Genomic DNA, 44,958 nt, shown 5'->3' with positions numbered 1-44,958 from the left:
TTAATTCCGTTCTTTTCTTCCATCGAGTCTCTTGTGGAAATCAGAACTCTCAAACCCATTCTGGCGCTAAAGGAAGAGTTTCAAGAAGAAGCCGATCGGATTCCTAAATTTAGAATCACTCAGATTTTAGGTTATACGATCCTGTTTTTATTGTTTTTCCTTTTGGCTTGGTGGGAGACGGAAAGTCCTTGGAAGGGATTGATTCTTTGTTCGATTCTTTTGATTCTTCCTTTGATCGTTTTTGCAGCATATTCAGGAATTAGAATATTGGTTTCTAAGATCAAAGAAAGAAGCGAACTTACCCCCTTTTCCAGATTTATCATCGGCAAATTCGATCGTCCCGGAACTACACTTTCCCTTTCGGTGATTGGGCTTACCAGTTCTTTGTTTATTCTTCTTTTATCCCTAATTGTGAGCGAAAGCCTATTAGAATATAGCGGAGCGAAGGACAAGGAACGAAGGCCGAATCTTTTTGTGATGGATATTCGTCCCGAACAAAAAGAACACTTCGAAGAAGTTGTGAAGGAATTCGGAGGAGAAAAGGTGATCGTAGCCCCGGTCATCGGCGCGAGATTATCGAAGATCAACGGCGAGACCGTGAAAAAAGACGAGACCGAATCTTCAGCATTGAAAAGAGATTGGAGATCGACCGCAAGGACGAGAGAATACTTTCTTTCTTATCGAAACGATCCGTATCCGACCGAAAAGATCGTCGACGGTGATTTTTGGAGAAAAGGTGAAGAAGATCAGATTTCCATAGAGAAAGAATTCTCCACTTATCTAAAGGTCAATTTAGGAGATAGTCTCACCTTTTTGATCGGCGGAGTCGAGGTTTCCGGTGTGATTCGCAATTTTCGAACCGTGAATTGGGCAGATATGCGTCCTAACTTTGTGGTATTATTTTCGAAAGGAATTTTGGAAAAAGCTCCCGGCTATTATTTGAGTTCGCTTCGGATCGAATCGGAGGAAAAACGATACGATCTTCAGAAGAACTTGGTTTCTAAATATCCGAATCTCACGATCATAGATACGGACAAAGCGGTGCGCGCATTTTTAGGAATTTTAGAAAAGATATCTTTTACGATACGTCTGATGACTTGGTTGATTTTGGGAGCTTCCTTGTTGCTGATATTGACCGCGTTGAATTCGAGCCGAAAGGAAAGAATCGAAGAGACTACTTTGTTAAGAATCATCGGCGGAACCTCGGGTTTTTTGAAGAAGGCATTCTTATGGGAAGGAATTCTTCTGGGAACCTTTTCTTTTCTCTTGGCATTGCTTTTGGCCTGGGGGGCAAACGAGTTGATCAGTCAGAAGGTTTTGGAAATTCAGCCGTCGCATCCGATTCTTGAATACTTGATTGCCTATGTTTTTACTATTTCGGCAACGACGTCGGTATATTATTTAAACCTCAGGGGAGAATGGAAAAAGCCTCCCGTTAGTTTCATGAAAGCCATATAAGAATTTTACTTACGTTGCGACTTTGTCTATTTGTGCCTTTTCGGACGAAGGGGCACATGCTATTAATTTTGTGGGATTTTTCTGTGAAATTTTTTCATGTAGATTATTTTTTTTCATCAAGAATCGAACGTTCCGTTTCAGCCTGGAACCGTTCTGTGTATGGAACAAATTTTTCTCAATTCCGAAGATCGTATTGAATCGGCTCTTGCCGAAAGCCAGGATAAAGTCGTCACTCTTTTGGTGCCGGAAATCTATTTTGAAAACCTTTCAGAAGATGAGAGAAAACTTTTGGGTAAAAAGATTCCTTATCTTCTAAGGAGATACGGTAAATTTATGTGCGCTCAGAGTCGTCTCAATGAGAAAGCGATCACAACCCTTTATCAGAAAGACCAAGGAAAGTTGAAAAAAGTAAACGTGAGAATGGGGACCGGATACTGGGCTTTGTTAGGCGCCTTGGCACATGCTCACGGTGTTTCTCGTTGTTACCTTTTTAATTTTTTGTTAACCTTGGATCAGGCGGGAGTCGGAGATTCTATTGTGGAAGTTTTAAACGGAGGAGTTCCTACATTTCACCAGGTTTACAGATATATCTGGCAATTAGAAATCACCGACAACAGAGTCGTTCGTCTTCTCGAATTCGAACCAAATCCTCTTCAAACTTACTTCGACTACAGTTTTCCTTGGTTAAAAAAATCACGAACCGATTGAAGAGCAAATTTGGATTCTTCCAAAAAAGAAAGAATCCTTAGATTATCTTAGGTTGGAGGCGAAGAATTCCGTGGCAGGAATCCAGGCTTTTGCGGAACAAACTTTATAGTTGGAAGCGGATGGGCAGGAAGCGGTTCCGCCGACTTTGCATCCTTTGTCCTGGCATTTTTTTCTGTTATCAAACGTATCGGAACCGGTATATCGACAATAGTCTCTACAAATATCGGTGGAACCGGAAGTGCAAATGTAGCAACCGTCGGCTGCAAGATCTCTCAAAAAAAATAAAGAAACAAAAACTAAGGCGATATAAACTGAGTTCCGAAAATTTTTCATTAAATTCCCCTATCGAAATCTGATCGTAAAGATTCTTTGATCTCTGTAAAGGCTAAAAAAATCTAATCCTAGTTCAGCATCGGATCTTTTGTATGCTCGACGAAATAGCGATAGATTCCGCCCTTACTTCTCAACGCCTCTTGCCAAGTGGTTTCCGGGTCCTGATTTAAAACAAAATCTTTTGTCGCTTCGTGGACAACCCAAGACTTCCGATTCATCTCCGTTTCCAGTTGTCCAGAACCCCAGCCGGAGTAACCTTGATATACGTGAAATTTAGAAGGGGATTCGATGAGCTCCAAAAGAGTATCAAAGCTCCGTGCAAGATACAAGCCCGGAATCACTTCGATCCCCGGTTGTGAAAGATTTTGATTTTCGTGAAGAACGGAAATGAAAGTCGGATCTACTGGACCGCCCGAATAAATCGGGAGACTTCGGCTGACTTGATCCGGAATTCCTTGAATCACATCGCCGATCGCCGCCTCTTGTTTTTTATTCAAAACCAAACCGAAGGCTCCTTGGCTGTCGTGCTCGATCATGAGAATTACCGTTTGATTAAAGTAATCCATCACGATCGAGGAATTGGAGATTAGAATCTTTCCGTTATATGTTTCTTCCATTCGTTTTATCCAATATTAGACCGATCTTATTTTTTAGACGTTCCATGAATTTCCGAGAGAATTTTATACGCGATCTCCAAAGTTGCAACGTCGGAATTCCTATTTACGATCGGATCGGTTTCCTTTCTGATACAACGTATGAAATGTTCGTGTTCCTGTTTTAAAGGATTGTCCTTGTGGACGAAGATTTTTTCAACGATCGATTCCTGACGATATTTGATTTCTTCGGATAAAAGAAGAATATCGGAAGTCGCTTGTCTGTGGAGTTCGATTTCTTGATCCGTAAAATCCAGCATAATATAAACGTCTTTCTGAGTGATGTTCAACGTTCTTATTTTTGCCTGAGTGGCACGAGACGCGGTGATGCTCGCGAGACATCCGTTTTCAAATTCCAATAATACGTTCGCAATATCTTCGTGATTCGACTGAACCTTTGTTCCAGAAGCGGATAATTTTTTCACCGGAGAATTTACCAGATTCAGGACGATATCTATGTCGTGAATCATCATATCAAGAACGACGCCGACGTCCTTGATTCTGGGATTGAACGGCGCCAATCTTCTGGATTCGATCAATAACGGTTCTTTTACTATTTTACCTAATTCTAATACGGCGCCGTTAAATCTTTCCACGTGGCCGACCAATAGAACTAAATTTTTGTCGGTCGCGATCTTTACGAGTTCCTTTGCCTGTTCCGTCGTTTCGGCGATCGGCTTCTCAACTAACACGTGTTTGCCGGCTTCCAACGCTTTTTTTGCGATATCGTGATGAAGAAAGGTCGGAACTGCGATAACGACTGCGTCAACTTTTGAAATTAAATCTTCGAAAGAAGCGAACGCGGAAGTTTTGTGTTTTTCGGCCATCTGCTTGGCTCTTTCCAAGTCCGCGTCGTAGATTCCTACGAGGGCCGCGTCTCCTAAAGTTCTTGCTACGTTCACATGATACTGACCCATGTGTCCGGTTCCGATCACACCGAGTTTTACTCTTTCTGTCATTTTATTTCCTTTTTCTTACGCTTGTTTATGCGTTGTTCGGAGCTTCCCGATTCTTCTTTCGATGATTGAAGAACGACCTGAAGTTTTCTTGGGAACAAATTCTTCTGGCGCGTCTTTCGTTTATTTTGTGAAAATTTTTCCCTTTGAACCGGGGATGTTCTCTCCGGATTCTCGCGCGAATTCTTCGATCAATTCTCTTTGGCGTCTTGTTATCTTTTTAGGAATTTCGATTCTTACGATAACGTGTTGATCGCCTTTTCCGTAAGCGCCGAGATAAGGCATTCCGTGTCCTTTCAATCGAAAGACTTGTCCTGATTCGGTTCCTTCAGGAATTTTCATCTTGGCTTTTTTGCCGTCGATCGTTGGGACTTCGATTTCCGCTCCCAAGATGGCTTGGGCCAAAGTAATCTTACGCGTAAGAATGAGGTCGTTGCCTTGACGTTCGAATAACTCGTGTTTTTTGATATGAGTTACAACATACAAGTCGCCGTGTGGTCCGCCGTTCGGTCCAGCTTCGCCTTCTCCGGAAACTTTTAATCTGGATCCGGTTTCGATTCCAGGAGGAATTTTGATATTGATCGTTCTTCTTTTTTCCTGAAGACCTTGTCCATTACAAGACTTGCATGGATTTGAAATCGTAGTTCCTTTTCCTCTGCAAGTGGGACAAGTAGTAGCTACGGAGAAGAATCCTTGCGTTCTTCGGATTTGACCGGATCCGCCGCAATCGGCGCAAGTGGTCGGAGAACTTCCCTTCGCTGCGCCGGATCCGTTGCAATCAGGACAGGATTCTAATCTTGGAATTTCAATTTTGTATTCTCTTCCTAAGGCCGCGTCTTCCAAAGAAACTTCTAGATTGTAACGTAAATCGGATCCTCTCTGCGGGCCGGATCGTCTTCCGCTTCCACCGAAACGTCCACCACCTTGTCCGCCTCCGAAAAAATCACCGAAGATATCCCCGAAGTCTCCAAAGATATCGGAGAAATCGGTATAAGCACCTTGTCCGTATCCAGCGCCGCCTGCACCGACGCCGGCCTTTCCAAATTGGTCATAGGCTTGACGTTTTTTGGCGTCGCGAAGAACTTCATAGGCTTCGGTAGCTTCTTTAAACTTTTCTTCGGATTCCTTATCACCTTTGTTTTTATCGGGGTGATATTTGATTGCTAACTTTCGATACGCGGATTTGATCTCTTCGTCGTTAGCCGTCTTGGAAACTCCAAGAATATCATAGTAACTTCTTTCACTCATTGTTTAATTCCAAGTAAAGCGTCGATTCTGATTGGGTAAGTTTGATTGCGAATTCAACACCTTCGATGTCTTCGAGAATGCCCGCGTTCGCCTTGCGGCGAACGCGGGCACGATTACTCAAAGTTTTTACTTTTTCTCATCATCCACTACAGTATAATCTGCGTCGACGACCTTTTCCCCGTTGTTCGCGGAATTGTCTCCTGCGCCTTGTCCGGGGCCTGCAGAAGCGCCCGGTTGTTCTCCGCCCGGAGCTCCTTGAGAATAAATCTTCGTAGCGATCTCCGAAGCAATTTTGGAAATCGACGCTTTCGCGGATTCGATTCTTGCTTTGTCATTGCTTTCGATCGCTTCACGAGCGCGTTTGATTTCGTCGGTCGCGAGTTGTTTCTCGTTCTCGGCGATTTTATCTCCCGCTTCGTTCACGGTTTTTTCCAAAGAATAAGCAAGAGTGTCTAACTCGTTCTTCGCTTCGATGACTTCTCTCTGAGCCTTGTCCGCCGCCGCGTGTGCTTCGGCGTCTTTGACCATCTTTTGAATTTCGTCTTCGGACAAACCGGAAGAGGATTCGATACGAATCTTTTGCTCCTTGCTCGTTCCAAGATCTTTCGCAGATACGTGAACGATTCCGTTCGCGTCGATATCGAAAGTGACTTCGATTTGAGGAACTCCTCTCGGTGCGGGCGGAATTCCGATCAAATCAAAACGACCCAGAGTTCTGTTCGCGGAAGCCATTTCTCTTTCTCCTTGGAGAACGTGAATGGAAACCGCAGATTGATTGTCCGCTGCGGTCGAGAACACTTGCGATTTCTTTGTGGGAATCGTTGTGTTTCTTTCGATCAACTTGGTCATCACTCCGCCGAGGGTTTCGATTCCAAGAGATAAAGGAGTTACGTCGAGAAGAAGAACGTCGGAAACTTCTCCCGCTAACACTCCTCCTTGGATCGCGGCACCAACTGCTACTACCTCGTCCGGGTTCACGGATTTATTCGGCTCTTTACCGAAGATCTGTTTTACCAGTTCTTGAACCGCAGGAATACGAATTGAACCTCCGACTAAGATCACTTCGTCGATTTCGGAAGCCTTGAGTCCCGCGTCGCGAAGAGCGTTCTCGCAAGGAATTCTTGTACGATCCACAAGAGACTTTGTAAGTTGATCGAACTTCGCTCTGGAAAGAGTCATGTCCAAGTGTTTTGGACCGGACGCATCCGCAGTGATGAACGGAAGATTGATCTGTGTGGACATCGTTCCGGAAAGTTCGATCTTCGCTTTTTCAGCGGCTTCTTTCAGTCTTTGTACGGTATTCTTATCCGCGGAGATGTCGATACCGGTTTGATTCTTAAACTCGGAAATCATCCACTCCATAATCGCCATGTCGAAGTCGTCACCGCCGAGGTGAGTATCCCCGTTGGTCGATTTCACTTCGAAGACTCCGTCGGCGAGTTCAAGGATCGAAATATCGAACGTTCCCCCGCCGAGGTCGTAAACGGCGATCTTGGAATTCACATTCTTCTTATCGAATCCGTAAGCGAGGGCTGCAGCGGTCGGTTCGTTGATGATTCTTTCCACGTCGAGTCCCGCGATTCTTCCCGCGTCCTTGGTCGCTTGACGTTGTTCGTCATTGAAATACGCAGGCACCGTAACCACGGCTTTGGTGACTTTGTGACCGAGATAGTCTTCCGCGGTTTGTTTCATCTTCATAAGAACTCGCGCCGAAATTTCCTGAGGAGTGAATTCTCCCGCGGAAGTTTCAAACTTAACGCCTTCGTTTCCGGAACGAACCACTTTGTAGGAAACGTGTTTCATTTCGGATTCGCACTCGCTCAGTCTGCGTCCGATAAAACGTTTCGCAGAACGCACCGTATTCGCGGCATTGGTGATCGCCTGGTTTTTGGCGAACTGGCCGACCAGAGTTTCTCCCTTTGCCGTAAATGCTACGATTGAAGGAGTCGTTCTCGCTCCTTCAGAGTTTTGAATGACGACTGGATCTCCACCTTCCATGACGGAAACGACCGAGTTTGTTGTTCCTAAGTCGATTCCTATGATTTTTTCTTTGGACATTGTTGTGCTCCTTTATACTTCCCTGAGATTCTAATTATGCCTTCGGTTTTCCGATCCGAACCCTTGCAGGTCGAAGCGCAAACTTCTCTTCGTTTTCTTTGTAGAAGTAACCGGGTTGATAAACTTCAATCACGGTTTCTTCCGAGTATTGATCTCCTTCTTCCGAAGAAAGGGCTTCCATCGTCATCGGATCGAAGGATTCTCCTTTTGGATCGAAACGAATTACATTCGATTTTTCTAATATGGAATAGAATTCCTTTAAAACCATTGCGACTCCGTCTACGAAAGGTTTTAATTCTTCCGAAGCCGTTTGGGTCGTCGCCACACGTTCCAAATTGTCGATCGGATTTAAGAATCCGGTGACAAGTGATTTGACCGCTTCTTTTCGGATCGATCCGAATTCCTGCGCGGAACGTCTTTTGAAATTCTGAAACTCCGCTCTTTCTCTTGCCCAGGAATCCTTTAGAGATTCGACTTCCTTTTTAGCGGTTTCCAATTCGATTTGAAGCGTTATTTCCGGTTCTACCGTTTCGGTTTCTGCCGTTGATTGTGTTGATTCTTCGGGATTCATGTTCTCTACTTTCGTTTCCTCTAATGTTACTCTTTGAGAATTTTTCTCGTTGGCCTTTTCTTCTTTGGAAGATTCTTTTTCAACGCTCTCGTTTTCGGCCATGAATCTTCTCCTCTCATTTACTAATGCGCGTCACCATCTCCGATACCAGCTTGGAAGTAAAATCTACAAGCGGTAGGGCTTTGTTGTAATCCATCCTCTGCGGTCCGATGATCCCAAGGGCCCCGATCTTTTTTTCTCCCATCTTATAGTTGGAAGTTATGATCGAAACTCCGGACATAAACTGATCTCCGTCTTTTCCGATGATCGTATAAACTCCGTCTTGATCGATATGTCCCGAAAAGAATCCTCGTAAAAATCCTTGGTCGTCCAGAAGAGAAAGTACTTGCGAGAGTTGTTCTTCCTCGTCTCTGAAATTCGAATACAGATTCTTAAATCCGTCGATATACAACGTTACCTCGGAATTATCCGGAGTCATCGCATACGAAATCAAGGGAGCGATTCTTGTAAAATCCTCCGGCCCGTCTCTGCGGATCATCAGCTTAGGAACCACAGTATTCTGAATTTCGAATATATCATATCCTCGCAAGTTGTCGTTCAGATATTTCGAAATCTGATAGAGGGCTTCCTGCGAATAATTCTGATCCACGAAAAAATTTCTGTGAAGAACGGTTCCCGATCTCATTACGAGTATCATCAGAATTTCGTCTCCGTGAACGTGGATGAGTTCCAAATGTTTCAGTGTATCTAAATTCTTCGCCGGACCGATTACGATTCCGGCGGCGTTGGACAAGGAAGAAAGAACCGAGGCGGTCGCTTTCAAGATCTGATCCAACTTGAACTGCATCTTCAGATATTCTTCCTGAATTCTCTGTTTTTCTTTGAGAGTCAGCTCATACATGGTTACGAGAGAATCGACGTAGAATCGATATCCTCTTTCCGTGGGAATTCTTCCCCCGGATGTATGTCGAGAAGCCAAATAACCGAAATCCTCTAAGTCTTTTAGAACTGCGCGAATCGACGCCGGAGAAAGTCCGATATCGTGCTTATCAAAGAGGGTTTTCGATCCGACGGGTCGGTTCTCCAAGATAAACTCATCTACAAGGGCCTTCAAAATTCTTCTGTGACGATCTGAGAGTTCCATGCTTCTTATTTAGCACTCTGAATGTTAGAGTGCTAATCTATACATTAAGTTTCCGAATTCGGGAGAAAAATGTCAAGGAAGAAAGTCTTTCAGTGGCTTTCGACCGAAAAAATCGGAGAATTTTTAGCAATCTGCTTGGAAGAGTGCGGGGAATCTGAGGTTTTTGGAAAGATTCTGAGGTGGGGAAAAGGGAATTTGATCCTTTTTTCGATTCCTGAAAAGGGGTTGGTCGGAACTTCGACTGAAATTTGAACTAAGTAAGCGACTGAATCCAATCGGAGAAGATTTGAAATCCATTTTCCCAAGATCCGAGATCCGATTGGCTGTTGATATGTCCGAGTTCTCCCACGCAGATTGTTTCGAGGTTCCAGAGTCTGCCTAATTTTTCCGAAAAGGGAACACTTGCGTATGGATCGTTCTCACTGAAAAGGAGGAGGCCCTTGGTTCCCAGGGATTTTTGCGGGAACTCCGCGAATTCTTCCAGCCCTTTGGGAAAAACGGGGGATTTTGGGTCGGGCGGTGCGACCAGAAAAACGCCTCGAATCCGGTCAGAAATCCGATCGAGCGATTTTGCGATCAAAAGACACCCGAGACTATGTCCAATGAGAATCGAATTCTCCGATCCTTCGGTTTTTTCGATTTGTCGGACCAAACTTTCTTCCCAAACGGAGTAGCGCGGATTTTCCCAGTTCTCTTGTTGAATTCTTATAAATCCGTGGAGGTTTTCCCATTGAGTTTGCCAGTGTTCGGGGCCGGAATTGGAGATTCCGGGAATCAGAAAGGTTCGCATCTTCGTTTCCTTCCTTTTAGAATTGAGGATCGTTTTTCTTGTTTTTCGAAGAATTTGGAGTTTTGTGAAGCGCCCGGTGTTCTTTCGAAGAGAAGATTCGGACGAAATTCCGACCAAAAAGTTCCACCGAAAAAACCCCAATCCACCGTGCCATTTCTGAAAACATAGGAGTTCCTACACCCCAAAGTCAAGCCCTCTTATTCGCTAAAGCAGAAAAAAATCCCATATATCAAACAATATTTTAGAATTCTATAGAATTGAATCCCTTCAAAAACAACACTTTCCCAAATTGGCTCATCCGTCGATCTTACTAAAAGAGAATGAATTCCCGCAATACCAGGCTCACGATCGTATTTTCTTTTATCTGTCTCCTTTTCCTGATTCTTATCGGGAGGGTTGTATTTCTTACTTTTTTGAACGAACGAGAAGTGGTTCTTAAAACCGGAGATCGAGTGATGCGAGGCGCGATCTACGATCGCCGTGGAATCGAACTCGCTATGACCGTGGATTCCGCGACGATCGGAATTTATCCCGCAAACATCTACGATCCGAATTTTACCGCGGTTCAACTCGCGCCTTATCTCGAAATGCCTCCGGAAAAAATCGAGGCGATGATTCGAGAAAAGAGCCGTTACTTTCTTCTCAAGAGGGAGATCGACGAAGCGCTCGGAAACAAAATCATGGATCTTTCCCTTCCCGGCGTAAGAAGGGAGAAAGAATACAAACGGGTTTATCCGCACGGCAATCTCGCTTCGAGTTTGGTGGGTTTCACTGGAATGGACGACGATCGTGCGCTTTCCGGATTGGAAGTTCAATACAACCAAGATCTGATGACTCCTACGGAATCGGATTCTTCTCGAGGAAGTAACTTACATCTTACGATCGACGGACTTATCCAATACAAACTCGAAAAAGCGCTCGGTAAAAGGTTCGAGGAGACCGGATCCAAAAAGGCGATCGGAATTCTTATGGAAATCAATACGGGAAGAATTTTGGCTTCCGCTTCTTTTCCCGCGTTCGATCCGAATCAGTACAACGAATCCGGAGAAGATTCTCATACCAACTGGGCGATCCGTCACGTCTACGAACCCGGTTCCACGATGAAAATTTTTCTCGCTTCCATACTATTCAATGAAAATCTAATACGTCCCGACGAGAAGTTTCACTGTCCCGGTTACATAGAACTCGGCAAAACAAGAATCAAGTGTACGGACGCACACGGACATCTGAACTTGGAGGAGATTCTCCAATACTCCTGCAACGTGGGAATCATCAAAGCCTCGCAGAGAATTCCGGAACCTCTTCTCTACGATTATATGAAGAAGTTTCAGTTCGGCGAAAAGACAGGATTCTTACCGAACGAATCGGTCGGCTACTTTCCCCCCTTGAAAAAATGGACTCCCGCGACGACGATGTTCATGGCGATCGGACAAGGAGTTTCCGTAACTCCGATTCAATTGGTCGCGTCTGCCGCTTCGGTAGTCAACGGAGGAAGAATGTTAACGCCGAGAGTCGTTTCTCACTTCAGCGATTCTTACGGAGAAATTCTTCACGAATTCAAAACACAAGAAACGCCGATCGGAATCAGGGAATACACAACGGAAAGAATTTTAAGAGCGATGACTCGAGTCGTTCAATCCGGAACCGGTAAGAACGCCTACATACAAGAATACTCAATCGCCGGTAAAACGGGAACGGGACAAAAGGCGGTATCCGGAAAAGGTTATGTGGAAGGGCTTTGGTCCGCTTCGTTTCTCGGATTTTTTCCCGCAGAACGTCCTAAGGTGGTGGGTCTGATTCTTTTCGACGAACCGAAAGGAGGAACCCATTCGGGAGGAGGTCTTGCCGCGCCTGTTTTCAAAGAAGTCGTCGAAAATATAATTCCGATCATCGAACAAGGTGAGAAGACGCTGAACGTTTCTCTCAAACGTTTTCAAAGAAAGAATTCGAAGGTCGTCGAGCCCGGCGCGATTCCCGATCTCGTAGGAAAGAGCAAACGAGAAGCCCTGGAAATTTTGAGGCCTTTGGGCGTTCCGGTCAAGTTCCACGGAAGCGGATTCTGTTATCAACAGGAACCGGGCGCCGGCGAAAAGATCGGAGACGGCAGACTGAATTTGTATTTTAAATAAATGGAATATTCTTTTTTACGCAAATGAATTCTTTCGCGGACGATTCTATTCTTCAGAAAAATCTGAAAGTTTTGTCTACGATTTCTCCGGGAATCGAGGAAAGAATTCTGCAATCGGAACGGCAACTTGAGATCAAAATCTCCAAAACGGGACTTCCCGTTTTGGTCGCGGATGGAGTTTCTCTTCACAGCGCGATGGATCCTCTAACCGAATCCAAACGTTTGCTGGAAGGTTTGAAAAAGGAAGACGAAGAAAGAGTGTTTCTTTTTTTCGGTGCGGGAATCGGTTATTCCGTTCAGGAAAGTCTGAAACTGAAGAACGTGACCTCCGTATGGATGGAAGCAGAGGCCTCCGTTTTACGTTATGCGCTTTCGTTTTTCGATTATTCGAAATTTCTAATGTCCGGCGCTCTTCGGATTTTACTTTCTCCGATTCTCGAACAGGATCTTTACGCGGCCTTCCGAGGAATCTCCGGATATCCGATCAGCTTTATCGCTCATCGCGGAAGCAATCAATGGAAAAGAGAATCTTACGAAGAATTGAGATTTATCGCGGAAGGTTTTTTTCACAAGAAAGACGTGAACATTTCCACTCTCACTCGTTTTGAAAGAATCTGGACGCGAAACTTCATCGCCAATCTTCCGGCCCTTTCTCGAATGCGGCCGATCAAAACCTTGTTCGGGATCTGCGAAGGAAAGGTCGACGTTCTCGTATGCGGGGCCGGGCCGTCCCTTCGACTTTCTTTGGAGGAACTTCGTAGTTACAGAGAACGTTATGTGATCATTGCCGTGGATACTGCCTTGATGGTTCTTTGGAACGCCGGGATCGATCCAGACTTGGTCTTTTCCGTAGATCCGCAAGCCCTCAATTCCAAATATCTGGAAGGATATTCCGGCAACGCTAAGATCGTTTTCGATCCGACTTCTTCGTATCATTCTCTCCGTTTACCGGGAGAATTTAAGAACGGTTTTTTTACCTCTTCTCCCTTTCCGTTGATCAAAATTCTATCTTCCAAACCGGAAGAGGAGATCGGAGTCGTCGATTTCGGAGGATCCGTTTCCACAAACGCGGTCAGCCTTGCGGAAAAGATGGAAGCAAGAAATATTCTTTTGCTTGGACAGGATCTTTCTTTTCCAAATAAACTCGCTCATTGTAAGGGCGCGGTTTTGGAAGAAAGACTCAATCATATCGAAAGCAGGAAGTTAAGAAGAGAATACCACAATCATAAGCAGATGACTGCGCTTCCGGTCAAACGCGCCTCTTCGCTAAAAGACGGAACGATTCGAACCAACGAAAAACTTCTCATTTTTAAAAAATGGTTCGAAGAACATCCGAAAAAAAATCCCTGGTTCAACCTCGGAAAGGACGGAGTTGTTCTGGAGGGAATTCCCAATTCGGGTTTTGCGGAATACATTCAAAAAAATGAATGTGACTTAGCCGCTGTGAACTTGATACGCGATCGAATTGCAAAGATTTGCGGGCGGGACGGAGCTCAAACAAACGCGGCAGGAAAGGTTCAAACCCGGCTTCAAAAGGAGATTCTTTCCGAACTCACAAATCTATCCGCGCAGCTCAAAACCTTTTCCGAAAAGGTTAGAAGGGGAAGAGTCCTTTCGGATCGTCTTTACACGCAGATCAAATCCGAAGATCGTTTTAAGGATCAGATTCTCAAAAGCCTAAAAGAGATGGATCAAATCGACGAGGACGTTTCCTCGAGAAAAGGACTTACCGAAATTTTGGGGATGAGCATACAAAGAACGGTTCTAATGATTACGGAAGGTTATGAAGGCGGACTCACCTTGGAGGAAAAGAAAAACGAAAGACTTGGAATCGCAAAGAAAAGTCTTCTTTTGTATCAAGGACTGGAAGACGCGTGTAATCTGCATTCTAAACTCATTTCGAAAACGATCGTTCAACTTTCGAATCCTTGATTTTCTCTGAAATGGATCCGCTTCTATCTCAGTAAAGTATATTCAAAAAATATCATTGTTCGTATCGGTTCTTTCGGTATCTGACTCTTTGTCGCTTATCAATGATGAACAAATGTTTAACGAGTTCTTTTTTAAAGGTCTAACTGAGTTTTTCTTGATTCTTATCCGAAATCGATTCTCTTTTTTTAAAAAATAAAGAGGCGGGACTATGGAGCTTAGAATTCCGGGGAAGATTACGTTATTTGCAATCGCAATTCTTATTACGAATTGTCATCCGAAAGAAGACGATAAGACACAGGATTTTGTAACGGCAAGAGCATTGATCGGTTGTATTTCTTTGGATGAATGCTTTTCCAATATGGCTTCTCTTTCCAAGACCGGAGCTTCTTTTCAGGTTTTTAAGAAGAATGGAACCCGGGTTTATCTGAAAGAGACGGGGGATTTGACTTCCGCAAAAACGGGACCGATCTTCTCCGCGTCCAAGTTAGTCACCGCTTCCTTGATTTTGAGACTTGTGGATCAAGGTCTTATGAGTTTGGATGAAACCACCGGAACAAGACTCGGATGGACGGGAGTAAAAGGCCAGATCAAACTAAGACAACTTCTTGCGTTTACTTCCGGTCTCAATCCGGCTTCTCCGAGCGCGGAAAGTAAAAGTTGTATCTTTACTCTTCCCGCGGGGGCGAGCGTGACGGATAAAAACAACTGCGTCACGAGCATACGGGATTCTACTCAAACCTTGAAGGCGCCGGGTGACGTGTTCTATTACAATTCTTTTCACATGGCGGTCGCACAAAGAATGGCTGAAATTGCGGCCGGTCAAACCTGGCAACAGATCTTCGATACCGAGTTCGCAGCCGCGGGGAAGATGAACTTCTCTACAACCGATCCCGACAACGGAAAGTGGTACGCCGACATCGCGAATAAATCCGGAGACGGAAGTTTGGCTGGCGCATACGGTCTTTTTCTCAACGCATTCGATTATTCTAAAATTCTAAATATGTTGATCAATGATGGAATTTACACTCCTGTGTCCGGCGCTCCCGTTTCGATTTTAACCGGAGGTTCGAGAATTGCGTTGATACGAGAACTTTTTAGCGATCAGTATCAATCTCAGACGACGATCGAATATTCTCAATTTGCGGCGTTCGGTTATCGTTGGCACTACGGTCTTGGGAATTGGAGATTTTGTTCCACTCCGGATGTCGCCTCGACTTGCGAACAGGATATCGTATATCATAGCTTTGGTGCGAATGGATTTTATCCTTGGATCGATCGAAACTCGGGCTACTACGCCGTCGTAGGAGTGAACAACTTCAATACGAATCTGTTCAGCGTTTTTTCGCTGATTCAGCCGAATTCGACTTCTTTGTTTTTCGGGCAGGACGCAAAACGTTTTATTCCGTCTTTGATTCAGTGATTTAAAATCGATCCTATTGCTCGGATGCCGAGCGGGATAAACGTCTTAGATATTTTTCGAAACGTTATGATTTTAAGAATCTTGTTGCCCGGTTTTCAAAGTCATAACGTGTTCAATGGGCCTTGAATGAGAGGAAGGTTGAGGTTGAAGCAACACTCTATGGAGTAGTCGTTTCTCCGGATAAAGCGTAGTCGTTTCATTCTTTATAAAACCGGGGACGTTTGCGTTTTTTTAAAAAGCAAATTCACTTAGGAAATTTATTTCCAAAATAAATTTCACGTCTAACTATTTCTTTCCGTCATTTGATCGATTGGATTCGATCGAATTCGAAACAATTATCCGGATCACTGTCGTCCGCCGCTCCGGAGATTGCGAAGTTGGATCCACCTTTTGTGCTTTCTACGATCCACCAATGTGCCCAATCCAAAATCCAAGGGCCGGAACGGTTCTCGGGATTTATTTTTAAAAGTTTGATCCTTAATTCAGAATCTTTGAGATCCCATCTTCCTCTTTGAATTTGAGGTTTTGGATCCGAAGGGCGTTCGATCGTTTGAATAAAAGTTCCGTTTGCCTTTAAGTCCAAAACGATTCTTGTTTTCTGATAATCCGCAAAGTATTCCCAAGAACCGACCAAGTCTTTCCGAGTGACTTTTTCGTTTGTCGGTTCGGGAAGAAACGCGGGGCCGCATTCAGCGAGCAGTAGGCAAAGAAGGACGGAAATTAATTTCATAGAAATCCAAAACGTAGAATCTTTTTGAAGATAGTCAAATCAAACCGTGAAGAGCCGAAACCCAGGATATAATTCGCTCCAAATTCTCTCGAAGGAAATTTGTAGCAGGTTGCGCCGGTACACCGGCATTTATGGATTTTGCAGGAAGGTTCGAAAAATTCTTAAATTGATGGAATTTTTTCTTTTTTCGATTGACGGAAATTGTGCGCCGCAATACAAAAGGATTGTGCGATGCACAAAAGAATCGATCTCAAGGAGAAAAATCGAATGGAAAAGCAAATTCTAGATGTTCTGAACGCGGGTCTTGGACTTATCAAAGCTGGTCAAGAAGGTCTGGGTAAAGCGAAAGCTGATCTCGAAAAAACCTATTTGGAGCTTGTTACGAAAGGAGCTTCCGACAATTCCGAAGCTACCGTCAAAATCCGCGAAACCGTTGATAAAGTTATCAACGACATCAAAGAAGTATCTTCCGTAGCCGGAAAAAACTACGAAGAAACCAGATCTAAGATCATCGAAAACTACAACAAAATCACCGAAGAGATCAAAAACAAAATCCCTGAAGGCCAAATTGAAGCCGTAAAAGCTAAAATTAACGAAGTGGCTGAAGCGATTAAAAACACTACTTCCGGAAAAGCTCCCGCTTCTAAATAAGAATCGAGTTCTCATTTCCCTCTCGGGCGGGATGAAACCCGCCTGAACCCTTTCTTCTTTCTTTCCTTTCTTGACAATCATTTCCGTTTCGATACACTTTCTCACCTATGAGCAAACAATATCGAATGATTCTTCCCGTTATCTTCCTGTGCGTATTCTTATTTGTTCAAAAGAATCTATTTTCGCAAAACATCGTTCCTGTTCCGGGACATTCTTCCGAAAATCAAGGTTCGGATTCGAAGAGCGACGATTCTCAAATTACCGGAAAACCGAAAGACAATTCTCTTTCTCAAAAGGAAATTAGAATGAAGAAGAAATTCTTCTTAGGCGGAATTTATTTTCCGAGTTACGGTTCCGGAGTTTTGGGTTGGAACGCTTGGGAAAAAGTTACGATCGGAATTCAATACTATCAAAGCTCGAATAACGTGAACGGTGATTTTGATTCCGGTTATTCTTACTTCTTAGGTTACGGAGTCGCAAGGCAATCGGATCGCGAATCTAAAAGCGCGGGCGGCGGAATCTTCCTCAATTACTTTTTGGCCGATTCTTCCGTTTATATTCCCATACAAGTCGGCGGAGAATTTTTAAGAAACACGAGACACGATCAATTCGTCGATACGACCGGCCCGCGTTCGTATCGAAACGAAAGGGTTAACTTCGATTACGGTCCTCGATACTATGCCGGTACTGGAATCGGCGTTCGGCATCAGTTCGAGTCCGGATTCTTCTTCGGTTTCGAAGTCGTCGTGAGAACCTTCGGCCGTTATCATAAGAATGTTTCCCTAAATACTTTAGAATACGGAAATCGTCCCGCGACGATCGAAGACTATTGGATTAGAAAAGAAGAATTGAAACGCGATCACGCCGGTAAAGTTTACGACGCCGGTTTCGATCTTGCGGTCGGAATCGCTTTTTAATACCGAGAACATTTTTCCATGATCGAAAAAATCAAAGATCGAAGGGATTTAAAGAGACCTCTTGTTTTTGCTCATAGAGGTTTGAGCGGTTCTTTTCCGGAGAATACGATGATCGCTTTTCAAAAGGCGATCGATTCCAAGGCGGATCTGATCGAATTGGATGTGACCCTTTCGGAAGATAGAGAAGTTGTCGTCATCCACGACGACGATCTGGATCGAACTACGAAACTCGTCGGCAACGTTCGAAATTTCGAATCGGAAATATTAAACGAACTGGACGCCGGTTCTTGGTTCTCTAAAAAATTTAAGAAGGAAAGAATTCCGTTCTTAAGCGACGTCTTACGTTTGATTCGGAAATCTAAGACGGATTTAAACATTGAGATCAAGTCGACCGGGATGGATTTTCCGATGAGAGAGGATTCCATCGAAAAAAAAGTTTTGGATCTGATTCTTAAGAATAAAATCGAAGAGAGAATCGTGATCTCTTCTTTTTCTTGGGAATGTCTGGAGAGAATCCGAAATCTAAATCCTAAGATCAAACTCGGAGTTTTGGTCGGCGACGAAAGTGGGAGCGTTGAAGAAGCTATCGTTTTTGCGGAGAAGATCAAGGCTTGGAGCATTCATCCTTCCAAAGAGGATGCAAGTGAAGAGAATCTGAAACGGATCCAAGTAAAGAATTTTTTGTGCGTCGTTTATACGGTGAATGAAATCGGTGAGATCAAACGTTTTTTGAAACTGGGCGCTGACGGTCTTTTTACGAATTTCGCAAAGGATATGCGAAGACTTCTGAAAAAAGCATATTAGAATTTTTTGATGTATTGGGCCCGCGCTTTAGGTAGGCGGCGCTGCGAGGCCGGGCCTCTCGAGCCGTAAAATACGCGATATCCTCCTTGCGGTCGGCTCTAATTGCCAGATAAAGCTGTAGACCCTGGGGGTGGGTTGTCCCACCGAAAACTTCCTCGGCGAGACACCGGTTTTCGAGGACTCGAGGTTCAAAAGAAAATTCACAAGAAAACAACGTGAGACGCCGTGCGCTTCCGCCAATGTTCCCAAGAGGAGCCAATCCCCGGTTTGCATTCTTACATTGACTCTCTTAAGTTTGCCGACCTTTCTTTGATATTTTCTTTTACCGGCTTTCGAATTCAATCTCCTCATGGAAGAAATATGATTCGAATAAAGCCCAATCAGAAATCTTATCTTTTGAGGAAGAGCTTTTCTTTCCTCCTTCGTCAATTTCTTGAGATAATCTTCCGGAATAAGAAAGGTCTCCACTTCGGAATGAAATTTTCCGAACGTAGAAATGATTTTTGACTCGCTTTGAAATACGGATTTCCTCATACTCAAAACGGTTCTCTTCCGTTTTCGAAGATCTTATTTTTCAGAAAAAAAATTACGATTTTGCATCAAATGGACACAAAAATTCATCCAACAAGTATTGTAAGAATTACGGAAAGACCCGATTCTCCCCTCAAAGTTGAATTGTAACTTCTCCGTAATTGAGATCCAACAAAGATCTGTCAAATTTTCAAATTAGGACCAAACAGTTATTATGAATCATTTTTTTTCCGCTCTTCGATTTGCGCTCAACACGAAAAACAATTCCACAAAAGGAATTCTCGAAGAAGAATTCAAACTCACTCTTAAGAACGAAACCGTAGGGATTCTTAAATTCTTTCCTGAAAAAAGAAAGTCCTACAAGGGAGCGATTCTGGCGATCAACGGAATGGCTTATCTTGGAAATCAGGATCCTCGTTTCAAAGCGGTTTGTCGCGGAATGGCGTCCTGCGGGTTTTTGGTTTTTTCTCCTCAGATGCAGGAGATCAGCGAGTTTAAGATTCGTTTGGAAAGCATCGAAAAGATAAAGGGCTTGATTCTCAACCTTTCATCCAATCGAGAATATTGTCCGGACGGTCGTATCTCCTTGTTCGCTCCTTCTTTTTCCGCGAGTATGGGATTGATTGCGGCGGCTACACCGGCGATCGAAGAAAGGGTAAAATCCATCTGCACGATCGGCGCTTATGGAAACGTTCAGACCACTCTCGACTATCTTATGTCCGCGGATGGATCGGACGAATACGGAAGAATGATTCTTCTCTGGAATTTCGTTCATTTTGGAATCGGTGAGAATGAAGAAGTGAAAAAGGCGCTTCACGCGAGCATTTTGGACGGAAGTTTTCTTCGTGAAACTCCCGAACTTCCGAAAGTATTGGAAAGTATTCGACCGGAAAACCGCGAAATTTTTAGAAAACTCAAAGAGGATCGCAACTATCGATCGGAAATTTGGAATCGTATCGTTCAAAACGCAGGACCGTTTCGCTCCTTTCTACAAGACCTTCAGGTTTACAACAAACTGGAAGATTTGAGAGCTCACGTTTCCCTCATTCACGGTGTGGAGGATAACGTGGTCCCGGCTTCCGAATCTTCTTTGATCTTGGAAAGATTATTGGAAAGGGATCTTCCTTCAAACAGATCGAAGCTGGTTCTGACTCCTTTGATCTCTCACGGAGATATCGGGATCACTTTGAAAACACTTCCATCGATCTTTCAACTCTTAAACGGCTTTGCGTTCTTCTTTAAACACGCGGCAGCGAAAGCGTAGAATTCAGTTTCTTTCCACCGGATCGATGTCCGTATTGATCCAGTATTCATCACCATAATCGAAGAATAATTCCTCGCCGGCTTTCACTTTTCGAATCGCTTCGAAACGAGCCGTTTTCCAACGAACCGATACGACTAACTTAACGTTAGGCTTCGTGCTATGATTCATAAAGCGCGTATAATTGCTTTCCTTACCTTCTCCGTAAATCCAGTGGTCTTTACAGATCCAGAGCAGATATTTCGATTCACAGTATTTGGAAGAATTGGCGGTTCGATCCGTTAGAATTCTTCCCGTGTAGTAACCGATGGTATCGCCTTTGTTTACGTTCTCTTTCGGGAACAAACCCATTCCGATTCCGGGAATCGAAGACGACTTAATTTCAAAATCCTTTTCCTTAAAGATACGGGAACGTGAAGACTTCTTACGTAATTGCATTTTCGAGACTCAAACTCCTAAAAAGAAAAGGATGGCTTATGAGTATCATTCCCAAGAGAGTATAAAATTTGCAACTGAATTCTTGGAGCCCTTTTCAAAACTCACCTTATGATTCATCAAACCTTTTGATTCGAAAGAAGCCCTTGGAACCGATTCTATTCTTACATATCATCCGATTGGTCGTAAAGGAATCTATCTTAGAATCCGACGGCTTCGCTTTTTATAACCGAACGATCCGTATGTTTTTGTTTCTTCGACTTTCGTATCTGTGTGTTGCAGTTTGCAAAGAATCCTATACAAACCGTCCGCTCCTCCAATCGGAAGATCAAACATTAAACGAACCCGTCGTTCACGCCGATCGGATGGATGAGATATTCACAAAACGTAAAGTAAGAAGAATTCGGATAGGACTTAAGTCGTCGTTCTTCTTGTTTTCCGTCTAATAATCTCCGAGTCGGCGCAAGCGAAGATTCTTCTTGGAACAATAACTTATAAACTTAGTCTTATGATTCCTTAAAACTTCTTGTCTTCTATATGGGAGGAACGGACCTTATTCGTATGGAAAAACCGTATAGAAAGAACGTAGGGATGGTCGTCTTCAATTCTCGTGGAGAGGTTCTGGTCGGGGAAAGGCTCAATTTTCTCGGTTCTTGGCAATTTCCCCAGGGAGGAATCGACGAGGACGAAGATCCTAGGACCGCGGCCCTTCGTGAATTGTACGAAGAAGTCGGGATCGATTCGGGAAAGGTAGTTTCCGAATATCCGGATTGGATCCCTTACGATTTTCCGGATAATCTTCCTCTCAATCGTCATCTTCAGAAATACAGAGGTCAACTTCAAAAATGGTATTTGATCTTCTGGGACGGAGAAGCCGCGGATTGCGATCTGGATATTCATGAAAGAGAATTCGAATCGGTTCGTTTTATTCCCATTGAAAGCACTTTGGAAACCGTCGTTCCGTTTAAAAAGGATGTATATTATAAAATTGTAAAGGACTTCGGTCCTCGGATCGGAAATTATTTGGAGAATACAAAAACACAATCATGATGGAAGAAAGAACTTTTTACGTTCCGCCCGGAGGGCCTCCGGGGCCGGTTCCGGGGCTTCAACTCGTATTTGACGCGGTGGGAGAAACATCTCTTAGAAAACTCGTCTCCGATTTTTACGATCAGATTCCGCAGAGCCCAATCGCTTTTATGTTTCCCGAAAATGTCGAAGAAAGCAAAATCAAGTCTGCGGACTTTCTCATTCAAGTGACCGGCGGTCCTCCCCTTTATTCTCAAAATTACGGTCCGCCCAGAATGAGAGCGCGTCATCTTCCGTTTCCGATCGACGAGAAAGCGAGAAGGGTTTGGCTTTCTTGTTATCGTAAAGCGCTCGACGGTTGGAACGCGGATTCCGCACAAAAGGAAATTCTTTGGAGTTTTCTGAAAGACTTTTCCGGATGGATGGTGAATTTGGAGAGCAAGGCGGAGGAGTCGAATGGCATCTAAGAATAATGTAAGGGCAAAAATTCTCATTCGAGGAAAAGTACAAGGAGTCGGGTTTCGTTATTATATTCTTCAGCGAGCTCAAGAATGCAGACTCAGCGGGTTCACTCAGAATCTTCCTGGAGGCGAAGTCGAAACCGTGGTGGAAGGCGATAAGATTTTTATCGAAGATCTTTACAAAGCGATTCAAAGAGGACCGAAAGGATCCGAAGTGAAGGAAGCGGTCATCGCCTGGGAAGAAGCGAAAGGTAACTTTAGAACTTTCGAAATTAAAAAATAATTTATTTTCCCTTTCGCGCGGTCCCGGCAATCGCCGATCGATCGGAGTCGGATTTGGAAGAAGTTTCGTCGACCTCCGTTACGGAAGGATCCGTCTCCGCTTCGATGAGCCATTCCGCGCGAATCTTATCCAATAATTTTTTTCTGTTTTCCTTGTATGCGATTTCACGCGTAAGTTGTTCGAATTGAATCAGAGATTCTTCGTGTTCCAAGGCGGATTCCAGAAAACCGAAGGCGCCCAAAAAACTCAGAATTTTCGAAAACCAAGAAAGGTTTTCCTTATAACAGACGTATTTCAGTTTCAAGACCGCTTCTTTAAAATCGTTTTTTCTATACGCGGCAGCAAGTTCGCTTTTTTCCTTTTTCAAAAGGAATAAGAACGTTCGAAGAAGTTCTTTTTTAAAGGAATACTTTTCCGTCATCGCTTGTATGAGGTTCAGAATCGTGTCCTCTTTTTTCTGACAAATACAGGAAATCTTTTTTCCCTTCTCATACCAATCGCAGGAAATACAGTCCGGATCTCTTTTTAAATTATCAACGATCGAGTAGGAGAATTCCTTATCGTCGTCCAAGTTGATCATAACAAACTGGGAAAGTGCGTCGCTTTTCATCGACATCATCGTCTTTAACATTTTGATCGATTTTAATTCTTCCGCGGACGCTCTTAAATTTTTTAGATGATCGTGTTTGTGGGAGATGTAATTCGCAAGAATTAGAAAATCCTTAAACGTTTCCGGAATGAGATTTCCTATACTTTCGCCGATGATTTTCAATTCTTCGGAGACGAATTTTTCCTCAAGACTGGAAATCGAACCGGAATAGTTTACGTCGATTACAATTTCTTTTCTATGTTCCGTGATCAGATTCCAAGCGGTCTGGTATTTTTCCTTGAGACGTTTTGAAAATTGATTTAGATAATAACTTTTGAGAATATCGAAAGCCTTTCCGGAAAGTTCGTCGGCGACGTGAAAAAGCCCCGTTGTTTTTGTTACGGCGATATGTTCGTTCTCGTGAATCGTCTCGAAGATGATCTGTATGGAATCTTTGATCGTTTCCTCTTTCAGGAGTTCGCTGAAAGTAAAAGAATGGATCCATTTTTTGATATCGAAAGAATCTCTGACAAATGTGGAAGCCGTTCCCGAAATCAGATATTCGAAAATGGAAATCAGCTCGCTGATCTGAAACGGTTCGCAACCTAAGATATAGTTTTGAATCGCGAATGAGGATTTGCTGAGACTATTCAAATAGATTTCTTTTAGGTTTTCCCGATTGGAAGGTTTGAATTGTTTTTCCGAAATCAAACAGACGCAGATCGTAAGCTGACTCGTCTCGGGAAGAAATTTGAATTCCGGAAACGCGAAGATCAGGTTCATGTCCGAAAGTTTTTTGAGGGTGTTCACGTAGATCGGTTTGGATCCTTCGTCCTTCCAGACCTTCAAAATTTTCCCCGAAAAAAAACCTTCCAGAGTCGTATGGTTTCTGATTTGATAAAGGAGTTCGATTTCCTTCGGGTTTAAGAAAATCGCTTCTTGATCCGTGGCGTCCGCCTCGTTTCTGAGATACAGATAAGAAGGCATGAGACTTTCATACTTCTCATGGTCGTATAGGGATTCTTTATCCAAACGCTCTACCTCACCGGACGAATTTCAAATCGAAGGTGAAGAGATTCTACACCACATATAAATCGAGAATAGCAAAAAAAAACAATCCTCTGAATTTATGTTTCATTCCGGGACTTTTTGAGGGCGACATTCTTTTTTAATAAGACATTCCAAAATTCTGAAAGGTCAAACATGGAAAGAATCGAATCTTTACTATGGAATTCGATTAGAGTTGCTCCGGCTTTTAAAAAGCGGATTCTTGGTTTTGTAAACGGGGGAGAATACTTGAAAAAAAGAAGACTGGGTAAATCGGGGATGGTGGTTTCCGAAATCTGCATGGGAACCATGACCTTCGGTTCGAGTTGCGACGAAAAGGAAGCGTTTCGGATTCTGGACCGGGCTTACGAAGCGGGAATCGATTTTTACGATACGGCGGAGATTTATCCGGTTCCGCCTGACGCGAGTTATGTGCACGAGACCGAGAAAGTTTTCGGAAAATGGCTCAAAACAAAATCGAGGGATTCGATTCTGATTGCGACAAAGGTCTGCGGTCCCGGACACGGTTGGTTCGTTCCTCCCGTAAGAGAAGGGAAAACGGCCCTGGATCGACGGAATATTAGAGTTGCGGTCGAAGGAAGTCTCAAACGTCTTGGAACCGATTTTGTGGATCTTTATCAGACTCACTGGCCGGATCACGACTTCGGATACGAAGAAACTCTCGAAGTTTTAACCGAGCTCATTCAGGAAGGAAAGGTTCGTTATATCGGGAACAGCAACGAGACCGCGTGGGGAATGATGAAAAGTCTTTCCGTTTCGGAAAGGTTCGGCTTTGCACGTTATGAATCCATTCAAAACAATTTCAGTATTCTCAATCGAAGATTCGAAGACGCGTTATCCGACATTTGCCGCAGAGAAGGCGTGAGTCTGCTTCCGTATTCTCCGATCGCGGGCGGAGTTCTCTCGGGAAAATACAATTCTCCGAATCCGCCGCAGAACGCACGATTCAGTCGTTATATCAATTCGGGCGAGAGACAGAGAAAGATGGCGAGTCGTTTCCTCAACGACGGAACCTTGGCTTCGACGGAGAAGCTGTTAAAGGTCGCCGAGTCTGCGGGAATGTCCTTGACGGTTCTTGCGGTTGCGTGGTCCAAACAACACGACTACGTGGCTTCCACGATCGTCGGCGCGAACACGGTGGAACAATTGGACGAGATTCTCAAAGCGCAAAACGTAATCTTGCCGGAAGACGTTCTTAAAAAGATAGACGAGGTTTCGAAAGAGATTCCTTATCCGATGGGATAGGCGGTCGTGAATTTTTTGATGCTATCGGAAGTTCCGAATAGAATCAAAATCTCTTTCTCCTGAAAGACTGTTCCGGATTCCGGGAGAAAGATCGTTCCTTCTTTGAGATCGGTTTGGTCGGAATCGGACTTTCGGATCGCCACTAGATTGAGCTGAAATTTTTCTCTCAGACCCAAGTCCTTCAGTTTTTTTCCGAAGAGGTGAGGGGAGATTTCCACTTCGAAAAGGCTGTATTCTTCGCTTAACAAAGTCGCTTTTTTTACGCCTTGATAACTGAGTTGTTCCGCCATCGAAGCGGCGGCTCTTTCCTCCGGATTGAAAAGGTTTTCGATTCCGATCATCTGCAAAATCTTTCGATTGATCTCCGAATGATAACGTATATGCAGAGATTCTAATTTCATTTCTTTGAGATAGTAAGCGGTGGTGATCAGAGATTCGAAATTTTCCGCCAAGGCTACGACGATATCGTCCATGTCTTCCAGGTCTAATTCTTCCAACGATTGTCTGTTGCTTGTATCCACGCATACCGCGAGGGCGCAGTGATCCTTGATCTCTTCGATCGTCTTGATCTCCTTATCAATCGCTGTCACTTCGTGGCCGTTTTCGTTGAGATAGATGACGAGCGACTTTCCGAATTCTCCCAAGCCGATGACGGCGATTCTTTTTTTGTTGGTTCTGTTTTTTCTTTTCAAGGCCATGTTATTTCCTATCCGACGATGATCGATTCTTCCGGATATATCAGACCGGATGTTTTACGTTTCGGAACGAATGCGATAAGAATGGTCAGCATCCCGACTCTTCCCGCGAACATCATCAGGCAAATCGTAAGTTTGCCGGGCGACGTCAGACTCGGAGTGATTCCTCTGGAAAGTCCCGCGGTTCCGAATGCGGAGACGACTTCGTAACACAAATCTAAGAATTCGAATTTTTCCGTATATGTTAAGATAAAAATTCCGAAAAAGATGAGGAATAAGGAAACCAAAATTCCGGCGGAGGCCCTCGAAACGGAACCGGTCGAAATTCTTCTTCCGAAAATTTCCACTTCTTCTTTTCCTCGTATATGATTGAAAAGATGAAGACCAGAAACCGCAAGAGTGGTCGTTTTGATTCCGCCTCCGGTGGAATTGGGAGAGGCGCCCACCCACATAAGAAATAGGGAAACGAAAACCATCGGCGCTCCCATTTTAGAAATACTTAATGTATTAAATCCTGCGGTTCGAGTGCTGATCGAATAAAATAAGGAATGGAAAAGTTTGTCGGTTTCGTCCAAACCTTGAAGCGTGATTTTGTATTCCAAAACGTAATAAGAAAACCAACCCAGAAGAATCAAAGCCGCGGATACGGTAAGGATGAGTTTCGCTCCGAGTTCCATTCTTTTCGGCTGCTTGCCGGAGTTGAATGCCCAGTGGATCAGGTGATTTACCGTCGGAAATCCGAGTCCGCCTAACACGATTAAGGTCATGACGACGGATAAGAATTTTTTTTGACCGAGCATCCAATCCGTTTCGAAACCTTGAGGAAAAACGGAGAACCCCGCGTTGCAAAACGAACTCACTGCGTGGAAAAGGGAATTGAAGATTCTATCTTTCAAAGCGGTTTGCGACGCGTCCGGATACCAAATGAAAATCAAAACGGCGCCGATCCCTTCGATAAGAAACGTCTGAATCGCGACTTGTTTTAAGATAAAGGAAACTCTTCCCACCGTTTCCTGACTGAAAAGATCTTTGATGAGAAGTTTGTTGGTAACGCTGACCTGACCCGCCAAGAAGATCGCAAAAAAAACGGTGAGCGTCATAAGACCGAGTCCGCCGATCTGAATCAGAACCATAAGAATCGTTTGTCCGCTTCCGGTGAGTTGACTCGCGACGTTAATCGTGCTGAGTCCCGTTACGCACACCGCGCTTACTACCGTGAAAAAAACGTCGACGGTGGGGATCGTGGTCGTCTGAGCCCTTGGAAGAGAAAGCGCCGAAGTACCGAGCGCGATCAGGATTACGAAACTTCCAGTAATCACGAGAGACGGACTGATTTGTCTGTAGTTGAGAAGATCCGTTTTGCGGATCAAACGGGAGAAATTGCTGAACAACAGAAAGATCTGACTCAGGGAAAGAAAGGTCAAGCTCGCGTCTTCCCCGCTCAAGGAATTGAAGGTAAGAAGAACGTAAATTTCTTTGCTGATCAATTCTTGAAATGCAAGAAGAAAAATTACGATCACTTCGGTTTTGTGCGCAACGAGATAACCCGTAAAACTTCCAATCACAAAAAGAAAGGAAAACGCCTCGTAGATAACGAGAGACACGACGAGGCCGTTGACGAGAAGCCGGATCCAATGAGTCCATTCGTGAGGATAATAAAAACCGTAGATGAGAATCAGAAGTGCGAGAGAAACGATCCCGCAGATTGAATAATAAATTCTTAATATAGGTTGGACAGATTCGTGATAAAAAATCGCGGCTTTAAGACGGAACTTTAAGAAAACTTCGAAAGTTTCCCGAAGAGGTTTCATCAGAAACTAACGTTAAACAGAGTGATATCGATTTTATATTCTTTTCCGGGCGCGACCGAAGCGGAAGATCCGGAAATGGGAATGGGAACCGAATTTCCAAAACCGAGAGAATCCGGAGAAGTGGGTTCGACCGGAGGAGACGCGGGTTCGTTTTCTTTTCGATCCGCTTCCAATTCTTTCATATCTTTCCAAGCGTTTGCGAGCGCGAGACTCGTTCCGAAAGTGAAGATAAAGATCGAACCTCCGAAAGTTTTTTGAAACTTATGAACTCCGTGAAATTTAGCCGAGGACGCGATCGCGTAACCGATGCCGAGTGTGATCGGAAGAGTCATGAAGAAGATGATCGAAAATCTTCTGGAAGTAGTCTCGGTATATTTTTCCTCTTCGAAGACTTGGTTTTGTCTTTTTTTTCTATCGGATTGTTGCGCTTGTCTTTGAAGAATCGCTTCCACGTTGATCTCGCCGGTAAGAGGGTTGATGAGATTCTCTTGTCCTCGTTCCACATTTGGGTTTGTGGTTCTTCGCAAGCTGTTGGTGCCGGTCGTGGAGAACGGAGGTTCGAACGGAACCTGTGCGTTTTTCGGGGAAACAAGAACGGGTTTTTTAATCGCAGGAGGAATCGTATATTCCTGATAACCGTCGCGGTTGGTAGAATCCTTATAATTTCGAAGATTGAAGTCGTACGGATCCGCAAAGTCGCTCTGACTTTGGGAATACAAACCGGTCAGGTTAACGACGGAGAGAATCAGAAGAATGGCCGTAATCTTACGGATTTCCTGGAATCTGGGCATGGCCTTTCCTCTACAATCTGCCGCGCTCAAGTCGAGGCAAGAATTTTTAGGGTCGATTTAAGCGACGGATTTCCTGCCGCTTAGAATCTCGGAAGTATAAAGAAAAGAATTCAGTCTCACCGATTCTAAGGTCTCCGCGCTCAAACCGATTTTTTCCGCCTTTGCATATTCTTCTTCGATCGTCGTACCGAAAATTCCCGGGTCGTCCGTAGAGATCGTAAATTTCATATCATTCTTTGCAAATCTAAGAATCGGATGAGTTTTCGGATCGAGGACCATGCCGATGTATTCGTTCGAACTCGGGCAGGATTCGACGACTGCGTTTGTCTTTTTGATTCGATCGATGCAGAAATTCTGAAAGCCGAAACATTCCCGAAGAAAGGAAGGACTCATTTCGAGTTCGATCGTCTCCTTGTGTTTGAGGGAATCGATTTCGTTTCCGATTCTTTCCCTGGATGGAGTTTCAAAATAAGAATCCAGTTTCTCTTTGTTTTCATAATAGAATTGAAGTTGATCGAGACGTTCCGATTTGGATTCGAGAACCTTACCTTTAAGACTGAAAGGATCGAGACCGAGAGCGATGGCGTGTCCGAGGCGGTGCGCGCCCCATTCAGCGGATTCTAAAACCCAACGGGAAGCGGAAAGAATCGACTTGTCCTGAAAACTTTCTCCCACGTGATAGAGGATGGAAAGCGCCGTTTCTTTTTCGGCGGCGTTGTCTTTATTGACTTCCTCTAAAAATTTGCGTTTGTCCTTGGGAGGAAAGCCTTCTTCAATATAACAAAAATCTAATCCGACCAAGTATTCCCTGATGAGGGAATTCTTTTCCATAAGACGTTTGAGCTGAGAATATTCCTGAAAGACGTCGCCGTCTCTGTGCAAGGATACGACTAATTTTCCTTTTGCAAGGCCGCCGGTTTTTTGTTCTCCTTTCGCCAAACCTTCGCAGGCGGCGACCGTCTTTTTGTAGATCCCTTCCTCCGTGTCCCTAGGAGAATACATGATTCTATATTCTCCGAAGGTTACGCCCTGGGAGAATTGGTCTTCCATGACGCGCGATGCGACTAACGTGATTTCTTCCGGATCGAACTTGGATAGGGCGATGATCAGATTGAATTTGGCCTGGAATTCGGGAAAAGGTCCGTGATGATTGAACTGATAGAGTTTGCGGAAGGAATCGGGATTCTTATAATCCTCGAAAAAAGTTTCTATGGAAATGTTCTTACCGTAACACAGTTGATACGAATGCGTAAAAATTTCCCAACGGGGAGAAGGATTCGATTTTCCCATTTCATATAAGAATTCGGACGTGATCGAACCGTAGAGATGATTGTGAAGATCCGCGTATTGTTTCATAGTTTTCCTTTTTCGATTCGAGTTTCCTTTTGCTTGAGGTTTTCAATTTCGGGAAACTATTTTAGATCCGTTCCTATTTGTCCTTAATACGTACTTGAAAAAAGTATGAAGAACATGAAAGAAATTTTTTCTGAAAAGAAGTAGTTTTATACCACATCGTTGGAATCTTGGAGGAACCTTGAAAACTCTGCGCCATTTACTGCATACTTTTTATAGAAACATAAGACCGAGCCTTTTGAATACGATGATTCTAAAGTTGGCGATTCCGGTCGTATTCGGAATGCTCAGTCAAACCGTCGTTTGGGTGACCGACACGATGATGGTGGGCAGGCTCGGTAAGAATTCGATCGCTGCTATCGGGATCGGCGGAATCGCGCACTTTACCGTGCTCGCTTTCTTAATGGGATTTTCGATGGGAATTCAGGTCATCGTTTCCAGGAGATTCGGAGAAAAGAACGATTCCGAAATCGGAAAGGTCGGATTGACGACGTTATACGTCGCTTTGTTTTTCGGAGGACTTCTTTCGATCGGAGGATCCGCGGCGAGCGGATGGTTGATGGAACTTCTCAATAAAGACGAGATCGTCAAAGGACTTTCCAGAGATTATCTTTACTTTCGTTTTTTAGGAACGATCTTTTTCTTTTTGCTTTTTACGACCCGCGCTTTTACGGATGGACTCGGAATTACTACCGCCGGTCTCGCTTCCATGATCATAACATGTTTTGCGAATATATTCTTGAATTGGATTTTGATATACGGGCATTTCGGGTTCGAGGCGATGGGGGTCAAAGGGGCGGCGATCGCTTCTTCTCTTGCCGGCGGTGCGGGTTTATTGGCGTTTCCTTATTATTTTTACAAAAAAGATCTCGGAAAGTATTTCAAGGGAATTTCTTGGAAATTCAGCTTTTCTCACTTGGAAGAAATCTTAAAGGCGAGCACGGCTCCTGCGTTAGCCGAATTACTAAATAATATTTCTTTTATTATCTTCATCGAGTTTGCTACGATCGTAGGAACGGCCGCCGTAGCGGTGACGAATATGTTGTTCAGCACTTTGAGTTTATCCTTTTTACCGGGTTACGCGTTCGGGGTCGCAGCGACTACGATCTTGGGACAGTCGATAGGAGCCGGGAAGGCTAAGCTCGCGTATCACGGCGCGTTTCGCTCCGCATTCTTTTCCGCGTGCGGAATGGGAACGATGGGATTGATTTTTATTTTATTCGGAAAAGATATGTTATCGGTCTACACGAACGATCCCGAGTTGATCCAAGAAGCATACGGGCCTTTGGTCATTTTGGGAATCATCCAAGTCGCGGATGCGTATCACATGGTGATCGGTTCCGCGCTTCGAGGGGCCGGATTACAAGGTTTTGTATTTAAGGCATATACCTTGGCGTCTTACTTCGTATTCTTACCGGTCGCGTATTTTCTCGGAATTTATTTGAAACTCGGATCCGTAGGATTGTGGTCCGGGATCGTCGCTTGGGTTTTCGTATTGGCGCTGGTTTTTCTCATACGTTTTAGAAGAAGAGATTGGGCACATAATCAAGTCTAAAGTAGAACGGAACGCCTTTGAAGCTCGATTTAAGCCCGATAAGGGAAGGTTAATCTTTCTTGCCAGATCCGGTTTTTCGGTTTTTCTGGTCTGAAGATGAAAAAAGCGCTCATAACTGGGATCACCGGACAGGACGGATCCTATCTAACTGAATTTCTCCTCGGAAAGGGATATCAAGTGCATGGGATCGTGAGAAGAGCCAGCATGTTCAACCGGGGAAGAATAGAGCATCTTCGCGGGAACTCCAATCTGGTCCTGCACTACGGAGATCTTACGGATTCGAGCAACCTAAACCGAATCTTGGAAAAAGTATCTCCTGACGAAATTTATAATCTTGCAGCTCAATCCCACGTAGGGGTTTCTTTTGAAGTTCCGGAATATACGGCGGAAGCGGACGCGGTAGGAACTCTGAGAATTTTAGACGCGATCAAACAGATCGGAGTGAAGAGTCGTTTTTATCAAGCGTCCACATCGGAGCTCTACGGAAAAGTGCAGGCGATTCCTCAGACGGAGACAACGCCATTCTATCCAAGATCTCCTTACGCGGTTGCAAAACTATACGCGTATTGGGCGGTCGTAAACTATAGAGAAGCGTTTGGAATTCACGCATCCAATGGAATCTTATTCAATCACGAATCACCGAGAAGGGGAGAAGGATTTGTAACGAGAAAGATCACGATCGGCGTAGCGAACCTACTCGCGAAAAAGGGCGGCCCGATTCATCTCGGAAATATGGACGCGAAGAGAGATTGGGGATACGCTCCGGATTACGTAGAGATGATGTGGATGATGTTGCAGCAGCCGGATCCGGACGACTATGTAGTCGCGACGAACGAAACTCATACGGTGAGAGAATTCGTGGAAAAATCATTTGGATTTGCCGGAGTGGAGGTTCGTTGGGAAGGGAAAGGAGACACGGAGAAAGGATTCGACGCGAAGAGCGGTCAACTCTTGGTCGAAGTGAATCCGAAATTCTTCCGGCCGACCGAAGTTGATATTTTGATCGGAGATCCCGCGAAGGCCAAGAAAAAACTCGGATGGGAGCCTAAGGTCAAATTCGAAGAACTCGTAAAGATCATGACCAAAGCGGATTGCGAATTGGTCGGTATCAAGCTCTAAAAAATATTCTAAAACAATAATATTCGCGGGCGGTTCGCTCGCGAAGTCGACTTAAAAAAGCTCGCGACCAAAGTTGCGCTCCATAGGAAACAACTGTGAGTTTCCTTTTCGCTGCAATCTCTCGCGGTAAATCCGTTCATTCTGATTTTCTAATATTTTATCTTTCTTCCTTCTCAAGAATTTTCTTCGAAACTTTAGAGGGAGGAAAACGTCGTCTTTTAGAAAATTCTAAAGTATCTTTTGCGAAGCTCGCACATTTTGTTTTGGGAAAATCTATTTGAAAATTAGGCAGGTTTCTCGAAGGGATTTTCGATCAAAAAAGCGCACGAGATTTTCGATACAATCGCTATCGCGGGGAGCGCCAAAAACAAAGAAGCGTTGTCCGAGGAAGTTAGTTCGAAGATTCGATTCTTGATTCCGCAATTTTAGAATTTTTAGGAATGTTTGTTCGTGAAAAACTTTCCAGAAAAAAGAGATTCCATTTCTAAAAATTGAAAGTTCGTTGTTTCAAAAGTTTAAAATGGACTTGCAAAACCTGTGATACGATTGTCGGATCAAATTTTCTGTCAAAATGAAAGGCTGTCGTTGTTCCGACAATCTTCCGTGAAAGTCGCGCGCCCCACCCTGATTTTGGGTGGTGGAGGCGGGTTCGCGGGAAAACTCGGGAGAGTTTTCTCTATCAGAAAATTCTATTTTTTGCAAGTAAAAAGTTCTCATTCCCTTTTTGTAGGAACTCCTACAAAAAGAATTCTACATTTAAAATTTGATTTTTCGAAAGGGAGCGTTTGTGAGGGATGAAATTCCTAACCCCAGCCTTCACCGCCGTCGACGTCGGCCCAAAGATACCAGGAAAGAATGGTTCGGTAAGGAGAAAAGGATTTCAGAAATTCCTGGATTTCCTTTTTATTATCCTTTGAAATTCCGTAGTGTTTTTCCATCGACTTTCGAAGAATCAAATCGTTGATCGAAAAATGATCCCAGCGATCGAGCGCAAAGATCAAAACCATTTCAGCGGTCCAAGGCCCCACACCTTTCAAGGAACAAAGGAGTTCTAATACATTCGAATCTTCTAATTTATGAAGTTTAGAATCGGAGATGACCCGACTTTGATAAGCCTCTGCGACTCTTTTGATCGTTTCGGTTTTCGCCTGAGAAACTCCGATCTTTCTCAAGTCCTCGTTTTGGATTTGGAGAATTTTTTCAGGAGGAGGAATCTTTTTCGTTTCGGCAAGGGCAATCAATCTTCTTTCAAAAGTAAGCGCGACCTTCGTAGAGAGTTGTTGTCCCAAAACGGATTTAATAAGAACCTGATAAGGAGAACCGATCGTTTGTAAATTGCAAGGCCCGACCCCGTCGATCAGAGTTTTTGTGATCGAATCTTTTTTTCGGAGCCAGTTTGTAGCTTTTTTGAGCCGGGAATCTCTGTCCTCGTCGTTCCGGAAGGAAGTAACTCCGGAACTCGAAGGCTTCTTTGATTTTTTTGAGGGAGCCATTCCGATCCAGGAAAGACGCGTTATGCTCTTTTCTTGAGCTTGTTTTCCATCTGAGATTTTTTTCTATAAATATGAACGAGCTTTTCCAGTTCCACAAGATCCGTACAACTGAGTTTCCCTTGATCCAGTTTGATCCACTTATTCTTAGTAAGAAGATCCAAAACCAAATTTTCGTCTTTCGGATACGATAGACCGACCATTTTGATCAAGTCCTTGGTCCCGATTTCAAAGTTATACGACACCTTCGGAGTGATCTTAATCCGATTCTTCTCGACTAAAGTAAGAAGAGTATCCGCGATTCTTCCTTGTGGATCGTTGATCATCAAGTTCGCCAATTGTTTATAAGCGGTCCAGATTCTTTCCGAAAGAAGGGTGATCAGACGAGTCGCCAATTGAGGCTGAGCCTTCACCATTCCTTCGAAGTTCGCCTTGTTGATCGCAAGAAGTTGAACCTGACCCCACGCGATCGCGGAAGCTGATCTCGGTTTATTATCCAAGAGAGCCATCTCCCCGAAAATGTCCCCGTTCTGAAGAACCGCGAGTAACACTTCGTTTTTATCCACGATCTTGGTGATTTTCACCTTACCGTTTTGAATGATATACAATTCTCTTCCCGGTTCGTGCTCGCAGAAAATCATCTCGTTGTCGGCGTACATCCGATTGAACTTCGTAAGATCGATCGGAGGCGACTGCATCGGCTGATTCATCGTCTGGAGTTTTAACTTTGCTTGAGTGGCGAACGGGCCGTTCGGAAGATATTGAAGGTATTTCTGAAACGCATAGGCTGCGTGCGGGTTATTCTTTTGATTGAAGTAGTTTTCCCCGATATTATAAAGTTCGTTCGGATCTTCTTCCACTGCGGAGCGGAATGTAAGACGAGTGATCGTCTGGTCGAACTGACGGAGTTTCATTGAGAAGTAGCGGATGATTTTCATCGCCACCGGAGTGTTTCTCTGAATGAGAGTTCCGAATTGATCGTAACTCACTTCAATGACGGAGACGTCCGTGAGTGCGACCGCAGATTCGATCTGGGCGTGTTGACTCATCGCCGCCACGACTCCGAAAAAGTCTCCCGGACCTTGAACGGAATTAGGATCTTCTCCTACTACGGGGTTCTCACGTCCTATTTTTACCTTACCCTCGCGGATTATAAAGAAGCTAGGCGAATCTTTTTTTCCCTCTACGATAATGTAGGAGCCTTTCTGAAAGTTTACGATTTGGAAGATGCCTGTGGACATGCTGTTGGGTTAGTATTTTTTTTGAAAATCAGAGTTCAACTGTTTTCATTATCGGATTTTAGGAATCCAATCTCCAAAAAAAGAACTACTTTTCTCCACATTCTGACATTTCCGTCTTGGATCCGCTTAAAATCTCCCATTCGGAGAGCTCCAAAGAGGCTTTTTCGGCGAGTTCCCGGGAAAACGACTGGGTGCAGATGGATTTGAAAACCTCTCTCGCTTTACTTTCTTCGCCGATCTCAAGATAGAGTTTTCCCGCTTCAAAAAAGGCGTTCAAACCTTGGGAAGAAGTCGGTTCTTCCGAGTATTGGTGAAGACTGATTTCGAGGATTTTTTCCGGGCGGCCCAGTCTGGAATAGTTATTTTTTAAGACCTGATAAGCCTTGGATTTGAATTTGCTGGAAGGATAAAGAATCAGGAAACTTTTAATTTCTTCGATCGATTTGTGAAATTTGCGGTCTTTGTAGGCTTCTTCCGCGATTCTGAGGAGATTTTGCGCTTGGATTTCCTGGAGCGGACTCGCTTCGGAGTGAAGAGAATTGGAGAGAGAAAACCAAGCGAAAATGAGAAAAAAAATGAAAACATAAAAACCTTTGGCCTGCAAGATAATCTCCGAAGGAAGAATTTCCCTATTAAAGATTATCTGCAGAATTACCGAAAAGGTTGATCACTTTTTCTTATCGATTGTCTTCCGATGGTGTTCACAGAGTCTGTAGAGTTTGCCGGAAGAGGGATTCTTCTTGCCAACTTTAGTTCCGCAAACAATACAAAGGCCGTTGTTTCTTCTTCTTTGATACAAGAGCTGTACTCTTTCCGCTCCGGAAAGGTTATACTTACTTACTTGTATTCTGAATCCTTTATATAGATAATTCCCCACTGCATCAATGGATTGAGATTTTACTCCTGTTACCAGGGACTCAAGATCGTCGTTCGAGATTTTTTTTGGTTTCATACATTTATTTGAGACGAAATCACCTAATTAAAATTACAGAAAAAAATGCGCGTTAGATCTTTTTTTAAAAAACAATTCAAAAAAAGGAAAATTCTTTGAAGCGGGATCGTAGAACGAAAGCCATTGATTTGAAATAATTTGTTTCCAGATGTGGAACGCTTTGCTCGGGAGATCACTACAATGAGCGGTCCTTAGGATAGAAAACGGATTCAAATTCATTCCAAATCGATCGTAACGAAATCGGTGTTTGGCGGACAGGAAAGGGTTAAAAACGGCTAAAAGCTTGCAAAAATCGAGTGGATCCAATAAAATTAAAGAGTCAATTTCACAAAAAGAAACGAAGGAGGTCTTTCCATGAAGAATGAACATTTGTATCCTCATGATAAAATTCAGTATGGACTCGAAAATCGAAATCGTCTTTCCCGCGGGATTCATTCTGTATATAGGGTATTTCACCCTATTCTAATCTTGAGCGTATTATTTTCGATGATCGCCTGCAAGCCGAGTCCGAAAGACCAAGTGCAAAAGATATTATCCGATAAACAGATTCCGGTGGAAGAGAAAATCCGGCAGACTTCGTTCTTACTTTTGGGAGATCGATTGAAAGAAATCGAAATCGCTCCCGGCGATATCTCCGGAAGCGGAGCTGTGAAAGTTACTTTAGCGGTGGGGGGAAACTCGGCGCTTACGTTTTTAGGACAAAAAGAATACAAGGAAAGAATGAAATTAGAAATCGCACTTCTTTCTTTTCGACTCTTACAAACTTTAAAGAATCTTCCGATTGAAAGCATTCGAGTCAGTATCATAAAGCCGTATTACGTAAAAAATTCTCCGACGGAATCGATAGAAGAATTCGAAGTTTTTCGGGCAAGGATGGAGAAGACTTCCATGAATTCGATCCAAGGTTTCGAAACTGTCGATTCCTTTGCGGCGGATTCTTACGATTCGCCTGATCCGGCAGTTTTGGATGTCATGGTTCAGATCGTTCGTTCTTGGAAAGTGGAACTGGACGAGTTGAATCGAGTGGAAGTGAATTAAAATCGCGCGGACTTTCTTGCCGGAATCGGCTGTTCTGATTCGATATGTGGAATTCTGAAGTGAGAAGTTCAGCTTGTGTGTATGAAGAATTGGATCTTCAGATGATTGTAAATTTAAAACAAACCATAAACTGTTTATAAATGATTTTTTTGAAACGGTAAGAAACGTTCCAACGGAAGGTTCGATTTGGAACGTTTATAAAATAGAATTTTCAAGAATGTCTTTTTCAAAAAATAGATCCTTTCATCGAGACAAGCGTGTTTTTGCTTTTTCCGACAAACAAAGTGCTCCTGTAAAAAAACTTGAAAACGGACTTTAAGTCCGTTTGAGATGGAATTTCGGAAGGACTTCCATTTTTTAGAATCTTCATTCTCCCTAAAAATTTTCGATCCTGCGCGCGGAAGTTTTAAATATTCCGAATCAGAATAATTAATGTTTTTTGAATATTCAAATTTTATTTTATGATTTGTGAATTCTGAAAAAAGAATTTATTTCACATTTTTATTTTTTGTTTGTCATATTTTTTACGGTTCTGGCAAATGTTTCCGAATTTAAAAGGGAGGTTTGTTGCAATGACCATAGAAAAGAAAAATTTGAAAGCCTTGGAATCGGGAAAAGTTCTAATCGATTCTGAAATGGAACGTCTTAGGGATGCCTGCAGAAGCAATCCGTTACACTATACTTGGATAAGAATTTTATTCTCTCTCGGTTTAAGACCGGAAGAATTGATTTCCATTCTTGTAAAAGACGTAGACGTCGAGAATCGAATATTACGAATTCGTGGTTTGAACGGAAATCGTCCTTTGGTAATTCCAGGATGTTTATTAAAGGATTTTTACGGCGCTCTTCGATCAAAATCTTCCGAAGACTTCCTGTTTTCCGGAAGAAAAGGAAAACTCCATAGAAGAACGATACAAAAACTTCTTCAAAAGATAGAAATCAAAACCGGAATCGAGATCACTTTTCCGATCATTCGAAGAACGATCGCGGTTCGAATGTATAAACACGGCATTTCCATCGCATACATTTCCTTCTATCTCGGATATAAGACTCGAAGGGCGACCTATAAATTGATTGGGAAAAACGGAAAGAGCGACCAGGTAAAAATATTTTCCATCGAAGAAATTATAGACGTTGGAGCTTAAAAATGAGTTGTAAACGCGTTCTGAACGCTTAATTTAGTCCTAATTCTCCAAAAGGAAGCCATCTTTGGAAATCAAGACGAAAAAGATCGGTAAGCATACTCTAGTTGCTCTCAACGGAAGGCTGGATATCGGACATTCAGACGAAGTCGAAGCAAAATTACTGGATGATGTTCAGTCCGGCCAGGGCGATATTTTGATAAACCTGGAAAATATTTCATACATCTCCTCTTCCGGAATTCGTATCTTTGTGGGTATGGTCCGTGAGTTGGAAAAGCAAGGAAGGAAGTTGAAACTTTGTTGTATCACTCCTCCCGTAAAGAAAGTATTCGACGTGGTCGAACTGCTGGATCTGTTTGAAGTCTACGAAACAGAAAGCGCGGCTCTCGATTCGCTAACCTAAAATCCGGGAAATTTTCCCGGATTTCCCTCGGGTCTATGTCCCGGAAATTTCTTGCCAAACTGATTCCCCTCAACGCAGTTCCTCTGGCGCTGCTGTTTCTCGTCGTTTTTATTTTTCTTTGGGTTCCTCAAAACGACCGATTAGAATTTCCGCCGGTTTGGCCGGACGAGGTTCTTTTCTATTCTCCTTCTCAGGATTTCGCAAATTTTGGAACTTTGAGAACGAACGTTTTGGAAGGTCTCATTCCGGGAATGGAAGAGATTACCTTGTGGATGCCCCCGCTCTATTTTTTTTCGGGCGGGTTCTGGTTGAAATACATCGCGCAGGGTTTGGAAGGACTGCGTCTTTTTACTTCGATAACGGCGGCGTTTTCCATTCTTATCTTCTATGGAATTTTAAAAAGAATCGGCTTCTCTTCTTTCTCCGCGCTTTTTTCCTGTCTTCTCCTCGCATCCGATCTTCTTTTTTTGAGAGTAGGAATGATGGCGAGAATGGAAGCCCTCTGTCTGTTCTTTGCGTTAGGCAGTCTTTTTTTTCTCGTTCGAAGCGCATTGGAAGAATCTCCGGAAAAAGTAAGTTGGACCGAAGGAGCCGCCTCCGGTGTTTTGCTCGGGCTTTCTTTCCTCTCTCATCCTTTCGGAGCCGTTTTCGGAATTCCTTCCCTGTATCTTCTTTGGAGAAGGGGTTCGTTGTTACAGCCTTTGTTTTGGCTGGGAGGAATGCTTCCGTTGTTCGTATGGTTTGTATGGTTGTTTCCAAAATGGGACCTATTTTTATTTCAATTCGGATTGCAGTTCGGAAGAAAGAAGGAACTCTTTTCGGTTTTTTCCATGATCACAAAGATCAAAATTCTCATCGGAGGATATGAGAATCCGGGAGTGAGAATTCTATTCTATATTTTTCTTTTGGCGGGAATCGGAATCAATCGAAGACTTTTAAAGGAAAAAAAGGAACGTTTTCTATTTCTGTTTGTATGGATTTTCGGGACGCTCGCGTTCCTTTTTCTTTCCACGGAATTTTATTATGTGATGTATCTTACGATTCCGATTTCCGCGTTAGGCGGAATTCTTTTGGAAGATTCCGATCGTAAGAGGGTAGTTTATACGGGTTCGGGACTTCTGTTCTGCAACTTGATCGTTCTTTTTCTCGCTTATCGAAAGGTGGGATTTCTGAATCCAGAGTTCGATCTTGGAAAAAAGTTTTCCGAAGAAATTGCAATCGAACTCAAGTATTCTAAAAAAGTCTATATCCAAGCGATTCCAGATCCGTATTTTTATCTGAGAGAGAAATATCCGAATATGCAGGTTTTGGAATTCATTCCCGGAGAGCTCCCCGTTCCTCCGGAAATGTTTTCGCGAACTTTGGATTCCATCGATACTTTTGTTTTCAGCGAAGGAACGAAAAGAAACGATACAATCGATTCTTATCTAAAGGAGAATTCTTCCTCCTTTTACAAAAAGAACGTTTCCGTTTCGCCTTCGACCACTCGAAAGCTCGTACGCGCTCAGGCGGAGATCTATTTACGGAAAAAGAAATGAATTCTTTTCGGTCTAAAAAAATTCTTTTGATCGCGTTTGGTTTCGTTTTTTTCTTCGTATCCTGCGTTGGAAAAGAATCCGATCGACAAGGGCTTTCGGCGCTTTTACCGCTGATCGGTCCGCTCTTAAAAGTCGGAATCATCGGTGATTCTTTATCTCAGAGGTCGGACGGTTTCGGTTTGAGAGAAAAGTTAGGAACAAGATTTACGGTCACGGATTATTCCGTTTCAGGAAGATCCGTTCCGGGTTGGAACGACGTCGTAGGAACGGCGCTCACGGAACGACAGGATCTTTTGATTTTAGAATTGGGAACAAACGACGTTTCCAGTTATCCGATCGATCAATTTCCGGGAAACTTTGAAATTCTTCTGAACTCAATTCAAACGGCGAGTAACGCGGCGATTCTTGTGACAGTTTTACCGCCGACGATTCAACCCGGTTACCGAGCCAATATTCTCCAAATCAATCCTTACTTAAAAAGTCTTTCGTCCCGTTATTTGATCGCGGATATGGAAACCGTCTTTTTAGAAACCGAAAAAACGATTCCCTTATATCCGCAGATCGATCCGATTCATCCGAACCCGGCCGGTTACGATCTAATGGGAACCGTATACGCGGACTCGATTCGAAAAATTTACTTTAAATAAAATTCAATTATTGTTATATTCGCAATTAAGAATGAACGGATTGAATACCTGTGCGACGTAAAGTCTTCCGTCGAACGGAATCGCGGTGCTTCCCGCGGAAATCAAATCTCCCGGCGTGGCGAAAATTTCTTGAAAACTTCCGTCTTGAGAAATTCTAAAAACCTGAGTCGGCGCGTGATAGTTCTCGTTTAACATGTGTCTGATGAATCGATAGGTGGAACCGTGGCCTACTACGAAAATTCTTCCTTTAGAATCGAGTTCCAGATTGTCCGTTCCCGAATCCAGAAAGATCTTTTCGGCCTGACCGAGAACCGGCTTTCCGTCCGTTCTCTGGATCGGAAAACGATATACGCTTCGGTCCGCAAAACCCGATCGATATAAAAATTCTTCTCCCTGAGAATCCTTTGTGTGCAGGATTCCGTTTCCATAGGAAAGGGGATTGTTCAAGTTCGACCAAGATTTTCCGTCGTAGTAAGCGATGTCGGCTCGTTTCAATCCGAGGAGATCGTCCCAGAAAAGATACCGGAAGAATCCTCCGGCGCCGTGATCGTTCGAGACGTAGATTTCGTTTTCGGCGACTACGTGTAAATCGTTCGGACTCGTGATCAGTGGATCGGTAAGAGTTCCTACATGGGACCATTCTTTCCCCTTACGTTCGAATATCTCGATATTATGTTTTTTATAAAGGGTCGGATGAGAGATCACGTAAAGACGATAGAGGTCCTTTGTTTTGAGGATGCTCATCCCGTGAGGTCGGAACTCCGGAGGAAATTGCACTGGGAGTTCTTTCGGAACCGATGAAGTTTTGAGGTCGATCCAGAAGATCTTTCCGGTCTGATCGGAGATTCTCCTCTCGTGACTGGAGACATAAAGAATCTTCTCTTCGGCGTCCAAGGCTAAGTCTTCGGGACCGGGAAGTCCTTCGATTCTGCTGCAAGCGTTTCCCGAAGGCCCAGCCGATTTGATGTCCGCGCCGCAGTTGAGAAGGACGAGAAGAAAAAGAAACGCCGCAGCGATTCGGAAATTGAGGGAGTTCCCACAGAGAAGGGTTTGTTTTAGGAAAGAAAGCTGTTTCATATTGTTTGACGGTCCTATTTTCGCGAAACTTTGGTGACCTTTCCCCGGAGATGATTTGGATCTCAAGCTGGATTGTCGGAGGTACGACAGATTTCCGTAAAAGTCGCGAGCCCCACCCTGATTTTGGGTGGCGGGGTGGGGGGTGGAAAACTCGGGAGACTTTCCTCTATCACAAAACCATTATTTTGCAAGCGAAAGTCCGTCCTCTTCCCGTAGGAACTCCTACACCAAGTTGGCCGTTTGAACTCCGTATTTTTAAATTTTTAAAAAGGATTTCCTGAAACTTTGGGATGAAGCAAGGAAAAAACTTAAAAAAAATGTTTGCTATTTTTATGCACTGCACAAAAATAGTTTTAGAGATCCTCTAAAACGAATTGAGAGGTTGCCGTATGGAAAAAAACAAATTAAACGACATAATCAACGCAGGGATCGGCGCAGTTCAAACCTCCCGCGAGATTTTCGACAAACTAGTAGATGATTTAAACGATGGAAAGGAAAAGATCGAGGAACGATTCGATCAGCTCAAAGCTCAGGGTGAAAAAGACATGAGCGACAACGCCCTAAAATTGAAAGTCAATCTTGCATGGGGATTGGTTCGGTTCGAAGAGATCCGAGACAACATTCTGAATCATTTCATTAAGAAATAAGGCTCTTGCGCTGGAGCGAGGTTTTATTTCTTACTCTCTGGTCTTTGATTTCCGCCGGAGAGATTCATTCTAAGGAAATTACACTATTCTCACACTTCATTGATTCCTCTCCCTCCGTCACAGGGGAGAGGATTCTTCTCAAACAAAACTTCACACCGGCATCCACCTTCAAATACTGGATCTCTCTTTTTCTAATCGAAAAGAATCTGCTTTACCCGAACTTTCAAAAAATCAGTTCTGAAAAACACATTCCACGTTCACCGCGGGCCCTGGATCTGCGGGAGGCGATGTTATATTCTTCCAATTCTTTTTTTCTTTCCTTCTTCGAGGAAGATCCGAATCTTTACGAAGAACTTCAAGATTTTCTAATACGAATCGGATTCGTTACCGACGTTTATAAAAATCCGTTTCTCAATCGGAAGAACATTTATCTTTCTCCTGCGATCGAAAAATCTCCGGAATCACAACATAACTTTCTCGTTTCATTCTTAAAAGACGAAGGCCGTTCCCGAGGTGTTTCTCCGAAGACGTTTCAGTTCTGGAAAGAATCCGCTTATTGGTCCGAATGCGATTCTCAAAATTCGAAAGTTTACGGAAAAACAGGATCGCTCGGCGGAGCGTTTTGGTTTTTAGGTTTTTTAGAAAAGAGACAAAGTTTTTGGGAGAATCAAATCCGAAAACTTCCGAAAAGTTATTCGGTCGTCACGGTTTTACAAACGGGGGATGGAGCTTCGAGAGAAGGTGCGATCCGTTCTTTCTATCGTAACGCTGGCTGCGAAAACGAGATCGAAAAAGTTTTGAAAAGAATCTCGGAGTGACTGGATTCGAACCAGCGACCCCTTCCCCCCCAGAGAAGTGCGCTACCACTGCGCTACACCCCGATTCTTAAATAATACTGTAAGAATTTTGGAAAAGGTTCTTCTGTAAACTGAAAAAAGCGAGGAACTTTAACAGAGAAAATCCGGACAAAGAAACCAGATGATTTGTCCGTCTAAAAATTTTTCTCTCGGAACGTTGACTGCTAACGCTGAACCGGGAGAAAAAAGAAAACTCTTTCCAACTCCGCCGATTCCTAAAAGTTTTTCGGCAAAGATGGAAACGTCCGGACTATGACCTACGATTAAAATCGTATCCGAGTTGGAAAAACTTTTGATCAAAGGACAAACACGGGACATATCTTGACCCGCTTCCAAATCCTCTAAGGATTCCGTTTCTTGTTCTGGATGGAGAATGTCCGTATAAATTTTTGCGGTATCGGTCGTACGTTTGTATGGACTGTGATAGATTTTCGTTACCTTAAATCCGACCTGAAAGAATCGCGCCATCTTTTGAACGTCGGCGACTCCCTTGGAAGTAAGAGGCCTGGATCGGTCCGTACCGTCTGGAGAATTCGGTTCCGCTTCTCCGTGTCTCGCAATAATTATCTTCATGTTTTCAGAGGATGGACCGGGAACAAGTTCCCTAAAATCACCGAGCCTTCTCCCGCTGGAACCTTCGTTTGCAAAAAAGGTCCAATCGTTCTATATTCTTAACCTTTCATCCGGCGGGATTCTTTCAAAGAACCTAAAGGTTCTGGACCCCGCGGACCGGTTTGTTAGAAAAGGCTCTGATTCCAAGGAAAAGTGCATGTCCGAATTTGCAATTGAAATCGATTCGATACAAAAAAAATACAAAGAACAAAACGCTCTCAAAGGAATCTCGTTCCGAGTACCTAAGGGATCCGTCTTCGGGCTCTTAGGTCCGAACGGCGCCGGTAAAACCAGCTTGGTTCGAATCCTTATGGGATTTTCCAAACAAACCTCGGGAAACTTCCATTTATTTGGACTTCCCTTTTCGCCGAACCTTCGCAAAAGAATCGGTTATCTTCCGGAAAAAGTTTCGATTCCGGGCTTTTTGACAGGAGAAGAATTTCTAACTTTCAGCGGAAAGTTAGCCGGAATCAGAGGCTCCGAGATCCAAAAAAAGTCAAAGGCCCTTCTGGAAAAAACCGGAATAGCGGACGCGGCCTCCAAAAAAGTGGCAGGCTACTCCAAAGGAATGTTACAAAGGCTCGGTC

The 44,958-nt window shown here is 43.7% G+C and carries 46 protein-coding genes, 1 tRNA gene and 1 pseudogene; 25 read left to right on the top strand and 23 right to left on the bottom strand.

Going from position 1 to position 44,958, the window contains the following annotated elements:
• Positions 1-1,458, top strand: a 1,458-nt coding sequence (locus CH376_RS14325; RefSeq protein WP_125232022.1) for an ABC transporter permease, incomplete at its 5' end; no start/stop codon positions are given.
• 159 nt (positions 1,459-1,617) lie between these two features.
• Positions 1,618-2,166, top strand: coding sequence for a DUF1564 domain-containing protein (locus tag CH376_RS14320; RefSeq protein ID WP_100785394.1), 549 nt, complete (start codon positions 1,618-1,620; stop codon positions 2,164-2,166).
• A 42-nt stretch (positions 2,167-2,208) separates the two neighbouring features.
• On the opposite strand, the gene CH376_RS14315 is transcribed toward CH376_RS14320, so the two are convergent.
• The 7 genes from CH376_RS14315 to hrcA all read right to left on the bottom strand — a co-directional run bounded on the left by CH376_RS14315 (position 2,209) and on the right by hrcA (position 9,129).
• Positions 2,209-2,499, bottom strand: coding sequence for a hypothetical protein (locus CH376_RS14315; RefSeq protein WP_100785395.1), 291 nt, complete (start codon positions 2,497-2,499; stop codon positions 2,209-2,211).
• A 68-nt stretch (positions 2,500-2,567) separates the two neighbouring features.
• Entirely contained in the window at positions 2,568-3,116 is a 549-nt protein-coding gene (locus CH376_RS14310; protein ID WP_100785396.1) for a YqgE/AlgH family protein, read from the bottom strand.
• A gap of 26 nt (positions 3,117-3,142) precedes the next feature.
• Positions 3,143-4,111 (bottom strand): Gfo/Idh/MocA family protein, encoded by a 969-nt coding sequence (locus tag CH376_RS14305; RefSeq protein ID WP_100785397.1) that lies wholly within the window; start codon positions 4,109-4,111, stop codon positions 3,143-3,145.
• 120 nt (positions 4,112-4,231) lie between these two features.
• A complete protein-coding gene (dnaJ, locus tag CH376_RS14300; RefSeq protein WP_100785398.1) occupies positions 4,232-5,356 on the bottom strand; it encodes a molecular chaperone DnaJ in 1,125 nt (374 codons plus the stop codon).
• Positions 5,357-5,482: 126 nt separating this feature from the next.
• The gene (gene dnaK, locus CH376_RS14295) at positions 5,483-7,414 is read right to left on the bottom strand and encodes a molecular chaperone DnaK (protein ID WP_100785399.1); all 1,932 of its coding nucleotides are present in this window, start codon (positions 7,412-7,414) and stop codon (positions 5,483-5,485) included.
• Positions 7,415-7,448: 34 nt separating this feature from the next.
• Complete coding sequence (gene grpE, locus CH376_RS14290; RefSeq protein WP_100785400.1) at positions 7,449-8,087, bottom strand: nucleotide exchange factor GrpE; 639 nt, start codon at positions 8,085-8,087, stop codon at positions 7,449-7,451.
• 13 nt (positions 8,088-8,100) lie between these two features.
• On the bottom strand, positions 8,101-9,129 hold the full coding sequence (hrcA, locus tag CH376_RS14285; protein ID WP_100785401.1) for a heat-inducible transcriptional repressor HrcA: 1,029 nt from the start codon (positions 9,127-9,129) through the stop codon (positions 8,101-8,103).
• 69 nt (positions 9,130-9,198) lie between these two features.
• Here hrcA and CH376_RS14280 point away from each other — a divergent pair, with 69 nt between their 5' ends.
• Entirely contained in the window at positions 9,199-9,381 is a 183-nt protein-coding gene (locus CH376_RS14280; RefSeq protein ID WP_100785402.1) for a hypothetical protein, read from the top strand.
• 1 nt (position 9,382) lies between these two features.
• Here CH376_RS14280 and CH376_RS14275 read toward each other — a convergent pair whose 3' ends face one another.
• Positions 9,383-9,919, bottom strand: a complete 537-nt coding sequence (locus tag CH376_RS14275) for an RBBP9/YdeN family alpha/beta hydrolase (RefSeq protein ID WP_100785463.1) — start codon at positions 9,917-9,919, stop codon at positions 9,383-9,385.
• A gap of 320 nt (positions 9,920-10,239) precedes the next feature.
• Here CH376_RS14275 and CH376_RS14270 point away from each other — a divergent pair, with 320 nt between their 5' ends.
• From CH376_RS14270 to CH376_RS14260, 3 genes are all read left to right on the top strand, one after another.
• A complete protein-coding gene (locus tag CH376_RS14270; RefSeq protein WP_100785403.1) occupies positions 10,240-12,048 on the top strand; it encodes a penicillin-binding protein in 1,809 nt (602 codons plus the stop codon).
• Between the two features lie 23 nt (positions 12,049-12,071).
• Positions 12,072-13,979, top strand: coding sequence for a motility associated factor glycosyltransferase family protein (locus CH376_RS14265; protein ID WP_100785404.1), 1,908 nt, complete (start codon positions 12,072-12,074; stop codon positions 13,977-13,979).
• A gap of 208 nt (positions 13,980-14,187) precedes the next feature.
• The gene (locus tag CH376_RS14260) at positions 14,188-15,399 is read left to right on the top strand and encodes a serine hydrolase domain-containing protein (RefSeq protein ID WP_100785405.1); all 1,212 of its coding nucleotides are present in this window, start codon (positions 14,188-14,190) and stop codon (positions 15,397-15,399) included.
• Between the two features lie 298 nt (positions 15,400-15,697).
• Here the strand turns inward: CH376_RS14260 and CH376_RS14255 are convergent, their stop codons facing one another.
• Positions 15,698-16,129: a hypothetical protein gene (locus CH376_RS14255; protein ID WP_100785406.1), complete on the bottom strand. Its 432-nt coding sequence runs from the start codon at positions 16,127-16,129 to the stop codon at positions 15,698-15,700.
• A gap of 267 nt (positions 16,130-16,396) precedes the next feature.
• Here CH376_RS14255 and CH376_RS14250 point away from each other — a divergent pair, with 267 nt between their 5' ends.
• The 3 genes from CH376_RS14250 (at position 16,397) to CH376_RS14240 (ending at position 18,501) form a co-directional block, all read left to right on the top strand.
• On the top strand, positions 16,397-16,780 hold the full coding sequence (locus CH376_RS14250) for a phasin-related domain-containing protein (RefSeq protein WP_100785407.1): 384 nt from the start codon (positions 16,397-16,399) through the stop codon (positions 16,778-16,780).
• A 107-nt stretch (positions 16,781-16,887) separates the two neighbouring features.
• Positions 16,888-17,697: a hypothetical protein gene (locus CH376_RS14245; protein ID WP_100785408.1), complete on the top strand. Its 810-nt coding sequence runs from the start codon at positions 16,888-16,890 to the stop codon at positions 17,695-17,697.
• An 18-nt stretch (positions 17,698-17,715) separates the two neighbouring features.
• Positions 17,716-18,501, top strand: a complete 786-nt coding sequence (locus CH376_RS14240; RefSeq protein WP_100785409.1) for a glycerophosphodiester phosphodiesterase family protein — start codon at positions 17,716-17,718, stop codon at positions 18,499-18,501.
• A gap of 27 nt (positions 18,502-18,528) precedes the next feature.
• Here CH376_RS14240 and CH376_RS14235 read toward each other — a convergent pair whose 3' ends face one another.
• Entirely contained in the window at positions 18,529-19,035 is a 507-nt protein-coding gene (locus tag CH376_RS14235; protein ID WP_100785410.1) for a DUF1564 family protein, read from the bottom strand.
• Between the two features lie 211 nt (positions 19,036-19,246).
• Between CH376_RS14235 and CH376_RS14230 the strand changes: the two genes are divergently transcribed.
• Complete coding sequence (locus CH376_RS14230) at positions 19,247-20,296, top strand: alpha/beta hydrolase (RefSeq protein ID WP_100785411.1); 1,050 nt, start codon at positions 19,247-19,249, stop codon at positions 20,294-20,296.
• Positions 20,297-20,299: 3 nt separating this feature from the next.
• On the opposite strand, the gene CH376_RS14225 is transcribed toward CH376_RS14230, so the two are convergent.
• Positions 20,300-20,731, bottom strand: a complete 432-nt coding sequence (locus CH376_RS14225; protein WP_100785412.1) for an SET domain-containing protein — start codon at positions 20,729-20,731, stop codon at positions 20,300-20,302.
• A gap of 68 nt (positions 20,732-20,799) precedes the next feature.
• Between CH376_RS14225 and CH376_RS24050 the strand changes: the two genes are divergently transcribed.
• The 4 genes from CH376_RS24050 (at position 20,800) to CH376_RS14205 (ending at position 22,501) form a co-directional block, all read left to right on the top strand.
• On the top strand, positions 20,800-21,174 hold the full coding sequence (locus tag CH376_RS24050) for a hypothetical protein (RefSeq protein WP_165781739.1): 375 nt from the start codon (positions 20,800-20,802) through the stop codon (positions 21,172-21,174).
• A gap of 115 nt (positions 21,175-21,289) precedes the next feature.
• The gene (locus tag CH376_RS14215) at positions 21,290-21,778 is read left to right on the top strand and encodes an RNA pyrophosphohydrolase (protein ID WP_100785464.1); all 489 of its coding nucleotides are present in this window, start codon (positions 21,290-21,292) and stop codon (positions 21,776-21,778) included.
• Positions 21,775-22,224: a globin domain-containing protein gene (locus tag CH376_RS14210; protein WP_100785413.1), complete on the top strand. Its 450-nt coding sequence runs from the start codon at positions 21,775-21,777 to the stop codon at positions 22,222-22,224. Before CH376_RS14215 ends, CH376_RS14210 begins: the two co-directional genes overlap by 4 nt.
• A complete protein-coding gene (locus tag CH376_RS14205; protein WP_100785414.1) occupies positions 22,214-22,501 on the top strand; it encodes an acylphosphatase in 288 nt (95 codons plus the stop codon). The genes CH376_RS14210 and CH376_RS14205 overlap by 11 nt, the downstream gene beginning before the upstream one ends.
• A 1-nt stretch (position 22,502) precedes the next feature.
• Here the strand turns inward: CH376_RS14205 and CH376_RS14200 are convergent, their stop codons facing one another.
• Entirely contained in the window at positions 22,503-24,122 is a 1,620-nt protein-coding gene (locus CH376_RS14200) for an exonuclease (RefSeq protein ID WP_100785415.1), read from the bottom strand.
• A 294-nt stretch (positions 24,123-24,416) separates the two neighbouring features.
• On the opposite strand from CH376_RS14200, the gene CH376_RS14195 reads away from it, so the two are divergent.
• Complete coding sequence (locus tag CH376_RS14195) at positions 24,417-25,403, top strand: aldo/keto reductase (protein WP_243394715.1); 987 nt, start codon at positions 24,417-24,419, stop codon at positions 25,401-25,403.
• Here the strand turns inward: CH376_RS14195 and CH376_RS14190 are convergent.
• The 4 genes from CH376_RS14190 to CH376_RS14175 are packed head-to-tail and all read right to left on the bottom strand — an operon-like array spanning position 25,388 to position 30,056.
• Entirely contained in the window at positions 25,388-26,101 is a 714-nt protein-coding gene (locus CH376_RS14190; RefSeq protein ID WP_100785417.1) for a potassium channel family protein, read from the bottom strand. The genes CH376_RS14195 and CH376_RS14190 overlap by 16 nt on opposite strands.
• An 8-nt stretch (positions 26,102-26,109) precedes the next feature.
• Entirely contained in the window at positions 26,110-27,909 is a 1,800-nt protein-coding gene (locus tag CH376_RS14185; protein WP_100785418.1) for a TrkH family potassium uptake protein, read from the bottom strand.
• The gene (locus CH376_RS14180) at positions 27,909-28,700 is read right to left on the bottom strand and encodes a hypothetical protein (RefSeq protein WP_243394712.1); all 792 of its coding nucleotides are present in this window, start codon (positions 28,698-28,700) and stop codon (positions 27,909-27,911) included. Before CH376_RS14180 ends, CH376_RS14185 begins: the two co-directional genes overlap by 1 nt.
• 57 nt (positions 28,701-28,757) lie before the next feature.
• A complete protein-coding gene (locus CH376_RS14175) occupies positions 28,758-30,056 on the bottom strand; it encodes an amidohydrolase family protein (protein WP_100785419.1) in 1,299 nt (432 codons plus the stop codon).
• Positions 30,057-30,234: 178 nt separating this feature from the next.
• On the opposite strand from CH376_RS14175, the gene CH376_RS14170 reads away from it, so the two are divergent.
• Together CH376_RS14170 and gmd are read left to right on the top strand one after the other, a co-directional pair.
• The gene (locus tag CH376_RS14170; protein ID WP_100785420.1) at positions 30,235-31,608 is read left to right on the top strand and encodes an MATE family efflux transporter; all 1,374 of its coding nucleotides are present in this window, start codon (positions 30,235-30,237) and stop codon (positions 31,606-31,608) included.
• Positions 31,609-31,704: 96 nt separating this feature from the next.
• Entirely contained in the window at positions 31,705-32,727 is a 1,023-nt protein-coding gene (gmd, locus tag CH376_RS14165) for a GDP-mannose 4,6-dehydratase (protein WP_100785421.1), read from the top strand.
• Positions 32,728-33,530: 803 nt separating this feature from the next.
• Here gmd and CH376_RS14150 read toward each other — a convergent pair.
• From CH376_RS14150 to CH376_RS14135, 4 genes and pseudogenes are all read right to left on the bottom strand, one after another.
• Complete coding sequence (locus CH376_RS14150; protein WP_100785424.1) at positions 33,531-34,220, bottom strand: DNA-3-methyladenine glycosylase family protein; 690 nt, start codon at positions 34,218-34,220, stop codon at positions 33,531-33,533.
• Between the two features lie 20 nt (positions 34,221-34,240).
• A complete protein-coding gene (locus CH376_RS14145; RefSeq protein ID WP_100785425.1) occupies positions 34,241-35,458 on the bottom strand; it encodes a cyclic nucleotide-binding domain-containing protein in 1,218 nt (405 codons plus the stop codon).
• 48 nt (positions 35,459-35,506) lie between these two features.
• A pseudogene (locus tag CH376_RS14140) lies at positions 35,507-36,005 on the bottom strand (tetratricopeptide repeat protein); the annotation flags it as partial.
• A 120-nt stretch (positions 36,006-36,125) separates the two neighbouring features.
• Positions 36,126-36,410 (bottom strand): LIC10235 family protein, encoded by a 285-nt coding sequence (locus CH376_RS14135; protein WP_100785427.1) that lies wholly within the window; start codon positions 36,408-36,410, stop codon positions 36,126-36,128.
• Between the two features lie 354 nt (positions 36,411-36,764).
• Between CH376_RS14135 and CH376_RS14125 the strand changes: the two genes are divergently transcribed.
• The 5 genes from CH376_RS14125 to CH376_RS14105 all read left to right on the top strand — a co-directional run bounded on the left by CH376_RS14125 (position 36,765) and on the right by CH376_RS14105 (position 41,178).
• Entirely contained in the window at positions 36,765-37,448 is a 684-nt protein-coding gene (locus CH376_RS14125; RefSeq protein WP_100785429.1) for a hypothetical protein, read from the top strand.
• Between the two features lie 572 nt (positions 37,449-38,020).
• Positions 38,021-38,593 carry a tyrosine-type recombinase/integrase gene (locus CH376_RS14120; RefSeq protein WP_100785430.1) on the top strand — a complete coding sequence of 191 codons (573 nt, stop codon included), beginning with the start codon at positions 38,021-38,023 and terminating at the stop codon, positions 38,591-38,593.
• A gap of 64 nt (positions 38,594-38,657) precedes the next feature.
• Positions 38,658-38,993, top strand: coding sequence for an STAS domain-containing protein (locus CH376_RS14115; RefSeq protein ID WP_069606080.1), 336 nt, complete (start codon positions 38,658-38,660; stop codon positions 38,991-38,993).
• Positions 38,994-39,028: 35 nt separating this feature from the next.
• Complete coding sequence (locus tag CH376_RS14110; protein WP_100785431.1) at positions 39,029-40,531, top strand: ArnT family glycosyltransferase; 1,503 nt, start codon at positions 39,029-39,031, stop codon at positions 40,529-40,531.
• Positions 40,528-41,178 (top strand): SGNH/GDSL hydrolase family protein, encoded by a 651-nt coding sequence (locus CH376_RS14105; RefSeq protein ID WP_100785432.1) that lies wholly within the window; start codon positions 40,528-40,530, stop codon positions 41,176-41,178. The genes CH376_RS14110 and CH376_RS14105 overlap by 4 nt, the downstream gene beginning before the upstream one ends.
• 3 nt (positions 41,179-41,181) lie before the next feature.
• On the opposite strand, the gene CH376_RS14100 is transcribed toward CH376_RS14105, so the two are convergent.
• Positions 41,182-42,255, bottom strand: a complete 1,074-nt coding sequence (locus CH376_RS14100) for an SMP-30/gluconolactonase/LRE family protein (RefSeq protein ID WP_100785465.1) — start codon at positions 42,253-42,255, stop codon at positions 41,182-41,184.
• Between the two features lie 389 nt (positions 42,256-42,644).
• Between CH376_RS14100 and CH376_RS14095 the strand changes: the two genes are divergently transcribed.
• A complete protein-coding gene (locus CH376_RS14095) occupies positions 42,645-42,902 on the top strand; it encodes an LIMLP_16025 family protein (protein WP_100785433.1) in 258 nt (85 codons plus the stop codon).
• Between the two features lie 5 nt (positions 42,903-42,907).
• Positions 42,908-43,720, top strand: a complete 813-nt coding sequence (locus CH376_RS14090) for a penicillin-binding transpeptidase domain-containing protein (protein ID WP_100785434.1) — start codon at positions 42,908-42,910, stop codon at positions 43,718-43,720.
• Here the strand turns inward: CH376_RS14090 and CH376_RS14085 are convergent.
• Together CH376_RS14085 and sixA are read right to left on the bottom strand one after the other, a co-directional pair.
• A tRNA-Pro gene (locus CH376_RS14085) sits at positions 43,712-43,783 on the bottom strand. The genes CH376_RS14090 and CH376_RS14085 overlap by 9 nt on opposite strands.
• A gap of 66 nt (positions 43,784-43,849) precedes the next feature.
• A complete protein-coding gene (gene sixA, locus CH376_RS14080) occupies positions 43,850-44,332 on the bottom strand; it encodes a phosphohistidine phosphatase SixA (RefSeq protein ID WP_100785435.1) in 483 nt (160 codons plus the stop codon).
• Between the two features lie 196 nt (positions 44,333-44,528).
• On the opposite strand from sixA, the gene CH376_RS14075 reads away from it, so the two are divergent.
• Positions 44,529-44,958 (top strand): ATP-binding cassette domain-containing protein (locus CH376_RS14075; protein WP_133124663.1); only part of this gene is annotated, 430 nt, incomplete at its 3' end.

The sequence above is a fragment of the Leptospira adleri genome (assembly GCF_002811985.1).
Classification (GTDB): domain Bacteria; phylum Spirochaetota; class Leptospiria; order Leptospirales; family Leptospiraceae; genus Leptospira; species Leptospira adleri.
The sequence above is the reverse complement of the archived record's forward strand: the minus strand, read 5'-3'. Positions and strand labels throughout refer to the sequence as shown.

What these genes read in the sequence shown, in the direction of transcription:
- CH376_RS14235 (WP_100785410.1), bottom strand. Translation starts at nt 19,035, where the DNA reads ATGAGGAAATCCGTATTTCAAAGCGAGTCAAAAATCATTTCTACGTTC.
- CH376_RS14230 (WP_100785411.1), top strand. Translation starts at nt 19,247, where the DNA reads ATGAATCATTTTTTTTCCGCTCTTCGATTTGCGCTCAACACGAAAAAC.
- CH376_RS14245 (WP_100785408.1), top strand. Translation starts at nt 16,888, where the DNA reads ATGAGCAAACAATATCGAATGATTCTTCCCGTTATCTTCCTGTGCGTA.
- CH376_RS14180 (WP_243394712.1), bottom strand. Translation starts at nt 28,700, where the DNA reads ATGCCCAGATTCCAGGAAATCCGTAAGATTACGGCCATTCTTCTGATT.
- dnaJ (WP_100785398.1), bottom strand. Translation starts at nt 5,356, where the DNA reads ATGAGTGAAAGAAGTTACTATGATATTCTTGGAGTTTCCAAGACGGCT.
- CH376_RS14225 (WP_100785412.1), bottom strand. Translation starts at nt 20,731, where the DNA reads ATGCAATTACGTAAGAAGTCTTCACGTTCCCGTATCTTTAAGGAAAAG.
- CH376_RS14135 (WP_100785427.1), bottom strand. Translation starts at nt 36,410, where the DNA reads ATGAAACCAAAAAAAATCTCGAACGACGATCTTGAGTCCCTGGTAACA.
- CH376_RS14145 (WP_100785425.1), bottom strand. Translation starts at nt 35,458, where the DNA reads ATGTCCACAGGCATCTTCCAAATCGTAAACTTTCAGAAAGGCTCCTAC.
- CH376_RS14255 (WP_100785406.1), bottom strand. Translation starts at nt 16,129, where the DNA reads ATGAAATTAATTTCCGTCCTTCTTTGCCTACTGCTCGCTGAATGCGGC.
- CH376_RS14280 (WP_100785402.1), top strand. Translation starts at nt 9,199, where the DNA reads ATGTCAAGGAAGAAAGTCTTTCAGTGGCTTTCGACCGAAAAAATCGGA.
- dnaK (WP_100785399.1), bottom strand. Translation starts at nt 7,414, where the DNA reads ATGTCCAAAGAAAAAATCATAGGAATCGACTTAGGAACAACAAACTCG.
- CH376_RS14150 (WP_100785424.1), bottom strand. Translation starts at nt 34,220, where the DNA reads ATGGCTCCCTCAAAAAAATCAAAGAAGCCTTCGAGTTCCGGAGTTACT.
- sixA (WP_100785435.1), bottom strand. Translation starts at nt 44,332, where the DNA reads ATGAAGATAATTATTGCGAGACACGGAGAAGCGGAACCGAATTCTCCA.
- CH376_RS14095 (WP_100785433.1), top strand. Translation starts at nt 42,645, where the DNA reads ATGGAAAAAAACAAATTAAACGACATAATCAACGCAGGGATCGGCGCA.
- CH376_RS14205 (WP_100785414.1), top strand. Translation starts at nt 22,214, where the DNA reads ATGGCATCTAAGAATAATGTAAGGGCAAAAATTCTCATTCGAGGAAAA.
- CH376_RS14110 (WP_100785431.1), top strand. Translation starts at nt 39,029, where the DNA reads ATGTCCCGGAAATTTCTTGCCAAACTGATTCCCCTCAACGCAGTTCCT.
- CH376_RS14175 (WP_100785419.1), bottom strand. Translation starts at nt 30,056, where the DNA reads ATGAAACAATACGCGGATCTTCACAATCATCTCTACGGTTCGATCACG.
- CH376_RS14195 (WP_243394715.1), top strand. Translation starts at nt 24,417, where the DNA reads ATGGTGGTTTCCGAAATCTGCATGGGAACCATGACCTTCGGTTCGAGT.
- CH376_RS14215 (WP_100785464.1), top strand. Translation starts at nt 21,290, where the DNA reads ATGGAAAAACCGTATAGAAAGAACGTAGGGATGGTCGTCTTCAATTCT.
- CH376_RS14310 (WP_100785396.1), bottom strand. Translation starts at nt 3,116, where the DNA reads ATGGAAGAAACATATAACGGAAAGATTCTAATCTCCAATTCCTCGATC.
- CH376_RS14320 (WP_100785394.1), top strand. Translation starts at nt 1,618, where the DNA reads ATGGAACAAATTTTTCTCAATTCCGAAGATCGTATTGAATCGGCTCTT.
- CH376_RS14260 (WP_100785405.1), top strand. Translation starts at nt 14,188, where the DNA reads ATGGAGCTTAGAATTCCGGGGAAGATTACGTTATTTGCAATCGCAATT.
- CH376_RS14275 (WP_100785463.1), bottom strand. Translation starts at nt 9,919, where the DNA reads ATGCGAACCTTTCTGATTCCCGGAATCTCCAATTCCGGCCCCGAACAC.
- hrcA (WP_100785401.1), bottom strand. Translation starts at nt 9,129, where the DNA reads ATGGAACTCTCAGATCGTCACAGAAGAATTTTGAAGGCCCTTGTAGAT.
- CH376_RS14185 (WP_100785418.1), bottom strand. Translation starts at nt 27,909, where the DNA reads ATGAAACCTCTTCGGGAAACTTTCGAAGTTTTCTTAAAGTTCCGTCTT.
- gmd (WP_100785421.1), top strand. Translation starts at nt 31,705, where the DNA reads ATGAAAAAAGCGCTCATAACTGGGATCACCGGACAGGACGGATCCTAT.
- CH376_RS14305 (WP_100785397.1), bottom strand. Translation starts at nt 4,111, where the DNA reads ATGACAGAAAGAGTAAAACTCGGTGTGATCGGAACCGGACACATGGGT.
- grpE (WP_100785400.1), bottom strand. Translation starts at nt 8,087, where the DNA reads ATGGCCGAAAACGAGAGCGTTGAAAAAGAATCTTCCAAAGAAGAAAAG.
- CH376_RS14250 (WP_100785407.1), top strand. Translation starts at nt 16,397, where the DNA reads ATGGAAAAGCAAATTCTAGATGTTCTGAACGCGGGTCTTGGACTTATC.
- CH376_RS14240 (WP_100785409.1), top strand. Translation starts at nt 17,716, where the DNA reads ATGATCGAAAAAATCAAAGATCGAAGGGATTTAAAGAGACCTCTTGTT.
- CH376_RS14105 (WP_100785432.1), top strand. Translation starts at nt 40,528, where the DNA reads ATGAATTCTTTTCGGTCTAAAAAAATTCTTTTGATCGCGTTTGGTTTC.
- CH376_RS14120 (WP_100785430.1), top strand. Translation starts at nt 38,021, where the DNA reads ATGACCATAGAAAAGAAAAATTTGAAAGCCTTGGAATCGGGAAAAGTT.
- CH376_RS14190 (WP_100785417.1), bottom strand. Translation starts at nt 26,101, where the DNA reads ATGGCCTTGAAAAGAAAAAACAGAACCAACAAAAAAAGAATCGCCGTC.
- CH376_RS14125 (WP_100785429.1), top strand. Translation starts at nt 36,765, where the DNA reads ATGAAGAATGAACATTTGTATCCTCATGATAAAATTCAGTATGGACTC.
- CH376_RS14315 (WP_100785395.1), bottom strand. Translation starts at nt 2,499, where the DNA reads ATGAAAAATTTTCGGAACTCAGTTTATATCGCCTTAGTTTTTGTTTCT.
- CH376_RS14265 (WP_100785404.1), top strand. Translation starts at nt 12,072, where the DNA reads ATGAATTCTTTCGCGGACGATTCTATTCTTCAGAAAAATCTGAAAGTT.
- CH376_RS14210 (WP_100785413.1), top strand. Translation starts at nt 21,775, where the DNA reads ATGATGGAAGAAAGAACTTTTTACGTTCCGCCCGGAGGGCCTCCGGGG.
- CH376_RS14270 (WP_100785403.1), top strand. Translation starts at nt 10,240, where the DNA reads ATGAATTCCCGCAATACCAGGCTCACGATCGTATTTTCTTTTATCTGT.
- CH376_RS14100 (WP_100785465.1), bottom strand. Translation starts at nt 42,255, where the DNA reads ATGAAACAGCTTTCTTTCCTAAAACAAACCCTTCTCTGTGGGAACTCC.